The sequence below is a fragment of the Coriobacteriaceae bacterium genome (assembly GCA_025757745.1).
Taxonomy (GTDB): Bacteria; Actinomycetota; Coriobacteriia; order Coriobacteriales; family Coriobacteriaceae; genus Collinsella.
Genome location: CP107217.1, coordinates 2247428 through 2305098 on the forward strand (window position 1 = coordinate 2247428; position 57671 = coordinate 2305098).

The following is a 57671-nucleotide window of genomic DNA, read 5'->3' on the forward strand; positions in this document are numbered from 1 at the left end:
CAAGGCCGCAGCCGCTGACCTCGCCGCCGAGTTTGGAATCCACGCCGAGGGCTACAAGATGAACGCCACCGACGAGGACGAGGTTCAGGCCGCCGTCGATGCCACCATCGCCGACTTCGGCCGCGTCGACGTCCTCGTCAACACCGCCGGCATCCTGCGCTTCGCAGCCATGGAAGACCTGCCGCTCTCCGACTGGAACGAGGTCATCAACGTCAACCTCACCGGCTACTTCATCACCTCGCAGCGCTTTGGTCGCGAGATGATCAAGGCCGGCCAGGGTCGCCTGGTGCACATCTCGACCGTTGCCAGCCACTCCCCCGAGACGTTCTCGGGCGTGTACAGCTCCACCAAGGCGGGCGTCAACATGATGTCCAAGATGCTCGCCGCCGAGTGGGGCCCCTACGGCGTGCGCTCCAACTGCGTCGAGCCCTGCTTTGTCAAGACCCCCATGTCGGCGAGCTTTTACGCCGACCCCGAGGTCGAGAAGAGCCGCAGCCGTCTTATCGCCACGCGCCGCATCGGCGAGGTCAGCGATATCGCCAATGCCGTCATGTTCCTGGCATCCAAGCGCTCGGACTTTACCACCGGCGACGCCATCAAGGTCGATGGCGGTTTCTCCAACATGATGGGCGACCTCACCGCCAAGCCCGGCGGCCGTCGCGCCTATGCCGACAACTACCTTAAGAACAAGGGTGTCGAGCTTTGGTCCGACGAGTCCGGCGTCGCAAAGCCGACTGACCAGTAAACCAGCCTGCCAGGGAGGCTCCGCGGGTGCGCCCGCCCCTCCCCCGCATCGATTAGAAAGAGTCCAATGGCTTCCACCAACTCCAACAAGGGTCGCGCCGTCGTGCTTTCCGCCGCGTGCGTCACCATGTTCTTCATCAGCTCCATCGCGCTGTATTCCGTCGTGAGCAAGAACCTGCTCGCCGTCTACCCCGAGTGGTCGAGCGCCCTTACCTGGGCTTTCCCGGTCTTTCAGACCATCATGGCCGTGACGGGCATCTTCGCCGGCCGCATCTCCGATAAGATCGGCCCGCGCAACGTCGTGATCGCCGCCGCCGTGTGCTACGGCGTGGGCTGGTTCATGTCCGGCACCGTCACCGAGCCGTGGCAGTTCTACCTGTGGTTCTCGCTCGTCGCCGCCGTCGGCAACGGCCTGGGCTACAACCCGGCGCTCACCACCGGCCAAAAGTGGTTCATCGACAAGAAGGGCCTCGCCTCCGGCATCACCCTGGCCGCTTCGACCGCCGGCCCCGCTGTGCTGTCCCCGGTGCTCGCCTCGCTGCTCATCCCGAGCCTGGGCATCTTTGGCGCCCTCAAGGCACTCGGCGTCATCTTCTTTGTGATGATCGCCGCCTCCGCCCTGTTCCTGAAGGCCCCCGAGGCCGGCTGGCTGCCCGAGGGCTTCGAGGCCCCCAAGGGTGGTGCACACGCCGGCACCTTCGGCGACCTCACCCCGGGCGAGATGGTCAAGACCCCGCGCTTCTGGATCCTCATCGTCACCTTCGCCTTTGCTGCCACTGCAGGCACCCTGCTCGTGGGCAAGGTTGCCTCCATCGCCGCCGTCCAGCTCTTCGCCGACCCCACGAGCGCCGCGGCCGTCGCCCTCGGTGGCGTGGTGGTCTCCGTCAACACCTGCGCCAACCTGGTCGGCCGTCTGTCCTTTGGCCAGATCATCGACAAGCTCGGCGCCTACAAGTCGCTGCTCATCAGCCTTGTCGTCACCATCGTCGCGCTCGTCATCATGTCGATGAGCTTTACACAGAGCATGTTCTTTGTGGCGCTCGCCCTGCTCGGCTTTAGCTTTGGCGCCCTGCTCGTCATCTACCCGCCGCTCACCGGTGGCGCCTTTGGCACCAGCAACATCGGCGTCAACTACGGCATCATGTTCCTGGGCTACGCCGCTTCTACCTGGATCAGCCAGCCCATCACCGCCGTGCTGTATCACGCCGAGGCCGGCAGCGCCGCCTACCAGCAGTCCTTCTACGGCGCCATCGTGATCGCCGCCATTGCCGTCGTGCTCACCGTCTACATGATGGTCTCCGACAGCAAGAAGAAGTCCGCCTAGTTTTACCGATGCGACAAAGGGACCGTCCCTTTGTCGCATTCCACCAGCCACCAGTATTAAGGAGTCGAAATGTCTGAGCTCAACCCCGTCCGCATTGCCGTCATCGGCGCCGGCGCCATGGGCCGCAACCACATCCGCTTTGTCACCGAGGAGCCCGAGGCCGAGCTCGTCGCCATCGCCGACGCCTTTGAGGGCGCCCGCGCCACGGCCGAGGCCGCCGGCGTGCCGTTTTACACCGATCCCGCCCAGATGATGGACGAGGTCAAGCCCGAGGCCGTCATTATCGCCACGCCCAACGACCTGCATCTGGGCGTTGCCCGCGAGGCCGTGAAGCGCAACATCGTGCCGCTGGTCGAAAAGCCGATCTCCAACGACCTCGAGGATGCCCAGGCCTTCGCCGCCGAGGCCGAGACCGCCGGCGTGCCCGTGCTCGTGGGTCAGCACCGTCGCCACAACCCCTTCGTCAACAAGGCCAAGGAGATCATCGAGTCCGGCGAGCTGGGCAAGCTCACCGTGTCGAGCTTCCACTATATGATCTATAAGAATGACGAGTACTTCGATGTCGAGTGGCGCCGCAAGAAGGGTGCCGGCCCGATCCTGGTCAACCTGGTGCACGACGTCGACCTGCTCCGCTACCTGCTGGGCGAGCCCGTTGCCGTCCAGGGCATGCAGTCCAGCGCCGCCCGCGGTTTTGAGACCGAGGACTCCGCCGTGGTCAACGTCCGTTTTGCCGATGGCGCGCTCGCAAGCATGACCATCTCCGACGCCACCGCCAGCCCCTGGAACTGGGAGGCAACCGCTCGCGAGGATCCGCAGTATCGCCCCTTCGACGCCGATGCCTACTTTATTGGCGGTACCAAGGGCGCCCTTTCGCTACCCCGCCTGCACCAGTTCTCCTACGACGGTGCCTCCAACTGGCACAAGCCGCTGCAGATGGAGATCCCGGCTGTGGACCCGGCGCTGCCGCACAAGATGCAGCTCAAGCACTTTGTGAAGGTCGTCCGCCGCGAGGTCGAGCCCGTCGTGACCCCCGCCGACAACGTCAAGACGCTCACGCTTCTCAACGCCATCAAGGAGGCCGCCGAGACCGGCCAGCTCGTCGAGCTGTAATGCCTTAGGGCAGACCGCGGCAGAAGCCCCATGCCGAGCCCCTCGGTCCGCCACCAATAAGCCCCTCTTCTTTGCCCCGCGAGCAGCCTCCTGCCCGCGGGGCATTTTGCTACCTTGCCGACGATTTTTCTGGGGCGGGGCTATTTTGTACCTCGGCTTGATTCGTTTGCCACGAAATGCGCCTATCTACTACGTTTAACCGATTACCCTCAACCATACCGAATTTCGCGAAATAAAAACCGCAGGTAGACGGCTTGCCGATTTTCGGAAAACCCAGGCATGGTCGACCTATACGGTTCAAACGTAGTAGATGGGCCGTTTTCATGGCGCAGCCCCAAAACAGTCTTTTAGGACGGGTGGTATCCTTGGTAGCTCTGTGCTGCAAACGCACCTCAAACGCAAGGAGTCCCATGGATCTTATCGCCCAGCTCGCCCGCGAGCTCAACCTTAAGTCCGCCAACATCGAAGCGGCCGTCAAGCTCATCGACGAGGGCAACACCATCCCCTTTATCTCGCGCTACCGCAAGGAGGCCACGGGCGGCATGGACGACGTCGCCCTGCGCGCCCTCGACGAGCGCCTGTCATACCTGCGCAATCTTGAGCAGCGCAAAGAGGACGTTATCCTGCTCATCGACGCCCAGGGTAAGCTCACGCCCGAACTCGAGCAGCAGATCCGCGAGGCCACGCAGCTCCAGCGTGTCGAGGACCTCTACAAGCCCTACCGCAAAAAGCGCATGACCCGCGCACAGAAGGCCCGCGAAGCCGGCCTGGAGCCGCTCGCCAACATGATCATCATGCAGGCCTCGGCCAAGGGCAGCGCGCTCGACGCCGCCGCAACATACGTCAACGAGGAGGCCGGCTTCGACACGCCCGAGAAGGCGCTTGCCGGCGCCGCCGACATCGTGGCCGAGACGGTGGCCGAGGATCCCGAGAACGTCGCCGACCTGCGCGCCTTTACGCAAAACACCGCCGATATCGTCGTCGAGGCCACCGACCCCACGGAGAAGACTCCCTACGAGCCCTACTACAACTTTGACGAGCCGCTGCGCCGTATTCCCAACCACCGCGTGCTGGCTATCGACCGCGGTGAGCGCGAGGGCAAGCTCCGCGTGCGCGTGAACGTCGACGGCGCCGCCGCCACGGCACGCCTCGGCAGCCGTTGGTCCCGACGCCAGGGCGTCTTCGCACCCGTCTTCGATGCCGCCATCGCCGACGGCTACAAGCGCCTCATGGCCCCCTCGCTGGAGCGCGAGGCCCGCGCCAAACTCACCGTTCGCGCCCAAACCGAGGCCATCAACGTCTTTGCCAAGAATCTCGAGGGCCTGCTCTCGGCACGCCCCGTGCGCGGCGCCCGTGTGCTCGCGCTCGACCCGGGCTACCGCACCGGCTGCAAGGTCGCCGTCATGGACGAGACCGGCAAGCTGCTCGACCACGGCGTGGTCTACCCCACCAAGCCGCGCCACGACGTCGCCGGCACCAAGCGCGAGCTCGCTCGCCTCGTCAAGAAGGACGGCGTCAACACCATCGTCATCGGCAATGGCACCGCTAGCCGCGAGACCGAGGAAGTCGTCTCGGAGTTCATCGCCGAGCAGGCTCCTGGGCTGCGATACACCATCGTCAACGAGGCCGGCGCATCGGTGTACTCCGCCTCCGAGCTCGCAAGCCAGGAGTATCCCGACCTGGATGTCACCGTACGTGGCGCCATGAGCCTGGGCCGCCGCCTGCAAGACCCGCTGGCAGAGCTCGTCAAGATTCCGCCCCAGTCCATCGGCGTTGGCCAGTACCAGCACGACCTTGACCAGGCCGAGCTTTCACGTACCCTGGGCCACGTGGTGGAGGACGTCGTCAACCGCGTGGGCGTCGACGTAAACACCGCGAGCGCAAGTCTACTGGGATACGTATCGGGCATTACGCCGAGCGTAGCCAAAAACATCGTGGCCTACCGCGAGGAAAACGGTGCCTTTACCGATCGCCGCCAGCTCAAGAAGGTCCCCAAGCTGGGACCCAAGGCATATCTCAACGCCGCGGGCTTCCTGCGCATCAGCGGCGGTAAGAACCCGCTCGACGCGACAAGCGTCCACCCCGAGAGCTACGAGGTGGCCACGGCCGTCCTGGAGCGCGCCGGCGTTCAAGCCAGCGAGCTCAGCCGCGGCGGCGTGCCCGACATCGAGCACCGCCTGGGCAGCATCTCGGCGCTGGCAAGCGACCTGGACTGCGGCACCCTCACGCTCATCGACATCGTCAACGAGCTCAAGAAGCCCGGTCGCGACCCGCGCGACGACGCACCCGAGGTGGTCTTCAGCCGCTCGGCGCTTTCCATCGACGACCTAGAGCCCGGCATGGAGCTCAAAGGCACGGTGCGCAACGTCGTGGATTTTGGCGCCTTCGTCGACGTGGGCGTACACCAGGACGGCCTCGTGCACATCTCCAAGCTGGCCAACCGCTTTGTCAAGCACCCGAGCGACGTGGTGCGCGTCGGCGATACGGTCAAGGTTTGGGTCGAGAAGGTTGATCGCGACCGCAAAAAGATCTCCCTCACCATGGTGCAGGGGAAGTAACAGCAAAGGACGAACCACCGCTGCCCATCGTCGAACTTGCAAGTTTTCTCACCCAATGGGAAAACTTGCAGATACCACAACAAAAAGGTGCCGCCCATCAAAGAGGCGGCACCAACAAAGTCTCATTCAGCTCAGAACCTACTGGCAAGCTCGTGCCGGCAGCCCCGGCCTTCCCTTTCCCTAGCGCGACCCTCGCAAAGCGCGTGAGCGATAGGGAAAGGGAAGGCCGGGGCGAACAGCCCACGGCGCAGCCAGTGTTCGCCCTACGGCAGAATATGGAAGCCCAAAGCGGCGATATCCTTGGCAAAACCGCGCACGGTATCGAGCGAGACCTCGTACGGGTCACGGCCGATGTTCTTACGCTTGGCCAGGATGCTGTTGGGCACCGTGATGATCTGGCAACCGCATCCTTCCGCCTGGTAAATGTTGATGAGCTCGCGCGTGGACGCCCACAAGACCTCACAGCTGGGCTTTGCGGCGGCCTTCTTGACCGACTCCGTCATAAACGGAATGGGATCGACGCCGGTATCGGCGATGCGGCCGGCAAAGAGCGAGATGATGGACGGCGTCTCGGCGTCAACGGCCTCGACCATCTCATCGACCTGCTTAGGCGTAAAGATGGTGGTGACGTTAACCTTGATGCCGTCGGCCGAAAGCTTGCGGACCAGCTCGGCGGTGGACTCGCCCTTGGTGGTCACGCACGGAATCTTGACGTAGACGTTCTCGGCCCAGGTGGCGATCTCGCGAGCCTCGACCTCCATGGTCTCGACGTCGTCGGCAAAGACCTCAAACGACACAGACACATCGGTGATGTGGGCCAGGACCTCCTTGGCAAACGCGCGATAGTCCGTCACGCCACCCTTCTTCATAAGGGACGGGTTGGTCGTGAAACCCTGAACGTTGCCGTTCTCGTACATGTCGAGCATGCCCTCGAGGTTTGCACCGTCAGCGAACACCTTGATTGCCATCTGCCTGATTCCTTTCGCTTGCACATGGGCGTTGCACTGCTAAACACTTTACCTACGTTTATCAAGGCGTGAGCTGCGAGTTTTTATCTTCTCGGCGAACGGTATAAACGCTTTAGCGTTTTTGAGCACACCCTCCAGCGGCAAAACGATTTTGCAGGGCGGGCCGATTTGAGCCGCCCGCCGCGGGTGAACGGTAATTGGGCGGTTCCCGCTAGATCAACCCAAAATGCTGCATCGCTGTGACGGTGCCGTCGTTCGCGACGTCGTCGGTCACGTAGTCGGCGAGCGCCTTGACCTCGGGCATGGCGTTGCCCATGGCCACGGCCGTCTCGACGGCAGCGAGCATGCCCAGGTCGTTACCCGAATCGCCAAAGCCAAAGGTGCGCGCATTTCCTTCGCGACCCAGATACTCCAGTGCCCGCGCCACACCCACGCCCTTGTCGATACCCTTGGGGCTCAGCTCGCGGTTCGAACCGCCGGTATTGCTCAGCTCAAAGCTACGATCGATAAAGCCGTCGTCGTTGGCTACGCGAGCCAAGCTGGGCGCTTTAAGGCACACCTTGCCCACGCGCAGACGACCGTCGATGCGCATTTCCTCGGCGCTGTGCACCGCAGCAGCGCCGATCAAAGACGACTGCTCAACGCCCGCGGGCTCCAGCGCAAAGGTCGCAGCGTTGGTCTCGAAAAAGGCCTCGAACCCTGCCGCGACAATGCGACGTGCAAGCTCCTCGACAATACCCTCGTCAAAGCAATCCTCGTGCACCACACGCCCCTCGACCTCGAGCGTGGCGCCCGCCATGGCCACGACACCCGCAGGGTCGAGCGCGCGCAGGCTGTCCGCAATCAGCCACAAGGGGCGACCCGTGCAGATAAACGCCTTGTGCCCTGCGTCGCGCAGACGATGAAACGCCTCGACGACCGTCTGCGAAGGGCGAACCGCCGAAAAGTCCTTGTCGGTCATGTTGTCGGGGTCGAACGACGTCAGCGTGCCGTCCACGTCAAAAAACAATACAGCGGAATCGGAGCACGCATCAATCATATGGGTTCCTTTCGAGGGCGATGGCAAACGAAGCATCCATCATATAATGGAGCGACGCAACCAGAGAGGTCACCCATGGAATTTTATGCAAGCTGCCCCGAGGGCTTTGAATCCGCACTCGCCGACGAGCTCAAGTGGCTCGGGCTTTCGCATGTCCGCCGCCTGAAGGGCCGCGCTACGTTTGAGGGCGAGCTCGAAGAAGGCTACCGCGCCTGTCTGTGGTCGCGCCTGGCCAGCCGCGTGTTTGTGGTGCTTGGACGCTTTGAGGCGCAGGATGCCGACGAGCTGTACGATAGCGTTTACGACATCGCCTGGGAGAGCATCGTCCGCCCCGGCGCCACCATCGCCATTACCGCCCGCGGCGTGACCGAGCAGCTGCGCAACACGCGCTTCTCGGCCCTGCGCGCCAAGGACGCGCTGTGCGACCGTCTGGCCGAGACCACGGGCCGTCGCGCCGATGTCGACGCCGCCGATCCCGACGTTCACCTGCTGCTTTCGCTGCGTCAGCGCCGCGCGAGCATCAGCCTGGACCTTTCGGGTGACCCGCTGTTCAAGCGCCTGCCGCCCGCCGCGACCCGCGCCGGCGAGGGCGCGCACGTGCTGCGCCCCGACTACGCCGCCCTGGTGTTGGCGCAGGTCGGCTGGACCGCACTGTGCGAGCGCGAGCTGACGGCCGACGATTACGAGAACGAAGCCCTGCCCACGCTGGTCGACGCCTCGTGCGCCGGCGGCGGCCTGCTGCTAGAGGCCGTGAATATCCTAACCGACCGCGCTCCGGGCGCCGCCCGCGAGCACTGGGGCTTTGAGGGCTGGCAGCTGCACGACGCCGCCCTGTGGGAGCAGCTGCGTGCCGAGGCGCGCGAGCGCGAGGCGGCAGCGCGCGAGCGCCAGGTGCGCATCGTGGCCGTGGACATCGACCCCGCCGCCCGCAAGACCGCTGAGCGCATGGTCAAGTGTGCCGGCTACAAGCGTTTTGTCGACTTTTGCGCTGCCAAGCCCGCCACCGTGTTGGACCATGCAGGCGCTGTCGCCGGCGCCGCCGTGGTCGCAGACACCACCGAGACCCCGCTTTCGCTCATGCACGACGCCATGACGCTGGTCGGCGAGCTGCGCCGCGCGCCCGAGCTTACCGCCGCGCCGGTCGCCGCGCTCACCCGCGATGGCCTTATGGCCCGCGCGCTCCATGCCGAGCCCGCGCGCTCCATAGCTGTCATGCCCAATAACGAAGAGGCAACTATTGAGGTTTGGCCCTCGCTCGACCACGCCGCCGCGGCATTTGAAGCTGCGACCGGCGCAGATGCCGAGGAGCAGACCGCAGACGCCGTGGACGAAGCCGCCAACGCCCCCATGCCCGAGCCTGCCGCCATGCTCGACCTGGGCGACGGCAAGCCGCTGCCCGTGCTCATCCCCGAGTCCGAGCAGTTCGCCAACCGCCTGCGCAAGAACGCACGCCTGCGTCGCAAGTGGGCAAAGCGCGAGGGCGTGAGCTGCTACCGCGTCTACGATGCCGACCTGCCCGACTACTCTGCTGCCATCGACCTGTACGAGGGTTGTCCGCAGACGCCGGGCCGCTGGCTCGTCATCGCCGAATACGCCGCGCCCAAGACCATCGACCCCGCGCTGGCCCAGGCCCGCATGCTCGACATCTTGGCCATCGCGCCGCGCATCCTAGATGTTCCCGCCGAGCATGTGCACGCCAAGGCCCGCATGCGTTCGCGTGGCGGCTCGCAGTACGGCAAGCAGGGCGCCGGCAAGGGCGGATCGGGCGAACGCGCCAACATCGCGCGCCGTCGCCTGCCGCTCATCGAAGAGGGTGGCCTCACCTTTGCCGTCAACTTTGACGATTACCTGGACGTGGGCATCTTCTTGGACCACCGCGTCACCCGCAACCTGGTGCGCGAGCACGCCAAACAGGCGCGCCGCTTCCTCAACCTGTTCGCCTACACCGGCACTGCCACCTGCTACGCGGCAGATGGCGGCGTCGAGGAAACCGTGACGGTCGACCTTTCCAACACCTACCTGGACTGGGCCGAGCGCAACATGCGCCAGAACGGCTTTGTGGGCCCGCAGCATCACTTTGTGCGCGACGACGTGCTCGCCTGGATTCGCGACCAGCGCCAGACGCGCAACCGCTGGGACCTTATCTTTGTCGACCCGCCCACGTTTTCGAACTCGTCCAAGATGGGCCGCCGCACCTGGGATGTCCAGCGCGACCATGTTGAGCTTTTGGCCGGCGTATCTCGCCTGCTCGCACAGGGCGGACATGCCATCTTTAGCTGCAACCTGCGCGGCTTCCGTCCCGAGACGCGCAAGCTCGCACGCGCGGGCGTCGTGCTGGAGGACATTACGGCGCAGACCATCCCCGAGGATTTCGCACGCAACCAGAAGGTGCACCACTGCTATATCGTGCGCCGCCTGCCCATCGAGGACGCCATGGCCGAGATCGGCTTTAGCGCCGAGGAAATTGCCGAGCGCGTTGAGGAGCTGCGCAGCCCCGAGGCCCGTAAGCCTCGTGCAACGGCGCCCGCGCACGCGCAGGCCGGCAACGGCAAGTCCAACTTTGCCGGCAAACCCTCCCCCCGCCGGAAAGCCCAAAAAGAAGAAGTTCTACGCCAGCAAGCCCAAGGGCAGATAACAAAGTTGCGGTGGAATACGGACTGTTTTGCCTGGAATTAGGCAAATTTAGACCGTATTCCACCGCAACTCATATTGGGATGGTGATTGGCGATCTAGCCTTGGGTGACCAATCGGTAACCGATACCCACGTGCGTTTGAATATAGCGCGGATGCGCGGGGTCGGACTCGATCTTCTTGCGCAGCGTGCCCATAAAGACACGCAGGCTCGCTAGGTCGCTCTTAGTTGCCGTACCCCAAATCTCGTGCAGGATAAACTGGTGCGTCAGTACCTTGTCGGCATTGTGCGCCAGCAGGCACAAAAGCTTGTACTCGATCGGCGTCAGATGCAGCTCCTCGCCATCCATCGTGGCGATGCCGGCATCAAAGTCGATATGCAGCTCGCCGGTATCGAACGAGCCCTCGGAGGCAACACTGCCCGTTTGCGTATACGAAAGGCGCCTGAGCGTCGTGCGAATACGCGCGAGCAGCTCCTCGACCGAAAACGGCTTGGTCAGGTAGTCGTCGGCGCCGGCATCGAGCGCGCGAATCTTGTCCGCGTCCTCGCTGCGCGCCGAGACCACGATGATCGGCATGCCCGACCATGCACGCACCGACTCCACCACCTTGACGCCGTCCATATCGGGCAGGCCCAGATCGAGCAGCACGATGCTCGGCGCCTGCGACGAGGCGGCGGCGATGGCGGCGTGAGCGGTCTCCACAGCCATATGGCGCAAGCCGTGTGCCTCGAGCGCGGCAACGATAAGATTGCGGACGGCGGGATCGTCCTCAACGACCAAGATGAGCGGTTTTACGGCAGAGTTCGGCACAGCGCTACTCCTTATCAAACGAAACGTCGGCGGCGGGAAGCTCAATCGTAAAGACCGAGCCGTGCGGCTCCGCCGCGGCAACCTCTATGCTACCGCCATGTGCCAGCGCAATGGAGCGGCACAGGGACAATCCCAGGCCCACGCTGCGTTGGCTATCGGCCAAGCCATGGTTGGCGGTGTAGAACGACTCAAAGATGCGCTCGCGGTCCTCGGGTGCAATGCCCGGCCCGTCGTCGGCGACCGAACACCTCACGCACCCGCCGTCAGCGCCAATCGAGATCACGATATGCGAACCCGCAGGCGTATAGGCAATGGCGTTGTTCACCAGGTTGACCACGAGCTGTACCATCAGGCGCGCATCGACGTTGACGAGCGCTGGCTCGTCGCACGCCACTACCTTAAGGTCGTGCTCGCGCACAGCCGGATTTACGTGGCGCAGCGCCTCCTCGACGATATCGTCCATGAGCTCGAGCGTGATCGACAGGCGCATGCCACCACCCTCGAGCTTGGTGATGGCGAGCAGGTTCTCGACGGTGGCGTTGAGCCATTGTGCATCCGAGCGAATGGACAGGAGCATGCCGCGGCGCGTCTGGTCGTCGAGCACGGCCGTGCCGGTCGAGCCCTGGTCGAGCAGCACATCGGCATTGCCCGAAATACTGGTAAGCGGCGTGCGCAGGTCGTGCGAGATGGAGCGCAGCAAGTTGGCACGCAGCTGCTCATTTTTAGCGAGCACCGCCGCCTCCTCGCGGGCCTCCATGGCGCGGGCGCGATCGAGCGCCAGCTCTCCTTCGCTCACGATGGCATCGGCAAGTGTCCGCTCCTCGTGCGTCAGCACGTCGGGCTCGGCAACGATAGCCAGCACGCCCACCACCGAGGCGGGATCGCCCGCGCGCACCATGGTGTCGCCCGAGCGCACGGTCAGGTAGATGCCGTAGAACGCCGAGCCGCCGTAGGTGGCATCGAGCGGCGTTCCCACATAGGCGGACGCCGAGAGCCGTGGCGGCATCTGCGGCACCAGCTCGTGCACCGGCGCGGCATCGCCCACGGCCGTGTACGTCGCGCGCGGCAACAGGTCATCGTCTTCCGGATCGGCGCTGTACCACACGACCGGACAGCCCGAAAGACGCGCCAGCTGCGTTGCCATAGCATGGACAATCTGCTGCTGATCGGCGCAGCGCTGCAGCATGCGATTGGTCTCGAGTACCATCTGCGTACGACGGTCGCTGGCGGCGGCCTGCGCCAAGGCACGGCGCAGGGCCAGCGCAATCGAGCTCGACACGAGCGAGACCGCAAACATGATAAAGAACATGCCGGGATAGACGCGGTCGATGAGCGACAGCGAGTAGCGCGGGTCGACAAACAAATAGTTGTAGAGCGCCACGGCGGCAGCCGAGCTCAGCAGGCAATACAGGCGGCTCCAGGTAAAGAAAGCGCACAGCTGCACGGCGAACACATAGACGATCATGATGCTCGGCGCGAGACCCGGATGGTCGAGCAGCGCGCCCGCAATCGTCGCCGCGACCAGCAGCCCCGCCGATACGCAGGCGTCATACAGAGGGCTGCGACGCGTCAGCGTCGTGCGCCGCCACCAAAAGTTCTCGGCAATATCGCCGTCCGCATGGACGTCCATCAGCGCCCCGCCCCTCTCTCAAAAACAAAAACCACCACAAAGGGGACAGGCACCTTTGTGGTGGTTTCCCCTTGTGGTGGTTCCAAGTGTATAGCCTTTACAGCCTGCGGTCGTTAGACAAACAGCACGTGCGCGAGCAGGGCGCACACGCACACCGCTCCAAATACCAATGCCACGATCGAAATCACGCGATCGACCATGTCCATGTTGGCCCGATTCGTAAAGAACCGATCTTCGGCGGCGTCGACGCGCGCCTCACGGACGTCAAGTGTCCTTGCATCCATGTTTACCTCCCCGGCTTTAGTTTTGCTCATCGATAACCAACTCCGTGTAGTCTCCGTCGGCTACGGGCGCTCGTTGGGGGCAAGGCGCTGCATCTTGCTCACGGCCTTAAACTTGGTGAACAGCGGCACGTACTCAAAGCTCACGTTGGAGTTCTCCAGGCCGTACCAGCGCGCAGGCGTGCCGGCGGCGCGGCGGATGATGTACTTGAGCGTGATGGCCGTACGCTCGCTGGGCTCCACGTCGCTTTCGGGCGCCAGCAGCTTGCGGATCATGACGAACTTAAACGTACCGATGTTGCCCGGATCCTTGTAAACCGAGTAGTCGTGCGTCTGCGCCGGCAGCTCGCCGCTGGCAGCCAGGTCCTGAACAACCTGGCGCAGGTAGGCATTGACGCGCTGGTTGATCTTATAGCCCAGGTACAGATGCACGCGGAATACGTAGTCGGTGCCGAACGTCTCGACCGAGTAGGCAAAGGTATGCGGCTCGTCCATGGTCTCAACATTCACGAACCACCAGGCACGAGCGCGCTTGGGGTGCTTATCCAAAATCGAGTAGACGATATCACGGTCGATATAGTCGGTGTTGGTGTCCTTGGTCAGGTACACGATGTTGTCGCTCATGAGCTCGTAGCGATCGTCGTCGCGCAGGCGTTTGAGCTGCGGCAGATAGCTGCGCAGCGGCAGCAGCGTAAACTGACGTTGCTCGACCGCCGTGCCGTTGTACCAGCACACCATGATGCCCATGATGAGCGCGGCCATAAGGATGGTGAAATAGCCGCCGTGGAAGAACTTGGTGAGCGAGCTCACGAAGAAGAAGCCTTCGAGCAAAAGGAAGAAGGCCGCGAAGATCCACGGAGCAACCTTGAGCTTGCGCTCCTCGTGCAGGTAGAAGAAGAGCAGCAGCGTGGTGCACATCATAGTCAGCGTAATGGCAAGGCCGTAGGCGGCTTCCATATGAGCCGAGTTCTGGAACAGCAGCACCACGATGACGCAGCCGACAAGCATGACGTTGTTGACCATGGGGATGTAGAGCTGGCCTTTGGTCTCGGCCGGATAGAAGACCTGCATGTGCGGCATGAGGTCCAGGCGACTGGCCTCGGACACCAGCGAGAACGCGCCGGTAATGAGCGCCTGCGAGGCAATGATGGCCGCGATGGTTGAAAGGCCGACGGCAAACGGACGCAGGCCCGGGGCGAGCATCTGGTAGAACGGGTTAAGGTCGGCAATGCCCATGAGCTCGGGGTTGGCAGCGTTGTTCATAAGCCAAGCGCCCTGGCCCATATAGGACAGCAGCAAGCAGCACTTAACGAACGGCCAGGTGGCGTAAATGTTGCCGCGGCCCACATGGCCCATGTCGGAATAGAGCGCCTCGGCACCGGTGGTAGCGAGGAAGCAGCTGCCCAAAATCATGATGCCCGCATGGTTGTTGGGGCTCAGCAGAAAAGCGATGCCACGCAACGGGTTGAGGCACAGCAGCACCGCGGGATACTGGCAGACAAAGAACAGGCCCGTGCCGCCCAGGAACAAAAACCACAGCGTCATGATGGGGCCGAAGGCGTGACCGATCTTGGCCGTGCCGATGCGCTGCACCAAGAAGAGCGCGATGATGATGGCAAGCGTGATGGCGACGACACGACCCTGGTCGTCACCGAGCACGGCATGGACCGCCGGGATGGTGCGCAGGCCCTCGATGGCCGTGGTGACGGTAACGGCAGGCGTCAGGATGCCGTCGGCGAGGAGCGCCGCGCCGCCCAGCATGGCGGGGATGATGAGCCACTTGCCGCAGCGCTTGACCAGGCTGTACAGGGCAAAGATGCCGCCCTCGCCGTGGTTGTCGGCGCGCAGCGAGATCAGCACGTACTTGACGGTCGTCAGCAGCGTGACCGTCCACACGACAAGGGAGAGCGCGCCGAGCACGAACTCCTGCGTGACGCTTCCGATGCCGCCGTTGCCGGCAACGAGCGCCTTGGTTACATACATGGGGCTGGTGCCGATATCGCCATACACCACGCCCAGCGTGACGAGCATCGCCGAGATGCTCACAGGAATCGCAGCGTGCGAGGCTACTTCCTTTGCCTTTTGTTCCATAAGCCGGTTTCCTCCCAATTTTAACGTTCGACGGGATTATATGTAATCAGCCCATATTTTAATGGCACCGTTTTCCCAGCTAGATAAACATTTATGCGGCCTTTAGGCCACCGCGGCGATATGGAATGTGACAAAGGGACGCCCCCTTTGTCACATTCGTCATTTTCCGAGCCAGTTTTTGAACCACCACTCCATGGAGCGACTCATCTCGGCCATAAAGGGACTGGTGTGTTTGCGGGTGTAGATATCCACCACGCGCTCCCCCACCTCGCGGGCATGCGGGCGAAACATCGCGTCCATCTCGGCCACCTGCGCGTCCATGGTCGCGGCATCCGCGCGGCAGTAGCGCTCCTCGTGCACCAGGTTCACCACGGGGTGCGCGATTGCCGGGCGCTCCTTACGGGGCGTGCCGATGATGAGCATCGACAGCGGCATGGTATAGGGCGGCAGATCGAGCAGCTCGGCAACTTCCTCGGCATTCTCGACGATATCACCGATGTAGCAGCTCCCCAGCCCCAGGGCCTCGGCGGCAACCACGGCGTTTTGGGCGGCGATCACGGCGTCCTGCGCCGCGATGGCAAAGTCGCCCAGACCCGGTGCACGACGGGGCGCCTTGCCCGTACGCTCTACAAACTCGGGCTCAAAGCAACCCACATGCTCAAACAGATCGATCCACTTGGCATAGTCGACCACAAATATTAGTGCCCAAGGCGCCTTGGCGATCATGGGCTGGTGGTCGCACAGGTCGGCCAGACGATCCAGCGTAGCCTGCTCGCGAATGCTCACGATGGAATACATCATCATGGCGCCTGCCGACGGCGCACGGCTCGCCGCATGCAGAATCGCCGCCCGCTGCTCGTCGGTCACCGCCACGGGGCGGTCGTCGTCATCACGCGCGAAGGCACGCGTGGAGGAACGGTGCTCCAACGTGTCCAGCACCGCATTGCCCGTCGTCTCGACCGGATAGCCACACGTATCCACGCCCACAGCTCCGTCGCAGTACTCGGCGCCCGTCATACAAATCTGCTCGCTCATCGCCCTGCCCTCGCCATTTCTTTAAGAAGCCTTTACGTTTCCGTGTAATTCCCGTCCATTATCGCGCAGGTCGCCACTACATTGCGCCACACCGCCACACGCGCGCGTTAATATGGCTGGTTGTTGTGCGCAGCCACCAATTGCAGCGCATATCTTGGTAACAATCGGGTAAACCCCCGCTTTCGTAGGTTTTAGTTTGTGAGGAGTCTCAGCATGTTCGCTGCCGCCATCTCGCTCGTCGGTCTTGCGGCGACCGTCTACCTTGTCTTGCGCGAGGCCAAGGCCATTCGCGCACAGTCGAGCACCGTTGCCAAGGGCGCTATCGCCTGGAGCGTCGCCTTCGGTCTGTTCCAGGTCTTTTTGACCGTCTGGGGCGCTATTGGTCTCGTCGCGCAAAACGAGCCGCTCGCCTTTGTGATGCTCATCCTGACCAATGCCATTCTCACCGGTTGCGCTTGGGCCAGCATCGCCCGCGACCGCATCGCCCCGCGCGTCTTTGCGTTCGCCAAGCCCGACGCCCCCGCCCCCACCGGCAAGCTCGCCCGCCTGCGCGGCGCCTTTGTGGGCAAACCGCTCGTCGCCGCCGTCCTGTGCCTGCTGCTCGCCGGCGTCTTTGCGCTGCTGGGCATAGAGGTTTCGTCCAACCACGACTTTACCTGGGTCTACCCCCTATGCATCCTGCTCGAGTGGGCCATCATCACCGTGCTCATGACCGGCCTGTTCTTCCTGTTCCAGCGCCACGGCGCAGCTCCCGCGGTCCTGGCCTTTGCCCTCTTTGTCCTGGGCATTGCCGAGTTCTTCGTCATCACGTTTAAATCCATGCCCATCCAGCCGGGTGACCTTTCGGCCATCTCCACTGCCGCCGCGGTCGCCGGCACCGGCTACACCTTCTCCATCTCGCTGTTCTGCGTGCTGTCCATGGGCTTTACCGCCATCGCCATGCTGCTGTGCGAGTACGCCAGCCTGGTCGCGCCGCATCGCCAGAAGGGCGCCGCCAACGCCAAGCGCATGCTGCTCACCAACCTGCTCGTAGCGGTGCTGTGCCTGGGCGGTGTGACCGCGCACGTCACGCTCATCGACTACTACAACACCCTCGGTATAACCGTCTACACCTGGCGTCCGCTCGAGAGCTACTGGCGCGAGGGCTACCTGCCCGCTTTCATTAGCGCGGCGCAGTCCATCAAGCCGCCCAAACCCGCCGACTACTCCGTCGACGATGCCAAGGCCACGCTCAAAAAGTACGCCAAGGCCTACGACAAGTCCGATGCCGCCAAGAGCGACGAGCGCGCCGCCGCAAAGGAGCAGTTCGACAGCGAGAAGCCCACGGTCATCGCCATCATGAACGAGACTTTCTCGGACCTGTCCATCTATCAGAACATGCGCGCCGGCTACGAGGGCCCGCAGTACTTTAAGAACCTGTCCAACTGCCTCAGCCGCGGCAAGCTCTACGTGAGCGCCTACGGCGGCGGTACCGCCAATACCGAGTTTGAGTTTATGACCGGCAACTCCATGGCCAACCTGGGCTCGGGCGTGTACCCCTACACCATCTACAACATGGAAACGACCGGGAACCTGGCAGAGCAGTTCAAGTCGCTCGGCTATTCCACCACGGCCATGCACCCCAACCACGCGACCAACTGGAACCGCGAGAACGTCTACAAGGACTTTGGCTTTGACCAGTTCCTGTCCATCAACGATTTCCAGGGCGCCGACACCCTGCGCGGCATGGTGACCGACCAGGCAACCTACGACAAGATTCTTGAGCTGCTCGACCAGAACGCCGATCCGCAGTTCATCTTCGACGTAACCATGCAGAACCACTCGGGCTACGATACGGGTCTGCTGCCGGTCGACAAGCAGATGCACCTCAACATCGACACGACCGACCTGGACACCAAGACCGTCGAGGACGGCACGCTCTCCGATGTCGACGAGTACGTCTCGTGCATTGAGCAGTCCGACCAGGCACTGCGCTACTTCCTCAACGCCTTGAGCAAGCTCGACCGCAAGATGGTCGTGGTGTTCTGGGGCGATCACCAGCCGTTCTTCCCGTCCAAGTTCAACGATAAGTGGTTTACCGGCGAGGACGACGCTACGCATCAAGAGCGCCTGTGGCAGACCGACTACATCATCTGGGCCAACTACGACGTTGCCGGCTGCGACCAGACGAGCGAGGTCGATGACCTGTCCACCAACTATCTGTCCACCCAGCTGATGCAGCTGATCGGCGCACCTCTCTCCGACTACCAGAAAGCGCACATGACGCTGCGCGAGTCGCTGCCCGCCATCAACTCGGTGGGCTACGAGGACGCCAGCCTGCGCTGGGCGCTCTCCTCCAACGTCACCGGTGACGACGACGCCGCCGCGGCTGCCACCAAGGCACGCGAGGATTACGCCAAGATGCAGTACTACGAGATGTTCCGCGACGGCAAGAACGTCTATACGGAGCACTTCCAGACCGAGGCCAACGAGACCGACCCCAACCTGGCACCGGGTACGACCAAGATCAAGTAGCGACACGTCTTAACTGGTTCGTCTGCCCGGCGGCGCGAAACGTAAGGTTCCCTGCTCGGACAGTCCTGCTCGCACGGAGAGCACATTAAGTGCTCTCCGGCTCGTGCGGAACTCGCGATGAACCTTACATTCCGCGTCGCCGGGCAGACGCCTCGGTGTTGAAGCGCGGCTTGTCATGAAAGCATCCGCAACATATATAAGTTGAAGGCCACATTAAGTGGCCTTCTTTGTATTCGGAAAGTGTATCCCGGAATCTGCCTTCGGAATGGGACGCAGTTTCCACTTGAGGGCCTGTCGGGAAAGCGCATCCCACTTCAAGAGTAAATTCCGGGTCGCACTTTCCGCTAAGGCTCTCAAGCGGAAAGTGCATCCCATTCCAAGCCTTAATTCCGGGACGTAGTTTCCGGACAAGACATCAAACGGAAAGTGGGGACCACTCTGAGCGCCGATTCTGGGACACACTTTCCGAAACCCCGCCCATCCGGAAAGCCCGTCCCACTCCGAATACATCCAGGCATAAAATCATCAGCTTATTAGGCCTTCTATCAATAAAGAGACACCCTCCCGGGCGGCGGGCACGAAGTTCATCGCGAGTTCCGCACGCAAAGAAGGCCACTTAATGTGGCCTTCGTCTTGCGCAGGACTGTAGAGCAGGGAACTTCGTGCCCGCCGCCCGGGAGGGCGTTGCGTTTAGAAGATGGACCTAGCGCTTGTTCCTCCGGGACAAAAGAAGCGCGGCTATAAAAGCGATGATGGCAAGCGCCAGCAACACCAAAAGCAAAGCGAGCGTGTTGTCGCCCGTTGCCGCCAGACCAAGCAAGCCGGGCTTCTTGCTGCCAGCAGGTTGTACGGGGATCTTCTCGCCATCGTCTTCGGCGGTGATTTCCCAGCGAATTGCCTTGTTTGCGTCGGCAAGCTCGTTGCCCACCGACGTCGGGACACTTAGTTGCAAATTGAGTACCGTGCTGCCATCGCTCGTAAACGTTGCGACCTGCGTGGGATAGGCAAACACGCTGCCCGGCGTTCCCGTCTGGAGCCAACCGGCAGACGCATCGGCCGCCGACGCCGTTAGGGTAATGGGCGACAGCAGATGTGCCGTCTCGTGATCGACAACAGCCCGCACAAACACACGTACCTGGGACTTTACACCCGTGGCACGAACCCCAATCTGTTGCTCGCGTACATCGCCGGGCATTAGATCTTTAAAGGCTGGAAACAGATCGGGCTCCCCCGAGGAGTCCGTCGCTCCCGATACCGTTAGCTGGCGTGCATTTCCGTCATAGGCAATCGTGGGAATGTCAGCAAACGCACGTGCAGGAACGGCGAGCGCGATAAGGCAGACGATTGCCGCCATCACGCAATGCAAGAAACACGCAACGTCTTTACGAATCGGAGAGGCCATACTTACGCACCTCCATGCGGCGGCACCAGCACGCCATCCTTGACTGCACAGCCCCATGCCTCTGCAGCTGCATCGCCGGGCGTGGATTGAATTGCCTGGGTCGAAATGTCAACGACCAGGTTCTTCCCATCTGCCTTCTGCTCAGTCACGCTCTTGATGAGCACATCGGTTTTGCCCATCGGAGCAACGGGAGACGTCCAGTAGTAGTACCCGTCGGACGCGACAACCCAAGACGAGGCGGTGTTAGAAGCAGATGCCTTGGACACACTGCCCCACGCAATGACGTAGTCGGTGCCGGCAACTGGTTCATCCCACAGGCGCGCGCCATTCTGGTCCTGCCAGTAGATATCCACCGCAACACGCAGGTATGCCGGGGCCGAGCCGTTGTTTGTAATCATGACGTTGCTCTTCACATTGCCATCGAGCTTCTCATCTACCGAGGGCGCCACCGAACCAAAACCAAACTCGTTGACCAGCACGCCCGTAACCGAAAGCCACGCAAAGGTACCGGCAGCGCCAGCCAACAGGAGAACGCCAACAAGGAGGGCGACGATTTGCTTGCGCTTAGTCATCCTAGTCCTCCTTCTTCAGCGTGCCGTTTTTCCAAACATTCTTGGCACGCGAGCCACCATCGACCCATTTGTCATTCGCGCGCGTGTTGACGCACGTCACCACGGTGTCGCCCGCACTCGAGGCAGACGAGATGATGAGCTCGGCAGATTTGCCGGGCGCCTTGCCCGGCGTACTCAGTTCACCCTCGTAGCGCCATGCCCAAGCCGTGTCTTCCTCGACGGTATAGGTGCCCGCCGGAGCAGCAAATTGCACGCTGCCGACATACCAGACCTCACCGTTTTCGTCGCGCTGCTCGCTAACTTTCACCTCGACCATGCGCGTCTCGGCAGGAGAACCCTCCGACGCCTTTCGCGTTACCTTAAAGCGGAACGTTTGCCCCATTGCGCTGGCGTCGGTAGTCTTTTTAACGATCGTCAGCGCATGATTCTGGGTAAATTTGAACACGGCATTACCGGGACCTTGCTCGCCTTCGCCTGTCTTCTTGGACTCCAGGCGGTTGACCAGGTCGAACGAGCCGCCACCCGAACCCAGACTGTAGAGCGAGACAAACTTGCCGTTCACAGGCTTTTCCGCCGCAGAAACGCCCTCTGCACCAGGGCCGTAGCTTGCCTGCGTTACCGTAACAGTCAGTTGCGTCCCCATAAACGGCTTGGCAAAGCAGACCTTAAACGGCGCATTGTCGGCACTGTCACCGACGGTGTTGGCCGCGGCGGGATCGAGCAGCCACTTAAGCTGCGCGGTCATAGTTACGGGGCTCGCGGGATCAGACGTATCGTTGGCAACCACGCGATACGTCACAGGATACAGGTCCATGTCACCCTTGACTGGCTCGCCCTTGAACTCATCCCAAGACTTTGCAGTGCCATCGGCACCCACATATCGCCACTCCAAGAAGAGCTCGCGCTTATCGCCATTGGCAGCAGCCTGTTCATCGAGCAGCGCGACGATCTTGGAGTGGGCGTCCGGGTCGTACGCCACGGATTTTTGCTCCATCACAGGATTGCCGCTCTCGTCCATTTTGGGAACATCGACCGTGTAGACAAAGCCAGGCTTACCGTCCTGCGCGCGCTCGTCGCCCGAGTCGACCGTCGCCGTAAAGATGACCGCCCCGTCGACGCTGTGATAGCGCACCTTATACGGCGTGACCTTGTACACCGCGGTATACGTCGCGCCCTTAAAGGGTTCACTACCCTCGAGGGGATACTTATCGTCTTCGGTCATCAGAGTGTATTTACTATCGGATTCATAGTCACGCGACCAGCCGACAAAGTCGTACTTGGTGCCATCCTTGTCGACAACCTCAGCTGTAGCTCTTACTTCCAGCGAAATTTGATCGCCAGAGTCGGTGCGCGAAAGAGAACGCACGGCATAGGGATCATCCAGATTAGCATCGATATTCGATTGGACAATTACCGCGCTGGCACGGTAGACCGGGTACAGCTCCATGGGGGCGTTGACCACCGTGTTTTTAGTCACCATGGAAACGCCGTCCGACCAAACGACATAACCGCTGCTAGGCTCTGGCTTATTATCCGTCCAACCTACGAAGGCGTTGTATGCGCCCGTTGCAGCATCGATGTCTCCAATGTTATACGTTGGCAGCGGCATGCCATCTTTAAGGTCACCGAGCTTATCGCCCTCTTGGGCAAGCTTGCCGTCAACGTCGGAGTCGTTGAGATGATACACCACCGCAATGGGCGTGTAGTAGGCCACAAACGTATAGGGCTTTCCGGGCTCCACGGGATAGGAATAGGCATTGCCGCCCTCGCCCGTCGGCTCAAGTTTCTTTACTGTTCCGTCGGAAAGCTCGATCTCGAGCTTCTTAAGCTGATAGGCGCCACCAGTACCGTCGGCATACACCGTCGTCGTAATGTCGGGGCTCACCGTAGCCACCACAGACCCGTCGTCTTGCGTGGTCAGCGTGGGCTTGATATCCCAGTTGGGTACGTTAACCCCATTAGTTCCGTCAAAGCCCTTGCGGTGCAGGTTGGTGGTGTAGCTAACGTCGTACTTTATGTACACGGGATAGGCATCCTGCCACTGGGTAACCTTGGACGCGTTGGTCGCCAAGTACGGCGTCGCTTTTTCCGGATCACTTGTCACATAGGGGTCACCGGCAACATCATAGATATAGTTCCAGACGTCAGAATCCTTCTGGACCTCGGCGGTCGAAATCCAACCAAGGAACTTATAGCCATCCACGGCCATGTCGGCATCGGTCGGAGAGGCTTCAAGCGTCAGATTGGGATTGACGTCGCCCTTCTTTCCGCCCTCGGGCTTATCGTTTACCGTCTGATTGGTATGGATAAACGGATATTTATAGGTGTAGGTGCTATCGGAGCCCAGCAGCAACGGGGCCTCATAGCGTCGCGTGACACTCTTAACCGAGGCACCGCCCTTGCCATAAAAGCTGACGCTTGTCGTCACCATGGCGCGCATGTAATACTCCGAATCGATGCCAATCTCGCTCTGAACGGGGTTGCCCACGCAGGTCCAGTATCCGCCTTGACGCTCGAGGGTCCAGAAATTTAAGCGGTATCGCTCGCTCGCCGGCCTAAAGTAAAACTTCAGCGCTCCTGCGACCCACTCGTCATCCAGCGTGCCCGAACCCGGGAAATCCGTATCGGCAATGACATTTTTTCGGGTATCCGCACCTGTATCGTTTTTGACCGTATGCGAATACGCCTTCAAAGGCGCCACGATGAGTGTCTCTGCCCCAAAGCGCCCCTCATTGCATTCGTCCTTATAGTTTTCCTTCAGTCCGTGATAGACGTGCTCGGGATCCCAGTGCACGATATTCTCCCGCACGTAGCTCGATCCGACCTGCTCGTTGAACGAGGTTTGGTACCCGTTCCACACAGAGCAGAGGAGTCTGGATTCCTTATAGGCATCGTTCGTCATAGACTTGACGTAATAATCCACGCGGTACTCAAAGCGCGCGGTATAGGTATGCGGAACGGTCAGGTCCACATTGTCGGGAAGCGTGTAACTGGGGTCGCGGCTTACGCGCACCTCGACCTCGGACCCATCGGCAGTCTGCTTGTTTTCGTACCAGCCCAGGAAGCGGTAGCCGTCAGGCAACGCGCCCCCATCGGACAAGGGCTTATTGTCTACACCGCGCACCTGCACTGTATAGACACTGGCGCCATCCTCGGAAGTCTGGACATCGACATGGGTGTTGCCCACGCCGACACGCTGGGTCTTATCTTCAAGCTCATCCTGTTCATTGCCCTCGAACACTGTCATGATGTTCGAGACGTAGTCACTGTACACCGGATAGAAGTCGGTCGGGCCAAGCACGGTAATCTCGGTACCGGCAGGATAGAACGCGCCGGCATTTTTTAGCTCGGCGAGCTGGGTCGAGGTAATGGCCGCATAGCCGCCGTTCATCCCAGCCTCGTCACTCGGCTGCGTCGTCCAGCCGATAAAGGTGGCACTGGCAGACAGAGTACCGCGGTCCGCAGGGGCAGCCGGCTTTAAACCGACACCATAGCGATACCAATCCGTCGACTTGTCGTGCGCGGCGCCACTCTTACAATCAAGCGTCTCGCCCTTAACGTTATAGAACAGCACCTGCGCCTCGTACGAAGCGATAAACAGGTCGTTGCCCTTAAAACCGTCGGCCCCCTTGGCATTATCGGCGGTATAGGTTGACGTTTTCTCGTGCGCCTCGCTCTTCTGGACCTGCTTGCCGGCAGCCACCGCAGGGTCATCGGTCTTGCCGTTAAACCAGCTGTTGTCATGATCGATGCGGTTCACTTTAACCCCGGGCTCGCGGAACCAGCCCATAAAACGGTAGCCGCCGTTCTCCTTGGTCAGGCCATCAGGCTTTGCGGAGGTATCCTGCTTAAACGTTACCGATGTATCGCCCTGGGCCAAACCCTGAGCCGTTCCCGCCAGCACGGCGCTCACGGCAAAGGCATACGGATCCGAGGTCGCCTGATCAATACCGAGTTTGGTTGCCGTAATTGTCGCGGTGCCCGCACCGGGAAAATCGATCGTCGCCTTAACGCTTTGGCCATGCACGGGAATTTTCAGCTTGTAATCCATCGCCCACTCATTGGGGTGCGGGGCACCCAGGGCCTTGTCGTTAGCGGTCGAGCGCATGGTGCCGGCACAGAAGTCGTAGTCGTGCTCTTCCCACAGCTCGCGCGTGGTGTAGCGTTCGTCATCCCACGGACCATAGCCATCGCCCTTAGTGGTGCCGTCGCCACCAAACGAGGGGATTTTCTTTTTGGCAGGGTTGCCCTGGCTGTTGCCAGAAAGGCTCACACTCGGCTTAAAGTAGCACTCGGTGACCGTGGCATCATCCTTGTTGGCACGCGCGGCAATGCCGCCCAGGTTCACATCGTTTTGAATGATGGGGATCACGGCGATGGGATTGTACTGGCGCGAACTCAAATCGCCCGCAAAATGGCTGCGGACGAGCTCGTTGCCCTCGGCGGTCAAAATTCGGCCCGCCAGGCCGCCTGTCCACGCACGCGTCACGGCGACGACGCCCACATATGACGCGGCATAGCTGTAGCACTGCGCCGTCGAGAAGCAGTCGATAATCTTGGCCTCGCCCGCCATGCAGCCCACAAAACCCGAGGCGTACACGTTGTTGCCGCCCAGGGCGCCAATAGCCACGTCGTACTTATTGGTGACGTCGGTCATGCCCTTCTCGGCAATCGAGCCGTCGTCCTTACGCGTCGGCGTCACGCGGCAGTACTCGATAGTCGAGTACTTAACGTAGCCGGCAAACGCCGCCATATACAGACCCTCACCGCCGAGCGCCTGCACGCCCGAGGTCGTATTGTTGACGGCACGGCCGCCACGGACCTCGCAGTTGTAGAGGGTGCAGCCGTCGAGCTCGCCGGCGATGAGACCGCCCTCAAAGCCTGCGTTGGTAATGAGGTTGAGAGCATTGTTGGCGCAGGTCACGTGCAGCGTGCTCTCCATGACCATAACGTTTTCGAAGCGCGTATTGACGGCCTTGCCCACGATAATGCCACCGCGGAAGTCCGCCCACACGTTGGCGTCCTTGACCAGGAAGTTTTTGATGGTGGCACCGTTGGTCTCGGCAAAAAATCCCGTATCGCGCTCGGGGTCAAAAGCGTCTTTATCGTAGTTCAGGCCCTCAACGGTGTGGTTTTGACCATCGAACACGCCCTTAAACGGATGCTCCTTGTTGCCAAACGACAGATGCTTAACGGTGTGCGAGACAATGGTCTTCATGTCGTCATCATTAAGCACGATATCGTTATCGAGATAAACGTGCCAGCCGGACGTATCGCGCTCGCGCGACAGCGCCACGTACACCAAAAAGTCAGCCTCGTTTTTGATGTGGAATTCGGTTTTGGCCTCGGGCACATCCTCGGCATGCACCGCCGTCGGCAGCGCCATAACGCAGCAAAGGGCAATCGCCGCGACGGCAACTAGCCTGCTAAGCACGCCCCGGTTCATGTTCTTGATCTTCATAGGCTAGTTCGCCTCCGGCCAGCCCGCGACGTCAAGCACGTCGAGGACGGTATCGCTTTCCTGCTGGTTTTTGGCCTGCACGGCCTGCACATCGATATCGAGCCTGAAGGAGCCGCCGCGCGCGGCATCGTGGTAGTCGTCCACAAAGCGCAGCGAGTCCATGAGGCTTTCCGTCATGGCGCCGGGGTCGAGCGTGCCGCCACGCCCGGCCAATCCACGGTAGTAGTACCACCCATCGCCGCCATCGATCCACGGGGACCCCTCGCCCGCGTCCACATGAAACGCAACGTTGCCCGAGGCATCCGCGCACGAGCCGTCGGGTGCCACTGACGTCATGTGCAGACGCGCGCGAACGTACTCAGGCTGCGTGCCGACGTTCTCCACGCGCACAATGCGGCTGATGTCAGAACCCCCGGCCTTGGTGTCGGGATAGTCCCCGTGCTCGTTGGGCTCAAACGGAATCTCCTCGCCCTGCTCGTTGAGGGTGTATTCGCAGACTCGTACCTTCACGCTGCCAAACGATAGAACGTTGTTCGCCGGAACCATATCAACGGTAAAAGCCAGCGTGCCGCACAGGCACGCCAGGGCCAACAGCGCCATCGCGGCAAGCGCCAAGGTGCGTTTCTGATTGTCGGAAAGATTGTTGAGCATTACGTTCGCCAGTCGTCGATAGGGGGGACCGAGATCCCGGCCCGAATATAGGGGTGGGGGCGGGCCGGGATCTCAGTGGGGGGGGTTACTTCTTGGATTCTGCCCAAGTCTTAGCCTGAGCAACGGCGTTGGCGGCCGGAGTGGTCTCCTCGCCCTTCTGATCGGCGCCGAAGATGTAAGCAGAGACCGTCATCTTGGGGTTCTCAGCAACCATGGAGCCATCCAGGGTGCTGGGGAACACGACCTTGCTAAACAGCTCGCCGGTGTAGACATCCGCGGCAGCATCCTTAGCGCTCAGGACAGCAGGGCCGTTCGTGGAACCTTTAGCGTACATGAACAGACCGCTCAGATACTTTCCGCCGGCAGAGGTGGTCACTTGACCGTCAACCGGCTTCCAGTTGTTGTTGAGTGCGAAGTACGGGATGTTCTCGTGAGCGGTGCCTTCCTTGACCATGGCGTTCTTCACATAGATGAACACGTAGGCGTCGTCGGAACCCTTCTTGATGCCAACGTTGGGGTTCTTGTCGGTGGTGGTGCCAGGAACGATCTTGGAGTTTTCAACCCACTTGGTCTCGAACAGGTAGGCTTTGCCGTCATTCGTTTGGTCGCCGGGCTTCTCGGGATCAGTCGGATCAGGTTTTTTGTCCGTAGGGCCAAAGCTGCCGACCGTAAACACGTTCTCCAGGCTCTGCGTAGCCGTCAGCCATGCATAGGTGCCAACGCCGGCGGCCAGCACCAACAGCAGCAGGGCGGCAATGATGCCGTAGCGCTTTTTCTTCTTGTTTTCCATCGTTCTCTTCCTTTCGAGAATCGTCTTCCCCGGCAACGGCCCCCTACCGCCGCCGACGCTTTTCCCTGCCGCTATGAACGCCGCTCCCTCGCATGCACGCGGGCATGCTTGCCCGCAGGCTCGTCGGGAACCATCCGATCGAGCACTATCGACGCCGTGATCAGCAGCGCCAGAACGGCCACCACAACAAGCAAACCAGGCATCGTCGTGCAATATGCGTTGACGAAGCCCAGGTAAGGGACACAAAAAGAAACAGTGCCGATAACACTCGAAAAAGGCGTCTGCTCGGCATCGTGCATGATGGTTCCATCTGCATTTTTGTTTGCGATTCCCTGCGTGCTAATCGTCTGCGCCACAGGGTCGATCTCGTACACCTGGTGCGTCACCACGGCGCCGTCCGATCGGTAAAAGGTTGCATTGTCGCCCACGGCAATATCCGTTGGCTCAACCTGGCGGACAAACACCATGGAGCCAACGGGAAGCTCGGGTTCCATAGAGCCCGAAAGCACAGCAAAGGGCGTGTATCCAAATGCGCGAGGCACAAAAGAAACAACGGCAAGGGCTATGACAAGCGCGAACGCCAAGCTACTCAAAAGTGCAATAAATCATTTGAGTCTACGCGCCGTCAAAGTGATAATTCACACCCCTTGAGGACCTATTCGACCCATCCAAAGGTCAGCAAGTTTCAACAGGAACCGCAAGGCGCTTGAAAAGTGAGTCCGAAATAAGCCAATTTGGAATCTTTTCGTAATAAAAACATAGCGATGTGCTACACATTTTTCAATGTTTTATCGCTAAATGCTACTTATTTTGGCGTAAGTGGTCATTTATCCCCAAATTAGTCTGTTTTATCCAATACTTATAACTAACCCCCTACGCAACTTCCCCATAGAAGGTTCGATTTTTTTGCGAAACTAAAATAATGGTACCCCCCCACATTAAAACAAACTACTGGAAGTGTCATTTATTTCCGACCCCTCCTTTGCCGGAGTTTTATGACAGCCCCATGTAGTTCGCAGCCCATAACCCTCTGAAAACCGTGTCCCAGCATTCGCTTGCGAAATGGGATGCGGTTGCCACAGAGCCCCCAACGGGAAACCGCATCCCATTCCAAAGGCGGGACGCAGCTTCCGCAACCCCACCCATCCGGAAATCCCATCCCACTCCGCACACATCCGGGCATAGAACAATCAGCTTACTAGGCCTTCCATCAATAAAGGGGCGCCCTCGTGTCATGAAAAAAAGCCTCGAGAACTTCGAGGCTTTCACATTTGTATTGTTTTGCACGAAGGACCGCGAACGGCGAAGCTACTCTCCCAGCACGGCCTTCTTGGCGGCTGCAGCCATGTTGTCCAGGTCTTCCTTGGTGGGATGGTCCTTCGCGGCAACCCAGTTGTCGAGCAGCATCTTAAATCGGGCGTTTTCGGGATCTTGCTCGAGCATGGTCTCGTAGCGCTGCTTTACGGCAGGGCCCATCTTGCCCTGGCACATCGCCCAGCCCGCAAGCTCGGCATCCCCAGCCAAATTGGAAGTTACGCGATCAATAATCTGCTGGTAATAGCTCTGGTCGGCGCCAAAGCCGCAGGTGCCAAACAGGAAGACGCGCTTGCCGTGCAAGGCGGAAAGCAACGCCGCGACCGAAGGCGTGCACGCGCCCTTGTCGCACCAAAAACCGACGAGCACCGTGTCGGCCGCGCAGGCGCCCTGCGCCTCGAGCGCAACCTGATCTGCATCCGCATCGTCGCTCAACGCCGCGGCATGGACAAACTCAACACCCGCAGCCTGCAGAGCGCGCTTGATCGCGCCCGATACCATCCTGGTATTACCGCTCTTGCTGTTAACCACCAAAGAGCACGTCATAGTCACGTTGCCTCGTTTCCCCCAAAACTAAAGCCACTAATGCAATTTATTAGATGAATATCTTAGTACTTACGTGACAGATGTAAACCACCGTCTGTCGATTGATTCATTTGCCCCACGGCCGTGCTCACTGGGCAAACTGGCTGCGGTAGAGTTCGGCGTAGAAGCCGCCTGCCGCTATCAGCTCATCGTGCATGCCGCGCTCGACAATCTCGCCGTCGCGCATCACCAGAATGCAGTCGGCGTTGCGGATAGTGCTCAGGCGGTGCGCCACGACAAAGCTTGTGCGACCTGCCATGAGCTCATCGAATGCCGCCTGCACCTGTAGCTCGGTGCGGGTATCGATGCTCGAGGTCGCCTCGTCCAGCAGCAAGATAGCCGGGTCGGTGAGCATGACGCGCGCGATGCACAGCAGCTGCTTTTGGCCCTGGCTAAACGTTCCGCCGTCCTCGCCGATCACCGTATCGTAGCCGCCTGGCAGCTGCACGATAAACTTATGCGCGTGCGCGCGCTTGGCTGCCTCGATAACCTGCTCGCGCGTGGCATCCGGGCAACCGTACGCGATGTTGTCCGCCACCGTGCCCTCGAACAGCCAAGTGTCCTGCAGCACCATGCCAAAGGCACGGCGCAGACTCGAGCGCGTGTAGTCGCGCGACGAGCGACCGTCCACCAGGATACGCCCGGCGTCGATATCGTAGAAGCGCAGCAGCAGGTTGATGAGCGTCGTCTTGCCGCAGCCCGTGGGACCGACCAGGGCAAAGCGCATGCCGGGCTTGGCCTCGATGCAGATATCCTGCAGCAGCTTGCGGTCGTGAACGTAGCTAAAGTCCACATGCTCAAAGGTGACCTCGCCCTGCGGGGCGACAAGCTCCACGGCATCCGCCGCATCGGGCTCCTGCTCGCGAGCGTCGAGCAGCGCAAACATGCGACGCGCCGAGGCATACGCCGTCTGGATCTGCGTAATGACATTGGTGACCTCGTTGAACGGCTTGGTGTACTGGTTGGCATAGGACAGGAAAATCTGCACGCCGCCCACCGTAAGCGCCGCCGGCACGCCCGTGATCACGCCCACGCAGCCGATCACAGCGACCACGGCATAGATGATGTTATTGATAAAGCGCGTGCCGGGGTTGGAGAGCGAACCCATAAACTGCGCGCGCTCACCCGCGGTGTAGAGCTCAGCATTGAGGGCATCGAAGCGCTGCTGAGCGTGCGCGCCGTAGGCGAAGGCGTCCACGAGCTTTTGCTCACCCACATACTCCTCGATATGGCCACCGAGCTGGCCCTGAATGCGCTGCTGTGCCGTGAAGCTCTTGTTGGAGAGCTTGGCAATGGCGCCGGCGGCAAAGATGGAAAGCGGCGTGACGAGCACCACCACGAGCGTCATGGTCAGGTTAATGGAGAGCATAAACGCAAGCGTGCCCACGATGGTGATAACGCCGGTGAAGAGCTGCGTGAAGCCCTGCAGCAGACCGTCGCCCACCTGATCGACGTCGTTGACCACGCGGCTCATAAGGTCGCCGTGGGCGTGGCTGTCGATAAAGCTGAGCGGCATGCGGCTGAGCTTGTCGCTCGCCTCCACCCGCATGTCGCGCACCGTCTCGTAGGACAGGCGGTTGACGCAATAGCCCTGCAACCACTGGAAGGCCGCGGCTCCCACCACAACGAACGCGAGTTTGGTGACGAGCGGCAGCAGTGCATCGAAATCCACCTGGCTCGCGGCAACAATCAGGTCGATGCCCTCGCCAATGAGAATAGGTGTGTAGAGCTGCAAGATAACGGAGATGGCGGCACTCGCAAACGACGCCGCAAACGAGACGCGGTGCGGGCGAACATAACCCATCAGGCGGCGGGTCACCGCGCCCACGGGATAGCGCTCAGGGTCGCCGGGCTGGCGTGGGCCGTCACCCAGGTCGTTGAGCTTATCGTTGCCGGACACATTGGCCGTCATCGTGGCGACCGAACCGGAAGAAGTGTACGGATTCATTTAGCAGCCCTCCTTTGCGCGGGCGGATGCGGAGGCGATTGAGGCGGACGCGGGCGTCGTACTCCCCTGCCGGCCCTCGAGCTCCTCGCGGCGCAGCTGCGACTGGCAGATCTCGCGATAGAGCTGACAAGTCGCGTACAGCCCATCGTGTGTGCCCAGGCCCGCGACCGATCCGTGGTCGAGTACGCAGATTATGTCGGCATCGCGAACGGTCGAGACGCGTTGGCTCACGATGACCGTGGTCAGCGGCAGCCCGCCCTCGGCGGCACCGCGCACGCTTCGTTCGCGAATGGCATGGCGAAGCGCCGCGTCGGTCTTAAAGTCGAGCGCCGAGGCAGAATCGTCCATAATCAGAACCTGCGGCGAACCCACCAAGGCACGCGCGATAGTCAACCGCTGGCGCTGGCCACCGCTAAAGTTCTTTCCGCCCGCCTCGACCGGGGCATCTAAGCCCTGGGGCTTGTTGTGTACGAACTCGCTTGCCTGCGCCATATCGAGCGCCGCCCAGAGCTCGTCGTCGGTCGCGGCTTCATCGCGCCAGTTCAGGTTGCTGCGAATAGTGCCGCTCACCAGCGACGCACGCTGCGGAACGGTCGCGACCGCATGGCGCAGTTGGTCGAGTGGCCAAGCGCGCACGTCGGCGCCCATCACGCACACGCTGCCGGTGCTCGCGTCGTACAGGCGCGGGATAAGCGAGACGAGTGTGGACTTACCACTGCCCGTACCGCCAATAATGCCGAGCGTCTTGCCCAGCGGGAGCTCCAGGGTCACATCGTTGACGGCATTTGCCGCGCCCGCGCCAAACGAAAAACTCGCATGGCCAAAGCTCACCGCGGAGACTGGAGCAGCACCACCCGCCAGTTCGCCCGGCTCGGGCAGCGCGACCAGCTCGTTGCCCCCGTCCGTGATGCTCGGTTCACAATTGAGCACCTCGTTGATACGCGACGCGCTGGCGCTCGCCTTGGTAAAGACCACGACCAGGTTGGCAACGTACACGATGGAGGTAAGGGTCTGCGTCATGTAGTTCACAAACGCCATGACCTGGCCCTGCGTGAGCTCGCCCACGTTGACCTGGATGCCGCCCACCCACAGGATGGCGCACACGCCTAGGTTCATCACCAAAAACGTGACGGGGTTGAGAATCGACGAGAGCTTGCCCACCGCGATGGCAGTATTGGCCTGGTCGTCGGCGGCCTGGGCAAAGCGCTCGCGCTCGTGATCTTCGCGCACAAACGCGCGGACCACGCGGGCGCCCGAAAGCCCCTCGCGGCAAATGAGCGCAATGCGGTCGAGCTTTGCCTGCAGCTGCTTGTAGTACGGGATACAGCGCGCCATGACAAACCAAAACACCAAGCCAATGGCGGGCGTGCAAATCAAAAAGATCATGCCGAGCTTAAGGTCGATGGCAAGGGCCGCGCACATAGAGCCCACCGCCAAGAAGGGCCAGCGGATGAGCATGCGCACGCCCAGCGCCACGGCAAGCTGCACCTGGTTGACGTCGTTGGTGATGCGGGTGATAAGCGAGGGCGTGCCAAAGCGGTCGAGCTCGGCATAGCTCAGCTTATTGATGTGCTCGTAGAGCGCGCCGCGAATGTCGGTGCCCATGCCCTGCGAGGTGAGCGCCGCCATCTTTTGGCAGACGAGCGTAAACGAAATGCCGATCACAGCCATGGCGCCAAGCAGCATACCGTAGTGGACGACGGCGTTGACATCGTGTACGCCAATACCCTTATCGATCATCTGGGCAATCACGAGCGGCGTAAGCAGGTCAAAGATCACTTCGATCAGCTTGCACGCAGGGCCAATCACCATATAGCGGCGAAACTTGCCACCAAAACGCCTGAGCAGCTCAATCATGTATAGGCGCTCCCTATCATCATCTCTCTTCAATCTGATTCATGATAGTACGGAGAGCCCTGGAGATGCGTAAGCAACTCGTTACAGATGTAAGGGCGACGTTCGCTAGCGCCCAAGGCATGTAGCAGCCGATGTTTTGGCAACGCCAGCGAGCGGCATAACGCCAGGGATTCAATTATCAGATAAATGTGACCCTTCAGGCGGTTTTGGTCGGCTACCCGCGAGTGCCGGCAGGGCGCTTGGTAGTCGCGCGATCCCGCAGGCGAAGCCGAGGACCAGCGAGACACCAAGCGCCCTGCCGGCACTCGCGGGTAGCCGCGGCACCAAAAAGCGCCTGCGCACTCGATGGATTCGGATGCCCGACAGAGGCTCCTTATGGCTGCTTCCTTCCGGACCTGACCAGATTCGGAACATGTCGTCATCCGAACCCATCGAACGCGCTAGGCGCTCGGTATATCTTACCCGCTCTCGCTCGCCACGGCAAGATAGCTAGTTTGGGACAGGGCTTTTTTGACTACTTTTTGGCTATCCAAGCTAAACCGAACGATCATTTTACTAGAGTCGGCCGAGGTCGTAGGATCGGGCGGCGGATTCACCGGCGCAGATGAGGTTGGTTATGGCTTCCTGGGAATCGAGCGCCAGCTCAAGGCCCATGGGTCTGCGACAGACTGGCAAAACCAGGTCGATGCCCTGCCCATACACCGCATCCAGGTTGTCAGCACGACCGCCCACGACAGCGGCTACCGACTTGCCATATCGCTTGGCGCGACGCGCCACGCCCACCGGTGCCTTACCGGCGGCGGATTGCTCGTCCATATTGCCCTCGCCTGTAATGACCAGGTCGACATCACGCACGCGCTCATCAAACCCCACGAGATCGAGCACCGTCTCAACGCCCGAACGCAACTCCGCCCCGAGCGCCAGCAGCGCGGCACCCAGGCCGCCAGCAGCACCGGCACCGGGCACGCCGAGCACCGAGCCAAATGTCCGTGCACCCTCGGGCACGCGCAACAACCCCTGAGCCCGCGCCCCGGTAATCGCTGCATCGAGCAGGCGGCCGTAGCCGACCATCCAGCTGTCGTACCTGCTCAGCACCTCGGCATCACCCGTCGGCAGACCCTTCTGCCCGCCAAACACCGCCAGTGCGCCTCGACGCCCCACGAGCGGATTCTCGACATCGGAAAGCACGATGATACGCGCGCCATTCAGCGCCCGAAGCGCCGGTGCCAAATCGATACTCGTCACGTGTTCAAGGCCCGCGAGACCGGGGGCGATATTGCAGCCACACTCATCGACAAGGTGGGCGCCCAGCGCCTGCAGCATGCCGGCGCCACCGTCGTTGGTGGCACTGCCGCCCAGACCAATATAGATAGTCTTTGCACCCGCGCGAAGCGCACGAAGCATCAGTTCGCCCACGCCATAGGTTGTGGCCGCCAACGCCGCCGACTCCGTGCAAGGTGAATACCCAATACCCGCCGCCTCGGCCATCTCGATGACCGCGGACTCGTGCTCGCCGTCCACCAGCATCCGGGCAGACACGCGGTCGCCCAAGGGACCTGCAACCTCGCAGGTTGAAAGCTCGCCACCGCGTGCGGCGATGGCGTCGAGCGTTCCCTCGCCACCATCTGCCAGCGGCAAAGCGCCCAGCTCGGCATCGGGCCACACACGGCGCACGCCTTCGGCAACGGCCTCCTCCGCCTGCGCACTCGACACGCTGCCCTTGAAGGAGTCGATCGCCAGCAGCACACGGCGGGGCCGCCGCTGCACGGGGCCAAAGTCGACCGTCTCGTCGGTGAGATCTCCAACACCCGCGAGCGCCTCGGCGTGAGACGCATGCGCCTCAAGGTTCAAACCGCAACCGACGCCGTCGACACCGCGCAGGCCAGCAAAATAGCTGCTCAGCACTTCACGGCACTCGCCTGCCAGCACGCCGGCGGTCACATTAAACCGATGGTTCAGGCGCGAATCGGCATTGAGGTCGTACAGCGAACCCAGCGCGCCCGCCTTGGCATCGGTCGCGCCATACGCGCAACGCCCCACGCGCGCGTTAACCATAAGCCCCGCGCACATACAGCAGGGCTCGAGCGTCACGTAGACCGTGCAATCGGAAAGGCGCCAGCGTCCAAGCGTCTGAGCGGCGGCACACAGGGCCAAAAATTCGGCATGCGCCGAAGGATCCTGGTCGAGCTCGCGGCGATTATGCGCCCTCGCGACAATCTCGCCCGCGCGCACTACCACGGCACCAATCGGTACCTCGCCCACCGCAGCGGCGGCGCGCGCCTCCGCCAGCGCCTCGCGCATGAACTTCTCGTCGATTTCGGTGATCGTCATCGTTCGCCTTCCCTGTTGCAAATTCAAAACGATGCTATCATTACGACTCACGGAGAGATGGCAGAGCGGTTGAATGCGGCGGTCTTGAAAACCGTTGAGCGCGAGAGCGTTCCGGGGGTTCGAATCCCCCTCTCTCCGCCACCTTAGTGATTCACCGGCGTCATGGTGCGCTCAAACAGCGCATCGACCACGTCGGCTATCTCGGGTCGACGCTCAAGATCGTGACCCGACTCCCACCAATTTGTGAACAGTCGAATAATGCCACCGGCGATAAACTCCGATGTCGTCTCGAGCGAAACGGGCGCCAGGGCATCTTCGGCAAGCGAGCTCATCACACGCTCGCGGATGGAACGCGCAATGCGGTCGCAAATCATGCCGGTCAGCATGCCCGACATGCTGCTGGCCAAAAGGTTATCCATGAGCTGCTCATGCGCCAGAATCATATTCATGGCATCGTCAAAGACCTCATGGCGAAGCGCCCGTACGTCATCAAGCGGCTCCGCGTCCGCTGCATCGGTCCGGTTTTGCGGCAAGCCCGTCATAAGCTCATCGATATAGAAGGCAAAGTAATCGTTTTTATCGCGAAAATGCTTATAGAACGTCGTGCGGCGAATCAGGGCCCGGTCGCAAAGCATGGCAACCGTCAAATCCTCAAACCGATGCTCTTCCAAGAGCTCGGTAAAAGCATCGAACAGGGCACGATAGGTTTTCTTGATGCGAAGGTCCATCCATATCGCCATCCTCAAGGTGTAGACAGCATTCCTTAATTTGTCGCATATCTTACACCTGTACCACCCGTTCCATATTGGCGGCCCCTCCTTGGCGGAAACATAACGCTTACCGGAAAGTTCGGTATCGCCAAAGGTTGCGGGTATACTAGTAGCGTTACACCAACGGCAGCCGGCGCAAAACGCCGCTGCCATTCGAAACGGAGACATCATGCTTCCCGTCATCATCGGTATCGTTGTTGTCGTTGTGATCGCCAGCGCCATCGCCGGCATCTACAACAACATGGTCACCAAGCGCAATCGCATCGATAATGCCTGGCAGAACATCGACACGCAGCTGCAGCGCCGCAACGACCTGATCCCTAACCTGGTCGAGACCGTCAAGGGCTACGCCAAGCACGAGCAGGACACGCTCGCCGCCGTAGTCAACGCGCGCAACGCCGCCGTGAGCGCCACCACCCCCGAGGCCAAGATGGAAGCGGACAACGTGCTGACCGGTGCGCTGCGCCAGCTCTTTGCCGTCGCCGAGGCCTACCCCGACCTTAAGGCAAATACCAACTTTACGCAGCTCCAGTCCACGCTCGAGGACACCGAGAACAAGGTGAGCTACGCGCGCCAGAGCTACAACGATTGCGTGCTCAGCTACAACAACGCCATCCAGACGTTCCCGGCTGTTATCTTTGCCGGCATCTTCCAGTTTAAGGAGCGCCAGGGCTTCGAGGCAGCTGAAGCCACCCGCCAGGCACCGACCGTCAAGTTCTAACAATCACGGCCGAGTCTTAAGCCAGTTCATCAGCCCTTTGGGGCCCAAGGCACAAACCTTGGGCCCTTTTCTTATCCACGCACAACGCGCGGCCAAAAGGCCGCGCACCATCTTCCCTACAGCCCAGTAACCTCCTGGCAAGGAATGCAGAGCACTCGACCGAGGCGGACCGGCCTATCTCCCGGCGCATTCCACAGGACGAAAGAACCTCCGCCGCACGTAGTGCGCAGCGGGGGTTCTTTCATGTCCGAGGACGCACCGGAAAGGAAGGTTGCCCTCGGGCCGGACAGCTAAGACTGCTTATGCGACGGTGTAAACCCAGTTGTGCTTATCCTCGACAGCACCGGACTGGATACCGGTCAGGGTCTCGCGAAGCTTCTTCATCGCGGGGCCGATCTCGGTGCAGCCAGCCGGGAAGGTCACGGTCTCATCGGCACCGTAGACCTTGTTGTCGATCTCGCCCACCGGGGAGATGACGGCAGCGGTGCCGCACAGGCCGCACTCCACAAAGGTGCCGGCCTTGACCTCGGCCCACTCGACGGGACGCTGGTCGACGGTCATGCCCAAATCCTCGGCAACCTGAACGAGCGAGCGACGGGTGATGGAGGGCAGGATGGAGTCGGTGTGCGACTGAGGAACGACGAGGGTGCCGTCCTCCTTCACGAACAGAACGTTCGCGCCACCGGTCTCCTCGACATAGGTGCGGGACTCGGAGTCGAGATACAGGTTCTCGGCATAACCCTCGCGATGGGCCTCCATCGTGGGCTTGAGGGACATGGCGTAGTTGAGGCCGGCCTTGATATTGCCGGTGCCATGCGGGGCCGCGCGGTCATACTCGGAAACGCGCAGCTTAACGGGCTTAAGGCCGCCCTTAAAGTACGGACCGACCGGGGTCACGAGAATGCGGAACGTGTACTCAGGAGCGGGAGCCACGCCGATCACGTCACCGGAGCCGATCATAAACGGACGCACGTACAGGGTCGCACCGGAGCCGAAGGGCGGAACCCAGGCGGCGTTGGCAGAAACGACCTGCTTAACGGCCTCAACGAACTTGTCCTTGGGGAACGGGGGCATCTCGAGGCGCTGGGCAGAGTTATACATGCGCTCGGCGTTCATGTCGGGACGGAAGCAGACGATGCTGCCGTCCTCGGCGGTGTAGGCCTTCAGGCCCTCAAAGACCTCCTGGCAATAATGGAAGATGCCGCCGCACTCGGAGACATGCAAGGTGTGGTCGGTGGTCAGGCCGCCCTCGTCCCACTCGCCGTCCTTCCAATGAGCCTCGTAGCTGTAATCGGTCTTCATGTAGCCAAAGCCGAGGCTACCCCAATCGATATCCTTCTTCTCGACAGTCATATGTCGCTCCTTACATACACAGTTGCATACTCGCGAACTCGCACGCAAGGACCGAGGCCGACCGCGTCGCAACGTCGCACGCCCGGAGCGTAGAGCCGGACGGGACACGCGAACGGCATCAAAGCCGATGGCACGTCGATTCGCATGCACGAGATTGTACTCCCCGCACGCGTCTGATAAAACGCTTTTCTTTAACTAAGTAAAGTATTTTCATTTGCCTTCAACACAAAAGGCCCGCCATCGAATCCGATGACGGGCCTTGGAATTAACGTCCGAAAACAAGCTCGGACTAGGCGTTCTTTTTACCGAGCTTAGCCTTAACCAAACCGACCACGGTCGGAATAATCGACACGGCAACAATGCCCACGATCAGCAGCTCAAAGTGCTCCTGCACAAACGGAATGCCACCAAAGAAGTAGCCCAGCAGCGTAAAGACCGTCGACCAGGTAATGCCGCCCAGCACGTTAAAGATGACAAAGTTGCGCCAGTGCATACCGCCCATGCCGGCGATAAAAGGCACAAAGGTGCGGATGAACGGGAAGAAGCGACCGAGGAAGATGGCCAGATGGCCCCACTTATCCAGGAAATCCTCGGACTTTTTGATGCGCTCGGGCGTCATGGCCTTTACCTTGCCCGAGGCGATAATCTTTTTGCCAAAGAAGTGACCGATCATAAAGTTGCACTGATCGCCTAGGATGGCTGCGGCCCATGCGGTGGCCAGAAGCGCCACGATGTTAAAGCCGCCGTTATGGGCAAAGAAGCCCGAGGCGAACAGCAGTGAATCGCCCGGGAGAAACGGGAAGAACACCACGCCCGTCTCGATAAAGATGATCAGGAACACGCAGCCGTAGGCCATAAGCGGGCCGGCGGCGATCCAGCTGGCGATCGCGGTGCGTGGGTCCTTAAGCAACTCGGCGATAAAATTGATGAAACCCATGAAGTAAAACCTCTCAGTTGTGGGCGCGGACACGTCCAAGTTGACCAGTATACGGTTGCGGCGCCCCCTCGTGCGCAACCCCACAAAAGCATGACTCCATTACCAGCAAGTTTGCATAACTGACACCTGTCGCCCAAAGCAAAGCAAGATCGCCCTTCCTAATCCCTAGCGAATCGCTATACTTTATTGAATCGCATTGCCATGGCGCTAAGGGAGGGCGGCCGGTGAGCTTTATCAATACCATTCGCGAGGACATCAAGACCGTCCAGGCGCAGGACCCCGCCGCGCAAAACGGTCTAGTCATCTTCCTTTCCTATCCTGGCCTGCACGCCAAGTGGAACCACGTGCCCGAGCACTGGCTGTGGGAGCACGGTCATCGCTCACTCGCCCGTGTGCTCTCGCAAATCACCCGCCACATCACCGGCGTCGAGATTCACCCTGCCGCGCAGATCGGCAAGCATCTCTTTATCGACCACGCCATGGGCGTCGTCATCGGCGAAACCACCATCGTGGGCGACAACTGCGTGCTCTACCAGGGCGTCACGCTCGGCGGTACCGGCAACGAGACCGGCAAGCGCCACCCCACCCTGGGCAACAACGTCACCGTGGGCACGGGCGCCAAGGTGCTCGGCAACATTCGCATCGGCAACAACGTCAAGATCGGCGGCAACTCGGTTGTCGTTAAGGACGTGCCCGACAACTGCACCGTCGTTGGCGTGCCGGGACGCATCATCAAGCGTAACGGCTGCCGCGTGTTCGAGGAGAGCTTCGACGCCAAGCAGCATCGCGAGTACATGCCCGACGCCGCCGCCGAGCAGTCCGCGCTCAACCGTCAAGGCATCGCTGAGAACGCCCGCCGCGTCAAGGAACTCGAGCGAGAGGTGGCCGAGCTCAAGGCCCTCGTCGCCAAGCTCGTGGACGAGCGCTAGGGCCGCGGGCAACCGCCACAGCATTAACGCCAGCACAAAAGGCGCGCCAGGGAATCCGCCCCCGGCGCGCCTTCTTTTCGATGTGGCATGCGGGACTGCCCCTTTGTCACCTTATGCGAACTGGCTTAGGTAGAGGTCGGCATAGGCACCCTCGGCAGCCAGCAGCTCCTTATGCGTGCCTTGCTCGATAATGTTGCCGTGATCCATAACCAAGATCAGGTCGGCATCGACGATCGTCGACAGACGGTGCGCGATCACAAAGCTCGTGCGCCCGCGCATGAGCGCGTCCATGGCGCGGCCGATGGCGAGCTCGGTGCGCGTGTCCACGCTTGAGGTCGCCTCGTCCAGGATGAGAATCGCCGGATTGTTGAGCAGCACGCGCGCGATGGTCAGCAACTGACGTTGGCCTTGGCTGATGCTCTCGGCATCGTTAGCCACACGCGTGTCGTAGCCCTGCGGCATAGTGCGCACAAAGAAGTCGACCTGCGCGGCGCGCGCAGCCGCCACGATCTCGTCGCGCGTTGCCTCGGGGCAGCCGTAGGCGATGTTTTCGGCAATCGTGCCGTCGAACAGCCAGGCGTCCTGCAGCACCATGCCAAACTGCTGGCGCAGCTCGCCGCGGTCCATGCGGCTCGTATCCACGCCGTCGAGCGTAATGCGGCCGCCGTCGATCTCGTAAAAGCGCATAAGCAGGTTGATGAGCGTGGTCTTACCCGCACCCGTAGTTCCCACCACGGCGATCTTCTGGCCCGGCTCGGCGGCAAACGACACGTCGCGCATAAGAGGTTTGTCGGACGAATAACCAAAGCGCACGTGCTCAAAAGCGACGCGGCCCTCAACGCGGCCCGGCAGCTTGGCGGCCTCGTCCGACAGCGGATCGGCCTCCATCTCGGGCTCATCGAGCAGGTCGAACACGCGCTCCGCACTCGCTAACGCGCTCTGCAGCGAGTTGAAAGTAAACGACAGCTGCGTCATGGGTTCGGATGCCTCGTAGATAAACTGGAAGAACGCCTGGAACACGCCGACGGTCATGTGACCGGCGACCAGCATGCTGCAGCCCACCAGCGCGATCACGATCTGCGCCAAACGGCCGATAAAGCGCACCGCAGGACCGACGGCATTGATCATAAAGTCGGCCTTGGTACTCACGCGCGCCAGCTCCCTCGAGGCCTCATGCACTTCGGCAGAGCTCTGACGCTCGCGGTTAAACGCGCGAATCACCAGACGGCCCGAGTAGCCTTCCTCGACCGCACTCGTAATCTTGGACACCCACTCCTGGCGCTCGCCGGTCACGTCATGTGTGCGAGACGAGACCACTTTGGTCACCAGCAGCGACAACGCCGTAAAGAACAAAAAGACCAGCGTGAGCGGCACGCTAAACACGAACATCACGCCCACGGCGCCCACCACGGTGCCGATCGACACCAGCAACTGCAGCAGTCCGCGCTGCATGCTTTCGGACATCTTGTCCAAGTCGTTGGTCGCGCGGCTGACGACCTCGCCGGGACGATGCGCGTCATAATAGGCGAGCGGCAGACGGTTGAGCTTTTGAGCGATGCGGTTACGCAGACGCAGGTTGAGGCGTTCGGCCACGCTCGACATCAAAAAGCTCTGGAGCGCGTAGAACGAGGCGGCGGCCGTCCAGATCATAAAGTAGATGAAGATGGTCCTGCCGCAGTTCTCCCAGGTGATACTGAAGGTGGTGTCGTTGGCAAACGCCAGCTTCACGTGTCCCCACAGCTCATCGATGACGCGAGCGCTGTACGCCGGCGCCGCGGTGTTAAAGATGGCGTAGAACACGATGCTCGCGAACACGAGGTAGAAACGCCAGTGATCGCCGGCGGCCTCGCTCCACAGACGGCGCACCGTCGCCCAGGTGTCACTGGGTTTCTCGTCCTCGTCCTCGTCGCCCACATCGCGCATGCGCTCTGCCTCAGCACGGGCGCGCTCGTCCTCGGCGCGTTCGTTTTCCTCGTAGAGCGCTTGGCGGCGAGCCTCGCGTTCGGCTGCAGCCTTGGCGGCATCGTCCAGACCGGGCGCGACCGCCGTCTCCTCAGCCGTCCCTGCTGCCACGACGCCATCAACGACGCCCTGATTCTTGAGCTCCTCGGTCATGCTACTCACCTCCCTTCATCTGCGATTCCGCGATGGCGCGGTACACCTCGCAGGTCTCCATCAACTCGTCGTGCGTGCCCAAGCCCACGACCTCGCCATCCTTGAGCACCACGATCTGGTCGGCATGCAGAATGGTCGAGATACGCTGCGCGATGATGAGAACCGCGGCATCGCGCGTCTCGTCCTGCAGCGCATGGCGCAGGGCCGCGTCGGTCTTGAAGTCCAGGGCCGAAAAGCTATCGTCGAAGATATACAGATCAGCGTGCTTCATGAGCGCACGGGCGATGGCCAGACGCTGACGCTGGCCGCCCGAGAAGTTCGTACCGCCCTGCGCCACCGGGGTATCGAGCCCCTGCGGCTGATCGAGCACAAAGGTGCTCTGGGCAACCTGCAGCGCGTGAAGCATGTCGGCCTCGGTCGCATCCTCGTTGCCATAGCGCAGGTTGCTCGCCACCGTGCCCGAGAACAGCCAAGCCTTCTGCGGCACGTAGGCGATATGCCCGCGAATCTCGTCTTGCGAAAGGTCGCGCAGGTCAACACCATTGAGGCGAATGGCACCCTTCGTGGCATCGTGGAAACGCAACAAGAGCTTGGCCACCGTCGACTTGCCCGATCCCGTCGAGCCTACAATTGCCGTGGTCTGTCCGCGGCGGCAGGCAAAGCTCAGGTCGCACAGGGTGTCCTCGTCGGCGTCGTCAAAACGGAACGACATATGGTCGAACACGGCGACCGCGTCTGCTCCGTCCTTTGAGTCGGACGCGCCCGCGTTGAGCGTTCGCTCGCCATCGACGATGCTCGGCTCAATCTGGAGCACCTGTTGTGCACGGTTGAGGCACGCCGCGGCGCGCGGAAGCGTCAGAATCACCATCTGCGCCATCATCACAAAGAACAGGATCAGAATCGCGTATTCCAGCACGGCCGAGATGCTGCCGATTTGCATGGCGTGGACGCCTACGCGGTTGCCTCCCACCCACAGCACCGCCACCTCGGCGATGTTCATCAGAAAGAAGCTGGAGCTATCGAGGCCCACAAACAGGTGGTTGACTTTGATGGCATTGGCCGCGTAATCGCTAAACACCTCGTCCAGGCGCTGCTCCTCATGACGCTCCTTGTTAAACGCGCGGATGACGCGCACGCCCACGATGTTCTCGCGCAACACCACGTTCATACGGTCGATAAAACTCTGCAGGCGCATAAAAATCGGCGCTGCGTTGGCGACCGTAAAGACCGCCGCCACCAGCACAATCGCCACGACTGCGCCCAGCAGCGTACCCATGGCGGGATCGATATGCCAGGCGAAGATGATGCCCGCCACGGCCAAAAACGGCACCGGCAGCACCAGCTGAATCGTCTGCAGAATCGCCTGCTGGATCACGTTGATGTCGTTGAGCGATCGTGTGATCATCGAGCCGGTGCCAAAGCGCTCAAAGTCGCTGGCAGACAGCTCGAGCGACTTGTCGTAGACGGCGTTGCGGATGTCACAGGCCACGTTGGCTGCCAGGCGGGCCGAAAGATAGCAGCCCAGCACCGCGCCACCGCTGGCCATGCCGGTCGCGATAAGCATGTACAGGCCGTTGCGCAGGATGTAGTCGACATCACCCGTCGTGATGCCGGTATTGACCATATTCGCCAACATCGTAGGCACCAGCAGCGTGCCGACGTTATCTATCAGCAGCACAAACAGTGTCACCGCAATCAGCCCGCGATACGGCCTCATAAACCTCATTAAGAGTCGCACGTCTCCCCCTCTTCTTGTTTTTCCACTTGGCTCTCGGCGGCTATCTGCTGTTTAAACGCCTCGCACTCCTCGTTGAGCACGTGGGAAAACTTGCCGACCAGGCGCATAATCTCACGCTGTTCCCAGGGCTCGAGCGCGCCAAAGGCACGCTGCTCGGCTTTAACCGCCGGCAACGCATAGTGCTCGGCGAACCGCCGGCCCTCATCGGTCAAACAAACGACCTTATTCTTGCGGCTGCCTTCGGCGAATTCCAGCGTCGCAAGCCCTCGCGCCGTCAGGGTTTTAATTGCCGAGTTAATGGTCTGCTTGCTATAGAACCATTCGCTCGTGAGTCGGCTCACGGCAACATCTTCATCCGCCGTGCTGATATCGACGAGCATCCAATAGGCGCAATCCGAAAGGCCGCAGGCACGCGCGAACTCTGAATAAATACGGTCGAGCCCGTTGAGCATCCGGTCAAAATCGACCGACGTAACCGCGCAATCCATCTCTCCCACCATTCGATAGTCCGAATTTTGACTAATTGAAGTTTCAGATTAGTCCGAGTTTTGACTATCGTCAAGGGCTTCGTTCGCAGCGCGCAGGCTATACAACATATCGACAAAAAAGACCGCCGGCGCGGGGGCAGCGCCGGCGGTCATGAGAGGAAATCGATTATTTGCTGCTAGGCGGCGACGGCCTCGTAGACCGTAGCGCCCGAGAAGCTATCGTGCAGGCTCTTGCCGCAGATCCAAGGCAGCTCGACGACCTCGCAGACCGTGTTGACCAGCTCGGAGCAGTCAGTAAAGTGGCCCTTATCGTTGAGGGCCTCGCAATCCTGAACACGCCAATAGCCATCGGTGTGCGTGATGTAGTACTCGTGATCATTGATCGACACGAAAGCGCGCGTCTTGGAACGCAGCAGCTTCAGAAATCCTTCGAAATCGGTCTCGACGACATCTCCAGCCTGGAACATGATAGTTACCTCCTGGCCCGGCGCCACCACGGCGCGTTGATAAACGTTGGTGCTTCTTTAGTAAAACCTTTATCAGGGGTTATGCGGGCATCATTTAGGCAAGTGGTAAAAAACCGCAGGGTAGACGGGATAAAACGTTTAACCATCCCATTGGTTTATCACATTCTTGCTGCAGTTTTATGCAGACCCACTTTTCTCATTGGTAGCCAGAGCCATTCGAAGCGCTTCGCGCGATTACGGTCTTGAGCCGACGGGTATGAACGTGGCATCTCAATCAACGTCAGGAGGACTCATGGAGACCATCGAAGCGCTCATCCACCGCCGCAGCTGCCGTAACTATAGCGATCGCCCCGTCGAAGCCGAAAAGCTCGCACGCATTATCGAGGCAGGCCAGTACGCGCCCAGCGGCATGGGACGCCAGCCGGTGACGTTTGTCGCCGTCACCGACCCCGCGACCGTCGAGCGCCTCTCGCAGCTCAACGCCCAGGTTATGGGCAGCGATGGCGATCCCTTCTACGGGGCCAAGACCGTTGTGGTAGTGCTCGTCGACCGCAGCGTGCCCACACATCTGGAAGACGGCTCGCTTGCCATGGGCAACCTGCTCAACGCGGCGTATGCGCTGGGTGTTGATTCGTGCTGGATCCACCGCGCGCACGAGGTCTTCGACTCGCCCGAGGGCCTGGAGCTGCTGGCCAGCTGGGGTCTGCCTGCCGACGGAAGCCTGCGCGGCGTCGGCCACTGCATTCTGGGCTATGCCGAGGGCGCGCTTCCCGAGGCAAAGCCGCGCCGCGACAATGTGGTGTATGCAAGGTAATTAGTTCCGCCGTTCTAACGAACGGCGGACCCGCTGACGCTGCGCGGGCCGCTCGCTGTTGGTGACTGACATCGGGTGCGTCGCTGGTGACATCTGGCACTTGGGCAGCTAAAAGGCCCCATCCCAAATCTGCTGTCCCACTCGAAACTTATCTTGCCGATGGAGTTGTCGTCGCTTCGTTCGTGTGAGTCGTTTCGGCGCCGTCGTCTTGTTCGTCCTCGTCCTTTTGCGCATCGGCGATGGTGGAGGCCGCCGCAACGATACCGCGCTGGGTCGCGACGCCCGTCTGGGTCTGAACGCCCTCGACAACTTCTGTGCCTGCATGCGCGAGCTCGGGCGACTTAAACATTGCGTCCAGATTGGCCCCGCCGCCGGCGTAACCAAGCGCCGCGAGCGCGATGACAATCACCGCAACAACGACCGCGATCGGAACATAGCGATGCCAGCCTGCGGGATTGAGGCCGCTACGGCGAGCAGCGCCACGGCTAATGTAGCCAAGCGTTCCATCGTGCTTGAGCTTTGACCCCACCACACGCTTACGGCCCCACAGCGACGATTCGGCCTGCATGGCCAAGCGAGCGCTTGCCGAAGGATAACCATATTTAGTGCGTTTGAACGAACCGTCGAAGCCCGAGGCGCTTTTGCCCCACGTCCGCGAAGTCGTGCGACGGTTGGCCGGCGCCGCGGGCTTTCGAGCCCGATTTGTTTTTGAAGTCTCCGCCATACGCCCCCGCACGCCGTAACAGAATCGAAACAATGCTGCTTTGGACTGTAGCACACGTACCGCACGCGGTCACGGGAACCTCGCTTAACGGTCGTCGTCCTTCAGCAGGCGCCACAGGGTCGTACGGCTTATGCCTAGCACTTCGGCAGCACGGGTCCTGTTGCCGTGAAGGTGACCTACGACCAACCGCGCGATATCGCGCTCGGTATCGACCAGAGGCCGCAAGATATACAAATCGCTTTCGAGTGTCGGGGCACCAAAGGTCGCGGTCTTGATAACGTCCTCCTGGGCAAGCACCTCTTCTGCCACCGCCCGCTCGGCCGTGCCCGTCCCCACTAATATATAAAGTCGTTCCGAAACCTCGCGCAGCTGTAGATAGTTACGGGGCCATCGATAGGCATCGAGTGTCTTTGCCGCCGCGGACGACAAGGCAGGTGTTGCCGTCTCAAACATATCTGCCAGATACTCCAGATAGCGTGCAACCTTTTCCGACGCGCCGCCCTGCTCGGCAATCGCCGGCGCCACACTCACCGCACAGGCCAGACGCTCGGTTACAAAAGCAGCCTGATCGCTTTCGCCGCCGCCCGGCATATCGTTTGCCGTCAACACCACATGGCAACGAGTTGCGAGCGCCGTGTCGATCATTGCGGACACGAGCTCGCGCAGGCGCTGAGGCCCAACAGCATGCCAGCCGCCCATGCAAAGTGTCAGCCCCGTTTGGAATAGCGGCGATTCGGAACTTTTGAGCAGATGGCGCCAACCGCGATCCGTAAGCTCATCGAGCGCAACGGAAACAAAGGGCTGATCGGCATAGGGTCCATCCAGGTACAAACGTTTTGCAATCTGATCCTGCCCCGCACCCAGCTCGCCCTCGAGCATAAGGGGTACCCCGCGCGCGTAGCTCTCCCGTACGGGGGCAGCGACCGCCGCCGCGTCTTCGACGATGCCGTACGTGCTCGACTCGTAACGAGCCTCGACCTCGTCGGCATTGAGCCACTCGATGCCCGCATGCGGCGCGGCGGCGCGCACCTCATGCGCCACGACCACCCAAAGCGCCCCGTGCTCCTGGGCCGTCGGGCGCACCGTCAAGCTCAACCGCATGCCCTCGCGGCCCATTACCAGGCGCGCTCCATCGCCCACGCGAGCGAGACGCTCGGAAACAAAAGCGGCGACATCCTGCTCGAGCGAAGCGTCGCTCATAGTCGAGATTACAACGCCACCGCGCTCGTCGATTGCCAGCGCCGATGCTCCGGCTGCGGACAATGCCTCGATCAGAATCTGCAGCTTGACATCGCTGTCCATGGTTCGCCCCGTCTCCAGCCACGACCCTTATCTGTGGCTTGGCATCTCAAGTGTTTCAAAATTGAACGATAATGTTCACCAAACACTATAGGGCCTACGGCGCCTTCTTGCGAATATATGAATTGCCCCGCATCGCCATCCTGGCGGGGCGATAAGAGCTCTTCGGGACCTATTAACCTGCGGACAAGCCATACCCGCAAGAGCTCCTATCGCTCCACCGCAGGCATGCGCCCACCAGCAACTAGCACGCAAATAAGCTTCTTCTCTACCAGATTCCCAGCACGTGCTGCATTCCCAAGCTCATGCACGCAATGCCAATCCAGCAGCAAAAGCCCAATGCGATGGGCTTGCCGCCCTTTTTGACCAGCTCGACGATATCGGTATTAAAACCAATAGCCGCCATGGCCATCACAATAAAGAACTTCGACAGTTCCTTGATGGGCGCCGTAATGGACGCGGGAAGCTGAAGCACCGTGGTGATCACGCTCGCCAGCACAAAGAACAGCACAAACATGGGAAACGCGCGTTTAAGCGAGAACGTGCTTTTGGCGTCGCCGCCGGCCTTGCGTGCCAGATGCATCTGCCAGCATGCGAGAACCAACGTGATGGGAATGATGGCCAGCGTCCTGGTGAGCTTGACCACCGTGGCGCTTTCGAGCACATTGGCGCCGGGATGCATGCTGTCCCAAGCGCTCGCCGCAGCCGTTACGGACGAGGTGTCGTTGATGGCGGTGCCGGCAAACAGGCCAAAGCCCTCGTTAGTCAACCCGAGCATGCCGCCGAGCGTCGGAAACACGAGCGCCGCGATAACGTTAAACAGGAAGATGACCGAAATAGCCTGGGCAATCTCGCGATCGTCGGCATCGATGACGGGCGCGGTCGCAGCGATGGCAGAACCGCCGCAAATTGACGAGCCCACACCCACAAGCGTCGCGATCTTGCCCGGCACGTTCATGACGCGGCAGAGCACAAAGGCGATGACAAGCGAGGTCGAGATGGTCGCCACGATAATCGGCAGCGACTGGGCGCCCTTGGACAGAATCTGGGAGAGGTTCATGCCAAAGCCAAGCAGGATAACCGCGTACTGCAAGACTTTTTTAGACGTATAGGTGACACCGGCGGCGAGCTGCTCGCGACGATTCTTGGGAAAGACGAGCGCCAGGACCATGCCAAAGAGGATGGCAAACACCGGCCCGCCGACCACCTCAGCCTGTTTGCCGAGCAACGTCGCGGGGATGGCGATGATCAGGCAGAACAAGACACCCTTCCAGCGCTCGCGTACGATATTCGCCAGTTGCATATGGGATTCCTTCTTTCTATTTCACGTTTGCGACGGCTTATGATACGGCAACATTGGGCACAGCTCTGCGCAAACAAAGACTAAGAAGCCGCAATAGTTCTTGGGCAACAGCCGAATTACCCACCGCGGAGAGCTGATTCGCGGCATAATTAACAGCTGATATATGAGTGTGATAGAACGGTTGTGAGGCACTATGGAAGAATCGATGCACGTCGGCGAGCAGGAAACGAGCCTACAGGACCAGTCCTACCACACCATTCGACGCAAAATCGTCTACCTGGACTACAAGCCGGGCGAAAAGCTAGGCGTCAAGCAGCTTTGCGACGACCTGGATATGGGGCGCACCCCTGTGCGCGAGGCACTGGTGCGCCTGGCGCAAGAGGGCCTGGTGCGCACCGTGCCCCAAAGCGGCACCTATGTCTCGCCCATCAACCTCACCTTTGCCGAGAGCGCCTGCTACATTCGCGAACACCTGGAAAAACAGGTGATTGTGGAGTGCTGCGCCCGTGCCACCTCGGCAGGCATCGAGCAGCTCGACCGAGCCATCGCGCTGCAGGAAAAGGCCATGGCCGAAGAGGATCGCATCGGATTCTTTTTAAGCGACAACCTCATGCACCGCATGATCTTTAGCATCGCGTGCCGCAGCACCGTGTGGTCGTGGCTCGAGGCGACCAATGCCGACCTGGAGCGCTTCCGCTGGCTGCGCGCCGCCACGCAGAGGCTCGACAATCAGGAGATTGTTAACGAGCACAAGCAAATCCACCGCGCCATCGCCGGCCGCGACCCCATCGAGGCGAGCTTTTTGGTCAGCAAGCACCTGCATATGATGTTCCGCAACCAGACCGAGGTCCTGGACCAATATCCCAAGTATTTCGAGACCAGCAAGCTCCGCTAACCTGCCAAAACCACCACAAAGGGGGCAGGCACCTTTGTGGTGGTTTCTCCACACAAAAAGGCCCAGCTCCGTCTGATGACACGGAGCCGGGCCTTAATCGTAAGGATAACGGAACTCGATTATTCGACAGTAACGCTTTTCGCCAGGTTACGAGGCTGGTCAACGTCGCAACCGCGCAGGATGGCCACCTCGCGGGCGAGCAGCTGCAGCGGAACGCTCGCCGTGATGGGGCTGAACACGTCACGGACGGACGGCACGCGAATGATGCAGTCGGCAATCTTGTTGATTTCCTCGTCGCCCTCGGTAGCAACGACGATGACCTTGGCGCCGCGAGCCTTGCACTCCATGAGGTTCGACACCGTCTTATCGTACGTTGCGCTCTTGGTTGCCACCGCGATGACAGGGAAACCCGGATCGATCAGCGCGATGGGGCCGTGCTTCATCTCGCCGGCGGCATATGCCTCGGCATGCAGGTAGCTGACCTCCTTGAGCTTAAGCGCGCCCTCATAAGAAATGGCGGCGCCCATGCCGCGACCCACAAACAGCGCGGACTGCGCGTCCTTGCACACAAGCGCGGCCTCGTGCACGGCCTCGGTCTGCGTATCCAGGATCCACTGGATCTGCTCGGCCGTATCGGAAAGCTCGCGGAACAGCATGCGCGTCTGCTTGGTGGTCAAGCGGTACTTGACCTGCGCCAGCAGCAAGGCCAAAAGCGTGAGGCTCACGACCTGACCGATGAAGCTCTTAGTCGAGGCGACTGCAATCTCCTTGTTGGCCTTGGTGTAGATGACGCCGTCGCTTTCGCGCGCCACCGGGCTGCCCACCACGTTGGTGATGCCAAAGACCTTGGCGCCCTTGATGCGCGCATCGCGAATGGCGGCAAGGGTGTCGGCCGTCTCGCCCGATTGGGACACGGCCACGACGAGCGTCGTCGGCGTGATGATGGGGTTGCGGTAGCGGAACTCGCTAGCCGCCTCAACCTCGGTAGGAATACGAGCCCAGCCCTCAATAAGGTTCTTGGCGATGAGTCCGGCGTGGTAGCTGGTGCCGCAGGCAATCACATATACGCGGTCGATATCGTTGAGTTCCTCGAGCGAAAGGCCCAACTCGTCGATATCGAGCTCACCGGCAGGGGTCATGCGGCCCACCAGCGTGTCGCGCACCACGCGCGGCTGCTCGTGAATCTCCTTGAGCATAAAGTCGGGATAGCCGCCCTTTTCTGCCATGTCCAGGTCCCAGTCGATATGAGTAATCTTGGGCTCAATCACGTTGCCGGCATCGTCGGTATACTCGACGCCCGCAGGCGTGAGCTTGGCAAACTGACCGTCTTCGAGCACCACGACGTCGCGGGTGGCATCGATAAGCGCGATCACGTCGGAGGCAACGTAGGAGCCGGTCTCGCCCACGCCGACTACGATCGGGGAATCCTTGCGGGCAACGGCGATCACGCCGGGCTCGTCGGCGCACACGGCGGCCAAGCCGTAGGCGCCCACCACGTGGGTGCAAGCCTCGCGCACGGAGGCCATCAGGTCGTGCGTGTCGGCATAAGCCTCTTCGATCAGATGCGCGAAGACCTCGGTATCGGTCTCGCTCTTAAAGTGGTGGCCGCGACCCTCCAGCTCTTCGCGCAGCTCGGCGAAGTTCTCAATGATGCCGTTGTGGACGATGGCGATGCGACCGTCGCAGCTGGTGTGGGGATGGGCGTTAACGACCGAAGGCTTGCCGTGAGTGGCCCAGCGGGTATGGCCGATACCGCAGGTAGCATCGCTGTCGATGTTGGAAAGCTCGCTCTCCAGGCCCGCAACCTTGCCCACGCGGCGAATAACATCGAGGTGCGCCGCGGCGCCCTCGCCCACCTCGAGCGCGACGCCCGAGGAGTCATAACCGCGATATTCCATACGCTTAAGGCCCGTGACCAGAATGTTCTTTGCAATATCAGAGCCGGTGTAGCCGACAATTCCGCACATAGGATAAATCCCTTCGCTCGCGTGACTGCAAAACGCCCACGCACGACGGGCGCTGAGACGTATAACGTCCGAGTATTGTACTCACACAAACGCAAGCTGATATACCAGAAGTGGTATCTTAAACTGGATACCACTCGATGCACACACCCTACCACCACAACGGTGACAGGCACCTTTGCGGTGGTTGGCACTCCCCTAGGGACGCAGGCGGCGTTCGAGCCGATTGCCCAGGGCCGTGAGCGCCATAACAATGACGTAGTAGACCACGGCCACCACTAAAAACGGTTCAAAGGCTCGATAGGTGAGCGCCTGCACGCTCTGGGCGGCGCGCATCATATCCATCAGGCCGATGGTTGCCACCAGCGAGGAGCTCTTGAGGACCGTGATCACTTCGTTGACCAGAGCAGGGGCAATCGAGCGCATCGCCTGCGGAACGATGATCTTGCGCATCATGGGAACATAGCGAAGCCCGATGGCCCGAGCGGCATCGTACTGCCCCCGGTCAACGCCCTCGATACCACCGCGCACCGTCTCGGACACCGTCGCTGAGCCGTTGAGCCCCAGCGTAATGGCACCGGCGGCAAACATCGAAATTTTGAAGCCCGTGAGCTGCGGCGTCGCAAAGTACGCCAAAAAAAGCAACACGATGAGCGGCACGCCGCGAAAGATAGAGGTGTAGAAGTTGAGCACCGCACGCAACGGGCGACAGGGCAAAACCTTGAGCACGGCAATGAGAAAGCCCAGGACGAGTGCTATGGCCAGCGCGGCGGTCGTCACCTGACAGGTCACGACCAGGCCGCTCATAAACATCGGTATATATGGTTCTAGCAGTTCAAACTTCATCAGCATGCCCTTGGCGCGCGCCTCCCCGGCTCGCTATTTTCCGGCAACCGTCGACGTACCGGAAGCGGAATAGTCGCCGTTCCACATGAAGTCGGCGCCCACATACTGCTTGATGCAGTCATCGATGGTGCCGTCCTCGAGCATCTCGCCGACGCATTCGTCAAGCGCCGCGACAAATCCGGCACCCTTCTTGGCCATCAGGCGGTACACGCCCACGTGATCGCTCGTCTCGGAGCGATCGAGCAGGCCCAGTACCAGGCCCTCATTCGCATCGCGCATGGACTGGCCCTCGGCGCCGTCACACAGGTAGGCATCGATGCGCCCGGCGAGCACCTCTTGCAGGCACTGGTCACCACCGTCGTACGTGTGAATATCAGCATCGGGCATGACCTTGGCGATGAACTTGTTCTGCACGGTACCGGTGGTGCAGGCGATAGACTTGCCGGCGAGGTCCTCAACGCGCTTGACGGGATCGCCGCCGAGCGTGAGAACGCCCACAAGCGGCTGATAGTAGCCGCGCGTGAAGTCATAGGTCTGCTCGCGCTCTTCATTGGAGCTCATCGCCATGGTAAAGGCCTTGTCATCGCTCTGCACCGATGCAAGCGTGGCGGCAAAGTCCTGCGGCTCAAAGTCGTAAGAAAAGCCCAAGCGCGAGGCCATCTCGTCAGCGATAGCGATGTCCAGGCCGACAACCTTCTGCTTGCCGTCCGACTGCGTCTCCAGATAGCGATAGGGCGCAAAGGCATCGTCGCCCACAAAGGTGAGCTTGGCGCCCTTGATATCGTCGCCCGCAACCGCGGCAGAACCGGCGGCAGAGCCCTTGTCAGCGCCACTGCCAGCGCAACCGCTCGCCGCAACCATTGCAGCACCGGCGATCAAACCCAGGAAATCACGACGAGAAACAGCGCGAGTCATACCAAAGCCTTTCAATCTACGTTCAAAGCGGCTTCCATTGTAGACACTCCACCGTTTAACGCGCAGCCCAGCCGCGCCAAAACCACCACAAAGGGGGACAGGCACCTTTGTGTGGTCTGGACTCCGGTGTTTGCCCAGATAAAACCTGCCAAAATAAACCTGCCCCTAATTGGTAGGTTTTGACACCCTGGGAACGGGCGATGCTACAATCTGACTCGTACTTGAAACGCATCAAAGGGGCCGCTATGGCAAAGGTAAAAATCAGCGACGTCGCGCGCGAGGCAGGAGTCTCGCTGGGCACGGTATCCAACGCGCTCAACCACCCCGAAAAGCTGCGCCCCGAGACCCTCAAGCTCATCAACGAGACCATCAATCGCCTTGGCTACCTGCCCAACCAAAGTGCTCGTCAGCTCGCGGGCGGCGCCACCAAGTCCTTTGGCCTGGTCCTCCCCCGTCTCGACCATGGCTTCTCGCTCCAAATTGCCAGCGGCGCCCATAACGAGGCCCGCAAGCACGGCTATGACCTGCTCATCGCCAACGCCGATAACGACGACATCCTCGAGGACCACTACCTGCGCTATTTTATGGGCACGCAGATGTCCGGCGTCATGGTTCAGCCTATGGCGTCCCCCGATTGGCACCCCGCAATGACCAAGATGCCCGTGCCGATCGTCCATCTGGACATCCACTGCCCCGAACCCGGTTACTACGTGGCCGTCGACAACGAGGCGCAAGGGCGCATTATCGCCGAGCTCGCCATCACCCGCGGCGCGCGCCATATCACCGTTGTGGGCAGAGCGGCATTTATGCAGCTCACCCTGCGCGTACTTGGCATTCATAAGGCCCTCGTCCTGCATCCCGATATCAAAATTGAGGTCATTGACGCCGGAGAATGGAATACCGCTGCCGATGGTTACAGCATCGGCGCTCAGATTGCCGAGCGCTCTACCGGCGAGCGTCCCGATTTTGTCATCGGCCTTACCGATGTATTGGCCTCGGGCGTTATCTCGGCGTTGACCGACAAAGGCATCTCCGTCCCCGAACAGGTTCGTGTGGCCGGCTGCGACGGCAACCCGCTTGCATGGAGCGGGTCGGTCCCCCTCACCACGGTGGCACCGCCGGGTTACGAAATTGGCCGCAAGGGTGTCCAGCTGCTCATGGAGCAAATCGAGAACAAGGCGCCGGCAAAAACCAAACGCGTCCGTATCGGCTCCGCCGCACGCACCGTCACCGCGGTCACAGCCGCCGAGGACATCAACCGTCAGGAACTCGTGCGGCCGTTCCTCTTGGAGCGCGCCAGTACCCAGGCGAGCAGCCAAGCCGAAGCCACCGCCATCAACCTCGGCGCGTATCTATAGCACGTCGGCCAGTATGCCAAAACGCCGCTCAAGCAAAAGAGGCCCGACCATTGCCGGACCTCTTTTGCTTGAGCGCAAAGACGGCCAATTGCTCGTTTCAGCTCCGCAATTGTCTAGCGCACGGCCTTGACCGCCGCCGTCAGATCGAACAACGTATCGAGCACGGCCTCGCAGCCATCCACCACGTCCTGCGGCAGCGGCACGATATCGGGAACGGCAAAGACATGGCAGCCGGCCGTGATGCCCGAGACGCAGCCGTTGCGCGAATCCTCGACCACGGCACACTCCTCGGGAGCGAAGCCCGCGCGCTCGCAGGCAAGCAGGTACATCTCAGGGTTGGGCTTGCCGTGCACGACGTCCTCGCCACAGGTCACCGTCTCAAACTTGTCAAAAAGACCGACCATCTTAAGGTTGCGCTCGGCCGTAGCGAGGCGCGACGACGTCGCAAGGCCCACGTGATAGCCCGCAGCCAGCAGCTCGTCTAGGCACTCGGCGGCACCGGCCTTAAGCTCCAGTTCGGTCTTGACCATCTCGTCGCGAATCTCCTTGTGGCGGACATAGACCGCCTCGGTGGTTTCGTGGCTGCCGTAATGCTTATCAAGGATGTCCATGACATCGGGCAGCGTGCGACCGATAAACTGATGGATCAGCGCTTCATCAATCGCGACCCCCAGCTCGGCAGCGCCCGCCTTCCATGCCTTGATGCCCAAACGCTCGGTATCGACCAGCGTTCCGTCCATGTCAAAAATAACAGCCTTGATCATATCGATCCCCTCACCGGATTGCATTACTGCCACTCTAGCGCACTTTACAAACTTGTATATAACGTATATAGCATATTGCACTTTCGTTACATAAGCGGAAGTCTTATGACAGGCAGCCCGGTAGGATTATAGTTTTCGACCGAGTACTCAATGGTAAGGATCGTTTCATGCTTTCAGACACTACTGCACCTGCAGAGGAGCTTCAGGACAAACTCACGACGCTCGAGCAGCTGCTTTTGGCATACGGGCGCGTGGCTATCGGGTTTTCCGGCGGCGTTGACAGCAGCTTTTTGGCCGCCGTATGCGCCCGCGTCATGCCTACCAATACCCTCCTCGTCCATCTCACCACGCCGCTCATCGGCACGCCCGAGCAGGCTTCGTTTGAGCAGTCCGTTGATGGGCAGGCCAATGAGGGGCCGCATTTTAAGCTCCCCGTGCTCAATCTTTCGGTGGATCAGCTGCAGCTCCCCCAAGTAGGCTGCAACGATGCTAATCGCTGCTACCACTGCAAGCACGCCGGCTTTACCGCCATCGTCAACCACGCCAAGTCGCTCGGCTTTCCCACCGTCATCGATGGCAGCAATGCAAGCGATCGCGGTGACTACCGCCCCGGCATGCGTGCGGCAGAAGAGCTCGGCGTACGCTCACCCCTTATGGAGGTCGGCTTTACCAAGGACGAAGAGCGCGAGCTGCTGCGCGCATGGGGCTATCCCGTTTGGAACCTGCCGGCGGGAGCATGTCTTGCCACCCGCGTCCCCACGGGCGAGGAGCTTACGCGCGAGAAGGTCGATTTAATCCGCGCCTGCGAGGATTACCTGCACGATCTTGATCTGGCACAGGTACGCGCGCGCTTAATCGGCGGCTGCATGCATATCGAGGCCGCACCCGCAGATGTCGCCAAGATTGCTGCCCTCGGTGGCAACGCCGTCGATGCCGAGGGCAAAACCCCGCTGCCCGCCGCCATCGAGTCCGCGCTGCGCGAGCTGGGCTGCGACCATATCTCCCCCGAGGTCACCCCCTACATTCACGGCAACATGAACCAGTAACCTGCCAAAAAGGGACAGATTTATTTTGGCAGGTTTTATCTGGGGAAACGCCAGACAGCCCCATATACACAACCGCCGCAGCTCCATATGAGGCAAATGAATCAGCAGCGTCTATTCCAAATCTTGAGTATTTGTTCGGCGGGACGGCCTCTGCCGGCTCCTGCTAGACTGGTAGATTCCCAACCGTCCATCCAGGAGCCTCAATGTCGCGCAAGTCCGCTTACAAGCAAGTGCTTTCCATCGGCACCGCCGTGGTGCTGGGGTTTGCGCTGTTCACAGGGTCGCTCGACGGAGCGCCCAAGCTGTTGTCGCCGCAAAGCGATGAGCAGGCAGCGGCTCTGGCCGAAAAACAAAGCGAGAGTCCCAGCCGCACCGACGACGAGGCAGACCTGGTCGCTCGACTCGAATCGGGAACAGCGAGCTCCTCGGTCTCTCAAAATAGCCAAGACTCTGGCGATGACTCAGATTCCGCCGCGAGCGACACCGATGACGACGCCTCCGCGGACAGTGCCGCCACCCCTATCGACGAGGTCGAAAACCCCGATCTCGACCGCGCCCGCGGCGTATACCTCAGCAG

At 60.9% G+C, this 57671-nt stretch carries 44 protein-coding genes, 1 tRNA gene and 1 other RNA gene (2 of these 46 running past the window's edge); 14 read left to right on the forward strand and 32 right to left on the reverse strand.

Going from position 1 to position 57671, the window contains the following annotated elements:
* The 4 genes from OGM60_09835 to OGM60_09850 form a co-directional block, all read left to right on the forward strand.
* Positions 1 to 745: the 3' portion of an SDR family oxidoreductase gene (locus tag OGM60_09835; GenBank protein UYI99168.1), read on the forward strand. Its footprint begins 137 nt before the window's first position; the window shows 745 of its 882 coding nt (coding positions 138-882); the start codon falls outside the window, past its left edge; the stop codon is at positions 743 to 745.
* A gap of 66 nt (positions 746 to 811) precedes the next feature.
* On the forward strand, positions 812 to 2068 hold the full coding sequence (locus tag OGM60_09840) for an MFS transporter (protein UYI99169.1): 1257 nt from the start codon (positions 812 to 814) through the stop codon (positions 2066 to 2068).
* A gap of 69 nt (positions 2069 to 2137) precedes the next feature.
* Positions 2138 to 3178, forward strand: a complete 1041-nt coding sequence (locus OGM60_09845; protein ID UYI99170.1) for a Gfo/Idh/MocA family oxidoreductase — start codon at positions 2138 to 2140, stop codon at positions 3176 to 3178.
* Positions 3179 to 3588: 410 nt separating this feature from the next.
* Positions 3589 to 5736 (forward strand): RNA-binding transcriptional accessory protein, encoded by a 2148-nt coding sequence (locus OGM60_09850; protein ID UYI99171.1) that lies wholly within the window; start codon positions 3589 to 3591, stop codon positions 5734 to 5736.
* A 263-nt stretch (positions 5737 to 5999) separates the two neighbouring features.
* Here OGM60_09850 and OGM60_09855 read toward each other — a convergent pair whose 3' ends face one another.
* Together OGM60_09855 and OGM60_09860 are read right to left on the reverse strand one after the other, a co-directional pair.
* Complete coding sequence (locus OGM60_09855; GenBank protein UYI99172.1) at positions 6000 to 6704, reverse strand: transaldolase; 705 nt, start codon at positions 6702 to 6704, stop codon at positions 6000 to 6002.
* A gap of 211 nt (positions 6705 to 6915) precedes the next feature.
* Positions 6916 to 7743 carry an HAD-IIB family hydrolase gene (locus OGM60_09860; protein UYI99173.1) on the reverse strand — a complete coding sequence of 276 codons (828 nt, stop codon included), beginning with the start codon at positions 7741 to 7743 and terminating at the stop codon, positions 6916 to 6918.
* A 75-nt stretch (positions 7744 to 7818) separates the two neighbouring features.
* On the opposite strand from OGM60_09860, the gene rlmKL reads away from it, so the two are divergent.
* On the forward strand, positions 7819 to 10419 hold the full coding sequence (rlmKL, locus tag OGM60_09865) for a bifunctional 23S rRNA (guanine(2069)-N(7))-methyltransferase RlmK/23S rRNA (guanine(2445)-N(2))-methyltransferase RlmL (protein UYI99174.1): 2601 nt from the start codon (positions 7819 to 7821) through the stop codon (positions 10417 to 10419).
* 53 nt (positions 10420 to 10472) lie between these two features.
* Here rlmKL and OGM60_09870 read toward each other — a convergent pair whose 3' ends face one another.
* From OGM60_09870 to OGM60_09890, 5 genes are all read right to left on the reverse strand, one after another.
* Positions 10473 to 11186, reverse strand: a complete 714-nt coding sequence (locus tag OGM60_09870; protein UYI99175.1) for a response regulator transcription factor — start codon at positions 11184 to 11186, stop codon at positions 10473 to 10475.
* A 4-nt stretch (positions 11187 to 11190) separates the two neighbouring features.
* A complete protein-coding gene (locus OGM60_09875) occupies positions 11191 to 12816 on the reverse strand; it encodes an ATP-binding protein (protein ID UYI99176.1) in 1626 nt (541 codons plus the stop codon).
* A gap of 113 nt (positions 12817 to 12929) precedes the next feature.
* A complete protein-coding gene (locus OGM60_09880; protein ID UYI99177.1) occupies positions 12930 to 13100 on the reverse strand; it encodes a hypothetical protein in 171 nt (56 codons plus the stop codon).
* Between the two features lie 60 nt (positions 13101 to 13160).
* Entirely contained in the window at positions 13161 to 15188 is a 2028-nt protein-coding gene (locus OGM60_09885; protein UYI99178.1) for a KUP/HAK/KT family potassium transporter, read from the reverse strand.
* A 159-nt stretch (positions 15189 to 15347) separates the two neighbouring features.
* Positions 15348 to 16223: a nitroreductase family protein gene (locus tag OGM60_09890; protein UYI99179.1), complete on the reverse strand. Its 876-nt coding sequence runs from the start codon at positions 16221 to 16223 to the stop codon at positions 15348 to 15350.
* Between the two features lie 213 nt (positions 16224 to 16436).
* Between OGM60_09890 and OGM60_09895 the strand changes: the two genes are divergently transcribed.
* Positions 16437 to 18737, forward strand: coding sequence for an LTA synthase family protein (locus OGM60_09895; protein ID UYI99180.1), 2301 nt, complete (start codon positions 16437 to 16439; stop codon positions 18735 to 18737).
* A gap of 703 nt (positions 18738 to 19440) precedes the next feature.
* On the opposite strand, the gene OGM60_09900 is transcribed toward OGM60_09895, so the two are convergent.
* The 11 genes from OGM60_09900 to tadA all read right to left on the reverse strand — a co-directional run bounded on the left by OGM60_09900 (position 19441) and on the right by tadA (position 35648).
* A complete protein-coding gene (locus tag OGM60_09900) occupies positions 19441 to 20139 on the reverse strand; it encodes a hypothetical protein (GenBank protein ID UYI99181.1) in 699 nt (232 codons plus the stop codon).
* A gap of 2 nt (positions 20140 to 20141) precedes the next feature.
* Entirely contained in the window at positions 20142 to 20711 is a 570-nt protein-coding gene (locus OGM60_09905; GenBank protein UYI99182.1) for a hypothetical protein, read from the reverse strand.
* Position 20712: 1 nt separating this feature from the next.
* Entirely contained in the window at positions 20713 to 26172 is a 5460-nt protein-coding gene (locus OGM60_09910; protein UYI99183.1) for a hypothetical protein, read from the reverse strand.
* A gap of 3 nt (positions 26173 to 26175) precedes the next feature.
* The gene (locus OGM60_09915) at positions 26176 to 26823 is read right to left on the reverse strand and encodes a hypothetical protein (protein ID UYI99184.1); all 648 of its coding nucleotides are present in this window, start codon (positions 26821 to 26823) and stop codon (positions 26176 to 26178) included.
* An 85-nt stretch (positions 26824 to 26908) separates the two neighbouring features.
* On the reverse strand, positions 26909 to 27613 hold the full coding sequence (locus OGM60_09920; GenBank protein UYI99185.1) for a SipW-dependent-type signal peptide-containing protein: 705 nt from the start codon (positions 27611 to 27613) through the stop codon (positions 26909 to 26911).
* A gap of 71 nt (positions 27614 to 27684) precedes the next feature.
* The gene (locus OGM60_09925) at positions 27685 to 28197 is read right to left on the reverse strand and encodes a signal peptidase I (protein UYI99186.1); all 513 of its coding nucleotides are present in this window, start codon (positions 28195 to 28197) and stop codon (positions 27685 to 27687) included.
* Positions 28198 to 28921: 724 nt separating this feature from the next.
* Positions 28922 to 29473 carry a flavodoxin family protein gene (locus OGM60_09930; GenBank protein UYI99187.1) on the reverse strand — a complete coding sequence of 184 codons (552 nt, stop codon included), beginning with the start codon at positions 29471 to 29473 and terminating at the stop codon, positions 28922 to 28924.
* Positions 29474 to 29600: 127 nt separating this feature from the next.
* Entirely contained in the window at positions 29601 to 31460 is a 1860-nt protein-coding gene (locus OGM60_09935; protein UYI99188.1) for an ABC transporter ATP-binding protein/permease, read from the reverse strand.
* The gene (locus OGM60_09940; protein UYI99189.1) at positions 31461 to 33317 is read right to left on the reverse strand and encodes an ABC transporter ATP-binding protein/permease; all 1857 of its coding nucleotides are present in this window, start codon (positions 33315 to 33317) and stop codon (positions 31461 to 31463) included. It abuts the gene before it with no gap.
* A 339-nt stretch (positions 33318 to 33656) separates the two neighbouring features.
* An RNA gene (gene ffs / locus OGM60_09945) (signal recognition particle sRNA small type) lies at positions 33657 to 33752 on the reverse strand.
* Positions 33753 to 33872: 120 nt separating this feature from the next.
* Positions 33873 to 35648: a tRNA adenosine(34) deaminase TadA gene (gene tadA, locus OGM60_09950; GenBank protein UYI99190.1), complete on the reverse strand. Its 1776-nt coding sequence runs from the start codon at positions 35646 to 35648 to the stop codon at positions 33873 to 33875.
* Positions 35649 to 35699: 51 nt separating this feature from the next.
* Between tadA and OGM60_09955 the strand changes: the two genes are divergently transcribed.
* Positions 35700 to 35789 (forward strand) — tRNA-Ser (locus OGM60_09955).
* A 2-nt stretch (positions 35790 to 35791) separates the two neighbouring features.
* Here OGM60_09955 and OGM60_09960 read toward each other — a convergent pair.
* Positions 35792 to 36376 carry a TetR/AcrR family transcriptional regulator gene (locus tag OGM60_09960; protein ID UYI99191.1) on the reverse strand — a complete coding sequence of 195 codons (585 nt, stop codon included), beginning with the start codon at positions 36374 to 36376 and terminating at the stop codon, positions 35792 to 35794.
* A gap of 211 nt (positions 36377 to 36587) precedes the next feature.
* On the opposite strand from OGM60_09960, the gene OGM60_09965 reads away from it, so the two are divergent.
* The gene (locus OGM60_09965) at positions 36588 to 37139 is read left to right on the forward strand and encodes a LemA family protein (GenBank protein ID UYI99192.1); all 552 of its coding nucleotides are present in this window, start codon (positions 36588 to 36590) and stop codon (positions 37137 to 37139) included.
* Between the two features lie 300 nt (positions 37140 to 37439).
* On the opposite strand, the gene OGM60_09970 is transcribed toward OGM60_09965, so the two are convergent.
* Together OGM60_09970 and OGM60_09975 are read right to left on the reverse strand one after the other, a co-directional pair.
* Positions 37440 to 38492: a branched-chain amino acid aminotransferase gene (locus OGM60_09970; protein ID UYI99193.1), complete on the reverse strand. Its 1053-nt coding sequence runs from the start codon at positions 38490 to 38492 to the stop codon at positions 37440 to 37442.
* Between the two features lie 289 nt (positions 38493 to 38781).
* Positions 38782 to 39429, reverse strand: a complete 648-nt coding sequence (locus OGM60_09975; GenBank protein UYI99194.1) for a VTT domain-containing protein — start codon at positions 39427 to 39429, stop codon at positions 38782 to 38784.
* Between the two features lie 224 nt (positions 39430 to 39653).
* On the opposite strand from OGM60_09975, the gene cysE reads away from it, so the two are divergent.
* Positions 39654 to 40358, forward strand: a complete 705-nt coding sequence (gene cysE, locus OGM60_09980) for a serine O-acetyltransferase (protein UYI99195.1) — start codon at positions 39654 to 39656, stop codon at positions 40356 to 40358.
* 111 nt (positions 40359 to 40469) lie between these two features.
* On the opposite strand, the gene OGM60_09985 is transcribed toward cysE, so the two are convergent.
* From OGM60_09985 to OGM60_10000, 4 genes are all read right to left on the reverse strand, one after another.
* Positions 40470 to 42473, reverse strand: coding sequence for an ABC transporter ATP-binding protein/permease (locus OGM60_09985; protein ID UYI99196.1), 2004 nt, complete (start codon positions 42471 to 42473; stop codon positions 40470 to 40472).
* 1 nt (position 42474) lies between these two features.
* A complete protein-coding gene (locus OGM60_09990) occupies positions 42475 to 44199 on the reverse strand; it encodes an ABC transporter ATP-binding protein/permease (GenBank protein ID UYI99197.1) in 1725 nt (574 codons plus the stop codon).
* Positions 44199 to 44699: a MarR family winged helix-turn-helix transcriptional regulator gene (locus OGM60_09995; GenBank protein UYI99198.1), complete on the reverse strand. Its 501-nt coding sequence runs from the start codon at positions 44697 to 44699 to the stop codon at positions 44199 to 44201. The genes OGM60_09990 and OGM60_09995 overlap by 1 nt, the downstream gene beginning before the upstream one ends.
* A 176-nt stretch (positions 44700 to 44875) precedes the next feature.
* Positions 44876 to 45166, reverse strand: coding sequence for a CDP-alcohol phosphatidyltransferase (locus OGM60_10000; GenBank protein UYI99199.1), 291 nt, complete (start codon positions 45164 to 45166; stop codon positions 44876 to 44878).
* Between the two features lie 292 nt (positions 45167 to 45458).
* Between OGM60_10000 and OGM60_10005 the strand changes: the two genes are divergently transcribed.
* Complete coding sequence (locus OGM60_10005; GenBank protein ID UYI99200.1) at positions 45459 to 45980, forward strand: nitroreductase family protein; 522 nt, start codon at positions 45459 to 45461, stop codon at positions 45978 to 45980.
* Between the two features lie 148 nt (positions 45981 to 46128).
* Here OGM60_10005 and OGM60_10010 read toward each other — a convergent pair whose 3' ends face one another.
* The 3 genes from OGM60_10010 to OGM60_10020 all read right to left on the reverse strand — a co-directional run bounded on the left by OGM60_10010 (position 46129) and on the right by OGM60_10020 (position 49306).
* Positions 46129 to 46704: a hypothetical protein gene (locus OGM60_10010; GenBank protein UYI99201.1), complete on the reverse strand. Its 576-nt coding sequence runs from the start codon at positions 46702 to 46704 to the stop codon at positions 46129 to 46131.
* Positions 46705 to 46788: 84 nt separating this feature from the next.
* Positions 46789 to 48006, reverse strand: coding sequence for a hypothetical protein (locus OGM60_10015; GenBank protein UYI99202.1), 1218 nt, complete (start codon positions 48004 to 48006; stop codon positions 46789 to 46791).
* Between the two features lie 265 nt (positions 48007 to 48271).
* A complete protein-coding gene (locus OGM60_10020) occupies positions 48272 to 49306 on the reverse strand; it encodes a YeiH family protein (protein ID UYI99203.1) in 1035 nt (344 codons plus the stop codon).
* Between the two features lie 193 nt (positions 49307 to 49499).
* Here OGM60_10020 and OGM60_10025 point away from each other — a divergent pair, with 193 nt between their 5' ends.
* The gene (locus tag OGM60_10025) at positions 49500 to 50201 is read left to right on the forward strand and encodes a GntR family transcriptional regulator (protein ID UYI99204.1); all 702 of its coding nucleotides are present in this window, start codon (positions 49500 to 49502) and stop codon (positions 50199 to 50201) included.
* A 119-nt stretch (positions 50202 to 50320) separates the two neighbouring features.
* Here OGM60_10025 and glmS read toward each other — a convergent pair whose 3' ends face one another.
* The 3 genes from glmS to OGM60_10040 all read right to left on the reverse strand — a co-directional run bounded on the left by glmS (position 50321) and on the right by OGM60_10040 (position 53926).
* Entirely contained in the window at positions 50321 to 52168 is a 1848-nt protein-coding gene (glmS, locus tag OGM60_10030; GenBank protein UYI99205.1) for a glutamine--fructose-6-phosphate transaminase (isomerizing), read from the reverse strand.
* Positions 52169 to 52363: 195 nt separating this feature from the next.
* Entirely contained in the window at positions 52364 to 53011 is a 648-nt protein-coding gene (locus OGM60_10035; protein UYI99206.1) for an amino acid ABC transporter permease, read from the reverse strand.
* A gap of 33 nt (positions 53012 to 53044) precedes the next feature.
* Entirely contained in the window at positions 53045 to 53926 is an 882-nt protein-coding gene (locus OGM60_10040) for a transporter substrate-binding domain-containing protein (GenBank protein UYI99207.1), read from the reverse strand.
* Positions 53927 to 54171: 245 nt separating this feature from the next.
* On the opposite strand from OGM60_10040, the gene OGM60_10045 reads away from it, so the two are divergent.
* The gene (locus OGM60_10045) at positions 54172 to 55284 is read left to right on the forward strand and encodes a LacI family transcriptional regulator (GenBank protein UYI99208.1); all 1113 of its coding nucleotides are present in this window, start codon (positions 54172 to 54174) and stop codon (positions 55282 to 55284) included.
* 113 nt (positions 55285 to 55397) lie between these two features.
* Here the strand turns inward: OGM60_10045 and OGM60_10050 are convergent, their stop codons facing one another.
* Positions 55398 to 56048 (reverse strand): HAD family phosphatase, encoded by a 651-nt coding sequence (locus OGM60_10050; protein UYI99209.1) that lies wholly within the window; start codon positions 56046 to 56048, stop codon positions 55398 to 55400.
* Between the two features lie 167 nt (positions 56049 to 56215).
* Here OGM60_10050 and OGM60_10055 point away from each other — a divergent pair, with 167 nt between their 5' ends.
* Together OGM60_10055 and OGM60_10060 are read left to right on the forward strand one after the other, a co-directional pair.
* Positions 56216 to 57094 carry an ATP-dependent sacrificial sulfur transferase LarE gene (locus tag OGM60_10055; protein UYI99210.1) on the forward strand — a complete coding sequence of 293 codons (879 nt, stop codon included), beginning with the start codon at positions 56216 to 56218 and terminating at the stop codon, positions 57092 to 57094.
* Positions 57095 to 57297: 203 nt separating this feature from the next.
* Positions 57298 to 57671 carry the 5' portion of a DNA/RNA non-specific endonuclease gene (locus tag OGM60_10060; GenBank protein ID UYI99211.1) on the forward strand. It continues 610 nt past the right edge of the window, so 374 of the gene's 984 nt are visible here — the first part of the coding sequence; the start codon lies at positions 57298 to 57300; the stop codon falls past the right edge of the window.

What these genes read in the sequence shown, in the direction of transcription:
- OGM60_09840 (UYI99169.1), top strand. Translation starts at nt 812, where the DNA reads ATGGCTTCCACCAACTCCAACAAGGGTCGCGCCGTCGTGCTTTCCGCC.
- OGM60_09845 (UYI99170.1), top strand. Translation starts at nt 2,138, where the DNA reads ATGTCTGAGCTCAACCCCGTCCGCATTGCCGTCATCGGCGCCGGCGCC.
- OGM60_09850 (UYI99171.1), top strand. Translation starts at nt 3,589, where the DNA reads ATGGATCTTATCGCCCAGCTCGCCCGCGAGCTCAACCTTAAGTCCGCC.
- OGM60_09855 (UYI99172.1), bottom strand. Translation starts at nt 6,704, where the DNA reads ATGGCAATCAAGGTGTTCGCTGACGGTGCAAACCTCGAGGGCATGCTC.
- OGM60_09860 (UYI99173.1), bottom strand. Translation starts at nt 7,743, where the DNA reads ATGATTGATGCGTGCTCCGATTCCGCTGTATTGTTTTTTGACGTGGAC.
- rlmKL (UYI99174.1), top strand. Translation starts at nt 7,819, where the DNA reads ATGGAATTTTATGCAAGCTGCCCCGAGGGCTTTGAATCCGCACTCGCC.
- OGM60_09875 (UYI99176.1), bottom strand. Translation starts at nt 12,816, where the DNA reads ATGGACGTCCATGCGGACGGCGATATTGCCGAGAACTTTTGGTGGCGG.
- OGM60_09880 (UYI99177.1), bottom strand. Translation starts at nt 13,100, where the DNA reads ATGGATGCAAGGACACTTGACGTCCGTGAGGCGCGCGTCGACGCCGCC.
- OGM60_09885 (UYI99178.1), bottom strand. Translation starts at nt 15,188, where the DNA reads ATGGAACAAAAGGCAAAGGAAGTAGCCTCGCACGCTGCGATTCCTGTG.
- OGM60_09890 (UYI99179.1), bottom strand. Translation starts at nt 16,223, where the DNA reads ATGAGCGAGCAGATTTGTATGACGGGCGCCGAGTACTGCGACGGAGCT.
- OGM60_09895 (UYI99180.1), top strand. Translation starts at nt 16,437, where the DNA reads ATGTTCGCTGCCGCCATCTCGCTCGTCGGTCTTGCGGCGACCGTCTAC.
- OGM60_09900 (UYI99181.1), bottom strand. Translation starts at nt 20,139, where the DNA reads ATGGCCTCTCCGATTCGTAAAGACGTTGCGTGTTTCTTGCATTGCGTG.
- OGM60_09905 (UYI99182.1), bottom strand. Translation starts at nt 20,711, where the DNA reads ATGACTAAGCGCAAGCAAATCGTCGCCCTCCTTGTTGGCGTTCTCCTG.
- OGM60_09910 (UYI99183.1), bottom strand. Translation starts at nt 26,172, where the DNA reads ATGAAGATCAAGAACATGAACCGGGGCGTGCTTAGCAGGCTAGTTGCC.
- OGM60_09915 (UYI99184.1), bottom strand. Translation starts at nt 26,823, where the DNA reads ATGCTCAACAATCTTTCCGACAATCAGAAACGCACCTTGGCGCTTGCC.
- OGM60_09920 (UYI99185.1), bottom strand. Translation starts at nt 27,613, where the DNA reads ATGGAAAACAAGAAGAAAAAGCGCTACGGCATCATTGCCGCCCTGCTG.
- OGM60_09930 (UYI99187.1), bottom strand. Translation starts at nt 29,473, where the DNA reads ATGACGTGCTCTTTGGTGGTTAACAGCAAGAGCGGTAATACCAGGATG.
- OGM60_09935 (UYI99188.1), bottom strand. Translation starts at nt 31,460, where the DNA reads ATGAATCCGTACACTTCTTCCGGTTCGGTCGCCACGATGACGGCCAAT.
- OGM60_09940 (UYI99189.1), bottom strand. Translation starts at nt 33,317, where the DNA reads ATGATTGAGCTGCTCAGGCGTTTTGGTGGCAAGTTTCGCCGCTATATG.
- tadA (UYI99190.1), bottom strand. Translation starts at nt 35,648, where the DNA reads ATGACGATCACCGAAATCGACGAGAAGTTCATGCGCGAGGCGCTGGCG.
- OGM60_09960 (UYI99191.1), bottom strand. Translation starts at nt 36,376, where the DNA reads ATGGACCTTCGCATCAAGAAAACCTATCGTGCCCTGTTCGATGCTTTT.
- OGM60_09965 (UYI99192.1), top strand. Translation starts at nt 36,588, where the DNA reads ATGCTTCCCGTCATCATCGGTATCGTTGTTGTCGTTGTGATCGCCAGC.
- OGM60_09970 (UYI99193.1), bottom strand. Translation starts at nt 38,492, where the DNA reads ATGACTGTCGAGAAGAAGGATATCGATTGGGGTAGCCTCGGCTTTGGC.
- OGM60_09975 (UYI99194.1), bottom strand. Translation starts at nt 39,429, where the DNA reads ATGGGTTTCATCAATTTTATCGCCGAGTTGCTTAAGGACCCACGCACC.
- OGM60_09985 (UYI99196.1), bottom strand. Translation starts at nt 42,473, where the DNA reads ATGACCGAGGAGCTCAAGAATCAGGGCGTCGTTGATGGCGTCGTGGCA.
- OGM60_09990 (UYI99197.1), bottom strand. Translation starts at nt 44,199, where the DNA reads ATGAGGTTTATGAGGCCGTATCGCGGGCTGATTGCGGTGACACTGTTT.
- OGM60_09995 (UYI99198.1), bottom strand. Translation starts at nt 44,699, where the DNA reads ATGGATTGCGCGGTTACGTCGGTCGATTTTGACCGGATGCTCAACGGG.
- OGM60_10000 (UYI99199.1), bottom strand. Translation starts at nt 45,166, where the DNA reads ATGTTCCAGGCTGGAGATGTCGTCGAGACCGATTTCGAAGGATTTCTG.
- OGM60_10005 (UYI99200.1), top strand. Translation starts at nt 45,459, where the DNA reads ATGGAGACCATCGAAGCGCTCATCCACCGCCGCAGCTGCCGTAACTAT.
- OGM60_10010 (UYI99201.1), bottom strand. Translation starts at nt 46,704, where the DNA reads ATGGCGGAGACTTCAAAAACAAATCGGGCTCGAAAGCCCGCGGCGCCG.
- OGM60_10015 (UYI99202.1), bottom strand. Translation starts at nt 48,006, where the DNA reads ATGGACAGCGATGTCAAGCTGCAGATTCTGATCGAGGCATTGTCCGCA.
- OGM60_10020 (UYI99203.1), bottom strand. Translation starts at nt 49,306, where the DNA reads ATGCAACTGGCGAATATCGTACGCGAGCGCTGGAAGGGTGTCTTGTTC.
- OGM60_10025 (UYI99204.1), top strand. Translation starts at nt 49,500, where the DNA reads ATGGAAGAATCGATGCACGTCGGCGAGCAGGAAACGAGCCTACAGGAC.
- glmS (UYI99205.1), bottom strand. Translation starts at nt 52,168, where the DNA reads ATGTGCGGAATTGTCGGCTACACCGGCTCTGATATTGCAAAGAACATT.
- OGM60_10035 (UYI99206.1), bottom strand. Translation starts at nt 53,011, where the DNA reads ATGAAGTTTGAACTGCTAGAACCATATATACCGATGTTTATGAGCGGC.
- OGM60_10040 (UYI99207.1), bottom strand. Translation starts at nt 53,926, where the DNA reads ATGACTCGCGCTGTTTCTCGTCGTGATTTCCTGGGTTTGATCGCCGGT.
- OGM60_10045 (UYI99208.1), top strand. Translation starts at nt 54,172, where the DNA reads ATGGCAAAGGTAAAAATCAGCGACGTCGCGCGCGAGGCAGGAGTCTCG.
- OGM60_10050 (UYI99209.1), bottom strand. Translation starts at nt 56,048, where the DNA reads ATGATCAAGGCTGTTATTTTTGACATGGACGGAACGCTGGTCGATACC.
- OGM60_10055 (UYI99210.1), top strand. Translation starts at nt 56,216, where the DNA reads ATGCTTTCAGACACTACTGCACCTGCAGAGGAGCTTCAGGACAAACTC.